Here is a 54531-nt window from a genome sequence, read left to right as displayed (position 1 = left end):
CATCACGGCGGCCGCGAATGCCCGCGGGGCTTCCTGCGGCGGGTTGTGGCCGACGCCACCGCGGAAGACCAAGTGTGCGTACTTGCCCGAGAACCGGTCGCGATAGCTTGCGGCATCGGCGTGCGGGGCGCCATTCGCGTCACCCTCGATCGTAATTGTCGGCGCCGAGATCACGGGACGCTCGGCGAGCCGCTGCTCGAGTTCGTCGTACCGCGCCTCGCCGTCCGCGAGGCCGAGCCGCCAGCGATAATTGTGGATGACGATCGCGACGTGATCGGGATTGTCGAAGGCCGCCGCGCTACGGTCGAATGCCGCGTCGCCGAAGTCCCACCTCGGCGACGCGAGCTGCCAGATCAGCTTCGAGAAATCGCGACGATACTTGTCATAGCCCAGCGCGCCCCGCTCCGTGGCGAAGTAGTACTGATACCACCACTGGTATTCGGCACTGGGCGGCAGTGGCATCCGGTTGATCTCGCGGCTGCCAATCAGATAGCCGCTAACCGACACCAGGGCGTTGCAGCGTTCCGGCCAGAGTGCAGCGACGATGTTGGCGGTGCGTGCTCCCCAATCGTAGCCGACGAGGACAGCGGACCGGACCCCGAGCGCGTCCATTAGCGCAACGATGTCGAGCGCGAGGACGGATTGCTGGCCGTTGCGGAGCGTCTCGCGTGAGAGAAATCGGGTCGAGCCGTAGCCGCGGAGATAGGGCACGATCACCCGGTACCCAGCCGCCGCGAGTGACGGCGTGACTTCGGCGAAGCTGTGGATGTCGTAAGGCCAGCCGTGTAGGAGAAGCACGACACGGCCATCGGCCGGGCCGGAATCGACGTATCCGGTGTCCAGAACACCGGCGTTGATCTGCTTCACCGGCCCAAACGGGAGAACTGGTCTCTCCGAGCTGCCCTGAGCGCTCTGCGGCGTAGTGGACTGAGCATGCGCCATTGAGCTGCCGGCCAGGCGGGCGGCAGCAATCGCGCCAGCCGCTTTGCCGAATAGGCGGCGACGCTCATTGATGACATCGAAAATGCGGGCGGCTCGCATCGTGGATCTCCGCTCCTTACGGTTCGCCGACGTAGCTGAGGCGAGGGGCGCGCAGGCAGGCACGCCGGCCCTACCCGTTATCCCGCTGGTTTGTGCAGTAGCCGCCGGCATCAAGGGCGAATGGCGGCGGGCAATAATTCGTGCCTGTCGGCAGTTGGCCGGCGCAGGCTGCGAGGGCCGCGAGGATCAGCATCGGGACGAGAAGGCGCATGGCAAGCTCTCCGGCAAGGGCGGCAGCGCGCCAATTCTGTTTCACAGCGATCGCCGGAGCGGACGGAAGGCAGCCCGGAGCTCGGCGCTGAGCAGTGCCGGCTCTTCCCATGCCGCGAAGTGCCCGCCCTTATCGACCTCGTTCCAGTAGATCAGGTTCCGGAAGCACTGGTCGGCCCAGCTCCTCGGGGCGCGGTAGATCTCGCCTGGGAATACCGTGACCGCGACCGGGACGGTCGAGATCTCCACAGCGTTGAACGGCCCTCCGCCGCCCTGCGCGGCGTCCCAATACGACCTCGAGGAAGACGTGCCGGTGTTCGTCACCCAGTACAGAGTGATGTCGTCGAGCATCTCGTCGCGCCTCAGCGACCGCTCGGGCTCTCGGCCGCTGTGGGTCCATTCGGTGAACTTGTCATAGAAGAAGGCGGCCATGCCGACCGGTGAATCGGAAAGGCTGTAGCCCAGCGTCTGCGGCCGTGTGTTCATCATTTCGGCGTAGCCGAAGCCCTTGTGGTAGAAGTAGTCGAGCGAGGCGACGGCTTCCTTCTCGACCCGCGAAAAGCTTGCGGGCACGGGATCGCCGTTGCGGACCAGCCGCAGCACGCTTTGTGGTACGGTGCCGGGCATGTTGACGTGAATTCCAAGCAGGCCAGGCGGCGCCTGGACGGCCATGACCTCCGAGACGATGGCGCCCCAGTCGCCGCCCTGCGACACGTATTGCCTGTACCCGAGGCGCAGCATCAGCGTGTGCCATGCACGAGCCACCTGAGGAGGAGCCCAGCTGGTATTGCGCGGCTTGCCTGAGTAGCCGTAGCCCGGATAGTTCGGCAGGACGAGGTGGAAAGCGTCCTCCGGACGGCCGCCATGCGCGGTGGGATCGGTGAGCGGCCCGATCACTTTCAGCAGCTCGAGGACTGAGCCCGGCCAGCCATGGGTCATGATCATTGGCATGGCGTTGGAATGTTGCGACTGAATGTGCAGGAACTGGATGTCGAGACCATCGATTTCGGTAACGAACTGCGGCAGCGCATTCAAGGCCGCCTCCGCTTTCCGCCAGTCGTACTCCGTTCCCCAATACCTCATCAGCGGCTGGAATTTTGCGAGCTGTACGCCTTGGGAGAAATCGTCGACGGTTTCGCGGTCCGGCCAGCGTGTCGCGGCGATGCGCCGCCTCAGGTCGAGGATGGTCTCTTCCGGCACGCTGATGCTGAACGGACGGATCGTGTCCTCGCCCTCGGCCGAGGCACGCTGCGTCGAGGCAAGGATCGTCGCGCCCCCGGCAGCAGTCGCGGCAAGAAAGTCACGGCGTGCTGGAGACGGGGGATCGGTCATGCTGGCTCTCCCGATTGCGCGCCGGTCGTGGCGGCAAGTTCGCTGCCTTGCGTATAGGGCGGGGGCCAGATCGCCCGCTTTTCCCGGATTGCGGGAGCTTGGCTGCGTTCACCACGATCGGATGAAGGCGCGTCTGTGGAAGGTCATCACGAGCACGTGGGCCACCGACTCGCTGCCGGGCGCCTCAGCTAGAAATTCGCTCGTTGGCGCGGCCGGAAATCGGGGACATGGCAGGGGCCACAGTGGCACAGCCCGACGGCGTGCTTTCCTTCGGGCCTTTCACCCTGGCCATGCGGGAACGCCTGCTCTTGCGCGCGGGGGTGCCGGTTGCGCTCGGTGCCCGCGCCCTCGACATGCTGATCGCGCTGGCATCTCATCCAGGCGTAGCGATGGGCAAGCGGGAACTGACCTCACTGGTTTGGCCCGACGTCACCGTGGACGAGGGAAGCCTGCGATTCCACATCGCCATTCTCCGCAAGGCCCTCGGTGACGGCGTCGGTGGTGCGCGATACATCGAAACACTGGCCGGCCGGGGCTACTGCTTCGTTGCGCCGATTACCCGGTCCGTCGCCGCGCACCGCAAGCGCGAGCGGGCTCCGGACAGCTTTCCCGGTGCAAACCTTCTTCCACCGCGCCTGGAGCGCATGGTCGGACGTGAGGACGAGATCCGTCTGGTCGGAAGCGAACTGGCTGGCACGCGCTTTGTGACCGTCACTGGACCCGGCGGGGTGGGCAAGACCACGGTCGCCATCGCAGTCGCGCACTCCCTGTCGGAAAAATTTGCGCGGTCGATCCTGTTTCTTGACCTAGGCGCGCTGACCGATGCCGACATGGTGGCCACAACCCTTCTGGCGCTGCTCGGCATCTCGGGGCGGACCGAGGACTCGCTTCAGAGCCTCGGCATGTATCTGCGCGACAAGCGTCTTCTCCTGGTGCTCGACAATTGCGAGCACGTCGTCGACACCGTCGCGCGCCTGACAGCGCACATATTCGCGATGGCGCCCCAGGTCTACATCCTTGCAACTAGCCGCGAGGCGCTCAGGGTCGAGGGCGAGCATGTCCACGCACTGCCGCCTCTGGCTCTGCCAAAGGACGATCGTAGCCTGGCCCTGGCGGCGGCCCAGGGCTTTCCGGCCATCGAGCTGTTCCTCGACCGCGCTGCTGCGAGCGGTGCCCGCCTCGACCTGGGCGACCGGGATGCGGCCACCCTGGCCCGCATCTGCCGGAGACTGGATGGCCTGCCCCTCGCGATCGAACTGGCCGCTGGCCGGGTGCAAGCCCATGGCCTGGAGCAGACGCTCGCCATCCTCGACCAACGCCTGACCATGCTTTGGCTCGGGCAGCGCAACGCGCCGCCACGACAGCGGACACTGCAGGCCACGCTTGACTGGAGTTTCAGCCTGCTTTCCGAGCCCGAACGCCTGGTCCTGTGCCGCCTCGCGGCGTTCGCCGGCAGCTTCTCGCTTGATGCGGCGCTCGACGTTGCCGCGAGCCCGCCCCTAAGCAGGGCCGAAGCCATTGTCGGAATCGAAAGCCTGGTCGCCAAATCGATGGTTACCGCCAATCCGATAGGGGCGGCGATGCGGTACAGGCTGCTCGACACGACGCGCGCCTACATCCGCGAAACGCGGGTACAGGACGCCGAGAGGCGAAAGCTCGCTGCACGACATGCCGAGTATTATCGCCGCTGGCTGGAGGAGACTGGCGCTCGCTGGCCGACCTTCCCAACCGCTGCCGACCGCGCCCCGCATGTCGCGGACCTCGCCAACGTGCTCGCGGCCCTTGAATGGTGCTTCGGCCCCGATGGGAGGGCCGATATCGGCATCGAGCTCGTCACAGCAGTCGTGCCGGCCCTGCTGGCCTTGTCGCTGCTCACGGAGTGCCGACGGTGGTCAAAGCGGGCTATTAGCGCCCTGGACGACAATGCCCGCGGGAGCGTTGCCGAGATGAAGCTGACGGCCGCGCTGGGCCTAGCCGTGATGTTCACCCAAGGGAACACCGAGACAGCCTGTGCGGCCCTCAACCGAAGCCTGTCAATCGCGGAAAAGCGTGCTGACCTGCTTCAGCAGGTACAGACGCTCGCCCTGTTGCACACCTTCCACCATCGCATCGGAGAGTTCCGGCGCGCCATGGATTACGCGCGTCGCGCCGTCGTCGTCGCCGACTCGGCCGGTATTCCAGCCGCCGTCGCGGCGGCTCATGCGCCATTAGGCAGTTCGCTTCACCACACCGGCGACCTGGCACGCGCGCGAGCGGAGTTGGAGGCGGTGCTGCGCCAGGCGCCTGGACCGCAGCGGACACCCGCGATCTATCTTGGATTCGATCACAGCATCTACGCCGGCATCGCGCTCGCCCGGACGCTCTGGCTGCAGGGCTACCCGGCCCGGGCGCTGCATCTCGCCCACCAGACGGTCCAGGACGCCGAGCGCATGGATCACCCTGTGACGCTGTCAATCGCGCTTTCCTGGGCTGTCACGGTGTTCCTTTGGGCGGGCGATCTTCGTGCGGCGGAAGAGCACACCAACTGGTTCGTGTCGCATGCGGAATCGCATTCTCTTACGCCCTACCTTTCGGTCGGCCGAGGTTTCACTGGCGCCCTGGCCCTGCTGCGTGGCGATGCCGCGACCGGCGTTGATTGCCTACAAAGCTGTCAGAGGGAAACGGCGGCGTCCCGCTACGGCCAGCTCACGACATCCTTCAACGGGGCGCTCGTGCAGGGCCTCGCCGCTCTCGGTCGCTCCGACGAGGCAATTTCGCTGATCGACGCGACGATCCACCTCGCCAGTTCGGACGGGCCGCTTTCGCTCATACCGGAACTTCTGCGCATCAAGGGCCAGGTCCTCCTCTCTCTGCCCGAGCCCAGGCCCGGAGGGGCCGAGAAGCAGTTCATCAAGTCTATTGAGTGGAGCCGTCGGCAAGGCGCGCACGCGTGGGAGCTTCGGACGGCGATCGACCTCGCGGCACTCTGGGCCGCCCGCGGCAGTGCCAAGGAGGCGAAGACACTCCTGCACCCCGTCTTCGCCTTGTTCACGGAGGGACTCGATACCGCGGACCCGAGAGCCGCGGCGGAACTGCTCGACAGGCTCGGCTAACACTGGCCGGTCGGCAGCACGCATGTCACTGGGCTGCGCCGAGCCCTCCGCAAACGAAGCCTTCAGCGCACGAGTGACCGGTCGATGATATGGATGACGCCGTTGGAGCATGGAATATTGGCGCGAACGACCCGCACGGGATCGCTGTTCGGCACCATGATGGTGATGACGCCGTTCGTGTTGGTGAATTGGATCGGCGTGCCGGCAAGTGTTCGCGCCGTGACGGTCATGCCTGGTTCGACCGCCGCAGAGGTGTAGCGCCCTTGCAAGATATGCGCGTTGAGGGCAGCACGCACCAGGGCTACGTCGGCGTTGCTATTGTCGTTGACGGGAAAGAGCACCGGGCGCAGATAGGGCGCCACGGCGGCAATGGCCTCATTCGTCGGTACGAAGACCGTGAAGGGGCCAACGTCACGCAGCTGGCTCTCGACATGCCCGCGGGTAGCGACATCAACGAAGCGGAAAGCTTCCTGCATCCCGGCCAGCGTGTCGAGGCAATCCCTGTTCTGAGCCTTGACGCCGGTGCTGGCCAGACTCCCTCCGACGACGACGGAGGCGATCAGAGCGCAATAGCGAATCCTGGTCCGTGTACGCATGGGAACGCCCTCCGATTTGCTGGCCCAGCCTCTTGCCGGCCCATATCGATGTCGCCACGGCCCGCTGACTTCGTCATCGAGGGCGCATCGCGGTCTGAAGTGTAGGCCGTCGCGCCACAGCGTTCTTGCACCGACGCGGCACGGATTGGCCAAACTTCGCATCGATTCCGGCATGCCGCCGGTCCGAATCAGCCTAGGCGAACAGCTTGGCCGCAACCTGAGCGATCCTGCGACCTTGGTGGCGCGCGCCGGCGAGTTCGTTCTCGGTCGGTCGTCCCCCATTGCTCGCCTGCGCGATCGTTGTCGCGCCATACGGAGATCCACCGCTGATTTCGTCCAATGTCATCTGGCCGGTGTAGCCATAATCCAGGCCGACGATCACCATCCCGAAGTGCAGCAGGTTTACGATAATCGACAGCAGCGTCGTCTCCTGCCCTCCATGCTGGGTGGCAGTTGACGTGAAGGCGCCGCCGACCTTGCCCTGCAGGGCCCCGCCGGCCCAGGTTCCGCCTGCCTGGTCGAGGAAGTTGGTCATCTGAGACGCCATTCGCCCGAACCTTGTGCCGACACCGACGACAAGCGCGTCGTAGCGCTCCAGGTCGGCGATCGTGGCGACGGGCGCCTGCTGGTCGATCTTGAAGCCGGCGCCGAGTGCGACGGCTTGTGGCGCGGCCTCGGGAACGCGCATGACAGCGACTTCCGCGCCCGCCTCGACCGCACCCGCAGCCACGGCGTGCGCCATGGCTTCGATACCGCCATAGCTGGAGTAGTAGAGGACGAGGACCTTCACCATGAGCGCCTCGAACCCGGGCGCCGCGTTATCCTCCGGGCTCGCATCCAAGACTTGTCCGTAGAATGCGTCGTTGGAACAGGTAGAGCCAATTCGCCTCTCCTGGATTGGCGGCCTGCCGGAGAGAATCCACCAGAAGTGAGGGTGACGATGGGAAGTCGGCGCTCCGCAGCGGAAGCGCTGGACAGCGGCAGCGTGGAAGGCGCTCAGTGCCCGCGCCGGAAAGGATCGCACGCCGACCGCTCAGGGACTGGGGACCATGATCCGTCCGATCGCCCGAAGGCTCATCGTAAGCGGCCTCCTCGCGGCGCCACTGGGCGCTCGCCGCGTGGCGGCGGAGGCAACGTCAGCATCGGTTTGGTCGCCCACGCATGCCGTGCGAGTCGTCATCGCATACCCGCCGGCGGGAGCCTCGGACATTGCGGGGCGCTGGCTCGCGCGCAAGCTCGCGCCAAGGCTCGGCCAGCCAGTGGTCGTCGAGAACCGCCCAGGCGCGAATGGCATCATAGGCACGCAGCACGTGGCTGCCTCGGCGCCCGATGGGCATACCCTGATGGTCACGACGGCCGACACGCATGCAGTCAATCCGGCGGTCTATCGGCGCCTACCATACAATGCGCAGGACTTCGTTCCGGTCGCTCCCTTCGCGCGGCTCGTCTTCGCGCTGGTCGCTCGGCGCGGCCTCGGCATACGCGACGTAGGGGGCTTCATCGACGTGGCGCGCCGCTCGGTCTTGCCCCTGACCTATTCCTCCTGGGGCATCGCCAGCACGTCGCAGATCATGATGGAAACATTCGGAGCCGGGCATGACCTCAGGCTACAGCATGTGCCATTCCAGGGCTCCGCTTCAGCTCTGGCGGCGGTGGCAGCGGGCCAAGTGGATTGCATGATGGCGCCTGTTGGCTTGGCGATCGCGCAGGATGCGCGACTCACCCCTCTCGGCGTCGTAGCGGGAGCACGCTTTCCCGCCGCGCCCGAGTGCCCCACACTCAACGAGCAGGGATTCCCGCTGACGGGCGACCTTTGGGTCGCGCTGCTTGCACCACCGGGCACGCCAATCGGGGTCGCAGAGCGCGTGGCGGCCGAGGTGCACGCCATCGTGGCGACGCAGGAGGCGACGGCTTTCCTGATCGCGACCGGCCTGGTGCCGGACGTCCAGGACCGCCCGAGCTTCCTCGTCTACCTGCGGGAGGATGCCGCCGTCTGGCAGGCCCGCGTCGAACGTCTCGGCATCAGGATCGACGCCTAGAAGACGGACCGGAATATTGTTGGGTCATAGCTAAGCCGCCGACGTGCTCACAAGTGCTAACAGCGCTCACAAGCAATAGCGGCCGCCTGGCGCATGGATCTGCTTCAATGCTTCGTACGTAGCTGGACGCGGGCCCGTCTGGCCTCGTCGTTCGAAGAGGCATGCGCGCATGGGATCGGATCTACAGCTCGCCCGGTTACCGTGCCCCCCGAAGATCCTGCGCAGCGCCATCTGCGCCTCGGACGTCGCGCGCCCTTCCCAGCGACGCGCCGGCGCGGCCGAGCGACCGACCAGCTTGGCAGACGTGGCTCGTACACTTGATGAGATCCGCGACACCTTGGAGTGCGATCCGCAAGCCGCGAGGGCAGCTGCGCTGCGGCTGGCGAAGCTGCTTTCATCTGCGGCGGCGAGTGAGCAAGTCTATGCCCGCGGTGGTCTCTCGCCATGGCAGGAGCGTGCGGTGCTCAGGTACATGCGAGAGCGTCTGGCTAGGCGCGTGCGGGTGAAAGAACTGGCCGAACAGGCCGAGCTCAGCGTGAGTCACTTCTGCAGGGCCTTCCGCGAAAGCTTCGGAACCACCCCCCACCTGCATCTCACGCGCCTGCGTGTGCAGCGCGCGAAAAGCCTGATGCTGACATCGAGAGACCCGCTTAGCCAGATTGCGCTGGCCTGCGGCATGGCGGACCAGGCTCATCTTTCGAAACTCTTCCGACGTGCAGTCGGGGACACCCCGAGCTCGTGGCGACGCAGGAACATGCCGTGCGGAGGCTCCTGAGTGTCCTGCACATCGGCGAAAAGATGCGGCCAGAGGCCGCCAGTCGCACGAGGAGCGTGCCATGCCTGACGACGCCACGCTGGATGCCGCCAGCAGCGGTGGCAGGTCTCGCCCGGTGTGGGATCCGCTACTAACGAAAACGCATCGAAGCCGGCCGCGGCCGCCGTTCGAATGCATTGCGCTTGTGCTGCAAGGCGGTGGCGCACTTGGCGCCTATCAGGCTGGCGTTTACCAAGCGCTAGTCGAGGCAGAGTTGCAACCCGATTGGGTCGCAGGCATCTCGATCGGCGCGATCAATGCGGCCATCATCGCCGGCAATCCACCCGAAAAGGGTGTCGAGATGCTGCGCAGCTTCTGGCAGAGCATCACGGCGGCGCCACCGGCGCTGTGGTGGAGCGCATGGATCTCCGACCTGGCCCGCGGCGACCAGGGCCGCACCTTCATCAAGCGGCTGAACGCCACCGCGGCGCTCGTCTGGGGCGCTCCTGGCTTCTTCGAGCTCCGCCTGCCGCCGCCCTGGCTGCATCCGGCCGGCATCCTGGATGCCACAAGCTTCTACGTGACCAACCTGCTGCGGGCGACGCTGGAGCGCTTCATCGACTTCGACCGCATTAATTCGAGTGCCACCCGGCTCAGCCTCGGTGCGGTCAACGTGCGCAGTGGCAACCTCGTCTACTTCGACAGTACGACGCACACCATCGGGCCGGAGCATGTGATGGCGAGCGGCGCACTGCCGCCGGGCTTTCCCGCCATCGAGATCGAGGGCGAGCACTACTGGGATGGCGGCCTGGTGTCGAACACGCCGCTCGGCTGGGTCGTGAAGGACGACCCGCGCCGGGACACGCTCGCATTCCAGGTAGACCTATGGAGCGCCCGCGGCGAATTTCCGCGCGATCTCGAAGAGGTCGCGATGCGTCAGAAGGAGATTCAGTATTCCAGCCGGACGCGCGCCAGGACGGACGAGTTCAAGAGCGTGCAGCGCCTACGCGCCGCGCTGGCCGACCTGCTCCAGATGCTTCCCCCCGACTTGCGCTCGAGACCGGAAGCGCAACAGCTCGCACGCGTTGCCGACCACAAGGCCTTTTCCCTGGTGCACCTGATCTACCGCTCCAAGCATTACGAGCGCCACAGCAAGGACTACGAGTTCTCCCGCCTTGCCATGCAGGAGCACTGGCAGGCCGGCTACATCGACGCGGTCCGCACCCTGCGACACCCGGAAGTGCTGGAGAGACCACGTGCGGGCGACGTCTCTACATTCGACCTCGCCTACGACGGGCGCGAATGACGGCGAGTGACAGAAGAGAACAGGAGCTTGCCATGACCGAGGATGAGGTTCGCGCCAACGCCTTTGCCATGCCGCTGCTGAGCCCCGCCTTCCCACCGGGCCCCTACCGCTTCGTCGACCGCGAATTTCTGACCGTTACCTACCGCACTGATCCGGCGCGGCTGCGTGCCGTCGTGCCGGCGCCGCTCGACGTCGATGAGCCGCTGGTGAAATATGAGTTCATCCGCATGCCGGATTCCACGGGATTCGGTGACTACACCGAAACCGGACAGGTGATTCCGGTCAGCTTCCGAGGCAGCAAGGGCACCTATACCCACTGCATGTTCCTCAATGACCATCCGCCGATCGCCGGCGGCAGGGAGCTCTGGGGCTTTCCGAAGAAGCTCGCCAACCCGAGTCTTCGGAAGGAAATAGACACGCTCGTTGGAACGCTGGATTACGGGCCGGTGCGGGTGGCCACGGCCACCATGGGCTACAAGCACCGCGAGGCTGACGGTAGCGCCGTGCTTGCTTCGCTCGTCGCGCCCAATTTCCTTCTGAAGATCATCCCCCATGTGGATGGCAGCGCGCGGATCTGCGAGCTGGTCGAGTACCACCTTGAGGACGTCCACCTAAAGGGTGCCTGGACAGGCCCCGCCGCGCTCGCGTTGCAGCCGCATGCGCTCGCGCCGGTGGCGGAGTTGCCGGTGCTCAAGGTGGTCTCGGCCGTGCACCTGGTGGCGGACCTGACGCTTGGCCTGGGCCGAGTCGTACATGATTACCTCGGCAGCGAGGCAGCTCCGCCGCGTCGGCAGAAGCAAGCTGCTGTCTGAAGGAGATAAGCCATGCGTATCGATGGTCAGGTCGCGATCGTGACCGGCGCGGCCAGCGGCATCGGCAAGGAGATCGCGCGCAAGTTTGCGGCGAATGGCGCGAAGGTGGTGATTGCCGATCTCAACGGCAGCGCCGCCGAGGCGGCGGCTGCAGAACTGGACCATGCCGGCGGCGCACTCGGCATCGGCATGGATGTCGCCAATGAGGCGCAGGTGGAAGCCGGTATCGCGAAGGCCGCCGAAGCGTTCGGCCGTATCGACATCCTGGTCAGCAACGCGGGCATTCAGATCGTCGCTCCCGTGCACGAGTTCGATTTCGCCAAGTGGAAGCAGCTGCTCGCAGTGCACCTCGACGGTGCCTTCCTGACCACGCGCGCTGTGCTGCGGCACATGTATCGGCGAGGCACCGGCAGCATCGTCTATATCGGTTCGGTGCATTCGAAGGAGGCGTCGGTGCTCAAGGCGCCGTATGTCACCGCGAAGCATGGGCTCATTGGCCTCGCAAAAGTCGTGGCGAAGGAGGGCGCGGCGCATGGGGTGCGTGCCAACGTCGTCTGCCCCGGCTTTGTGCGGACGCCGCTAGTTGAAAAGCAGATTCCGGAGCAGGCGCGCGAACTCGGCATCTCGGAGGCCGAGGTTGTCCGGAATGTCATGCTAAAGGAAACCGTGGATGGCGAATTCACCACGGTGGAGGACGTGGCCGAGGCCGTCCTGTTCTTCGCTTCCTTCGGCTCCAAGGCGCTGACCGGCCAGACCCTTGTAGTCAGTCACGGCTGGTTCATGCAGTGACACTTTGGACCGACTGCTACGAGGCGACGTCTGCACAGGTGATTTGCCCCATGAGATGCGGCCCGCCGACATCGTAGGTGCGGGGAACGACCGGCTTGGGTCTGGGCTGTTTGAAAATCGTCCTCGACGGTAGTCGGCGGCGCGCCTGAGCGGGGTGGATCTGGATGAAGCGCTTCGTCGGGGGTGCGGACCGCCAACAGACGACGCTGCTCCCCGACTGCGTTGACGGCGATGTCGCCGCGGACAATTCGGTGCGCGCGGTCGACGCCCTCTTCGGCTGCGCCGGCGCCGCGTCGGGCACCACCAGCCGCACCGGCAGAAGCTGCGGCCTCGCCGTCCGCCGGCTCGGCACCTCGGCCCGCGCAGCACGCCGCCACCGGTGCAGCAGGCTCGTGCAGATGCCATGCCGCCGCGACACCGTCCTCACCGTCTTACCCGGCCTCAGCTTCTCCGCCACCAGTCGGACCTTCTCCTCCGCGCTGTAGCTCCGTCGCCGCTCGACACGGGTGACGATCTCAACCCGCTCCGACGCCACAGTGCCAGCACCGGTGCTGGCACCCGTGCCAGCCACTCCTCTCGCCATCGCTCCACCTCTGCGATGGCCTTCCTCTCAACCCTCTGCGCGCCGCCGCAAGAAGGGTCTCTAGGTAACGCTTACACAACCGCGGCAGGGACTTCATGCCCTACAAGCTGGGCAAGCGGATCGGGCAGATCGAGGCGAGTATCGCGCGCTATCTGGCTGCGACGGAAGCGGCCGACCGGCACGATGGCGACGGGGTTCCGCAGGCGAAGTCGGCGCGCTTGAAGAACACGGGAAGCCCAGACGCGATGAGGGCACCCCGCCATCGCTGGCGGGGGGCCCTCTTCCAAGTGTTGGTCCGGACCTAAGGAGCTCAGATCGGCTCCACGCGGTGCTGCGGCATCGCAAGTTTCCTCCTACCCATCCCTGGCGCGCTCTCAGCACGCCCATCTAGTGCATGGTTCCGTCAATGCTTTTTCGGCGCATGCCGCGCTGAGGCTGTAGAAGGAGATGAAGTTGTTGATTTACACGCCGGCATAGGCCGGGGCCGACCAGGCAGCCTTATCGCCGCCCAGGCAATGACAGCAACGGGACACGTTAGTGAGCAAGCCGATTTAGGCGGATGCTCACCCCAGGTCCTGTGCTGCGCCTCAGACGTGATCACCGGCAAGGCGGTCGTCGAAGCGATTTAATCATGATGCCGACATTGGGCTGGGCTGAGGCCCGCCTGAGGCGTGACCACTGGCAAGGCGCCGGTCGGAGCAGGTTCTTTATCGCGCCGAGATAGGCCAAATGCTCACCGCTTCCGCCGACGCCGGTTTCGCGCGCGTCACCTCGGCCCGTGAACATCATGTAGCCGCTGGTCTGGTGCCCGACATCAGGCCTCGGTCGAGCTAGTAGGCGTTAGCCACCGTCTCACCCGTGAGCACCAGGGCCGTGTCCCGCACCGAGCGACGCCGCCAGTTCGGCCAGAGCCGTGAGCTGCTCGGAAGTCGACACGCTCACGTCCGGCGCCGTCGTGGGTGTCCGGGATTGGACAGGCGTGCCATTGCCACCAAGCCGGCCAACGTCCTCTGCGCCGAGCGCCTTCCGCTCGATCGTCTGGATGGCGAGCCCCAGCTTCGCCACCGCCAGGACGGCGCCCGCGACGCTGCCGCTGCGGCCGAGCACTTTGGCTTCGCGTCTTCGTCACCGTCTTCCAAAGCGCCATGCAGGAGCACGCAAATGGTCTCGAACATCTCGTGCAGCATGTCCGACACGGCGAGATGGCTCAGGTTGGCGGCGGCGATCATCTCGGCCGCTTCGTCCTCCAGTGCAGCACGCCGTGTCGCGACGGATGCTGGGTCGGTGCGGACCTTGGCCGCGGACCGGGCGCGTGCGAGCACCAGGAGGGTGGCCTCGCGACCACGTTCACGTGCACGGTCTGCTGCAGCGCGGTAACGATGCCAAGGGTCGCGCGTGTCGGCCGCACGCTTGCGGATCGCCTTTTCCGAGACGCCGTACTTGGCCGCAAGCGCGCGGGTCGAACTGGCGCCGAGCTCCCACTCGGCACGCAGCGCCGTCCATTTAAGCCCGCTCAATGCCGCCATGGCGCGTGCTGCTCTGCACTGTGCTCGGTGCAAGGAGCAAATCGCAGATCTCCAGCAGATCTCCATGGGTTGGACTGTATCAGATTAGCGCCTGTTAGCGCCTGAACGCTGGTCGATTGCTGGCGTTGAGCCGTCTCTCTGGGGGGCTTTGGGGCTGACGGACGACGAGTGGGCGGTGCTGGAGCCGCTGGTGGAGGCGTGCCGTCCACATGCGAAGGTGCCACCGAGCAATCTGCGCCGGACTATCCCGGCCATCTTCTGGCGGAATCCTGAACCCGTGCAAGAGGCGCTTATGACGATGCCCTCCTGTTGCGGCTCCAGATTGGGCCATACCAGCTCTTCTACATCCTCGATCCGTGCACGTCGGCAGAACGCGAAGCGCGCGTTTGAGAGGGCGACAGCCGCTCGATCAGCCGGCTCTGTGCCATTGCCGATAGCGTCAGTAGCGCCAATAGTCATCGGTGGGGAGCTATCGGCACTATCGGCACTAGTGGCAGCCGCGGCGAAAACGTAGGAGTAACGGGCCGTTCGCAACATCGGCTCACCGCACGCGTCGCTGCAGCGCCGGGGTCACTGTCCGGCTGCACTGGCGGCCGACGGTTCCCCCTTTGCCGTCGTGCACGTTGCGCACCACCCCAAGCGCGACCAACTCTCGAAAGGCTCCCTCAAGCCGCTCGATCACCCTCCGTGATCTTGTTTGGCGGCGGCAAGCCCTCCCCCTCGGCGGCCCGCGTAAGGCGCGCGAGGGTAGTCGCATGCTGCGCGCAGAGTTCACGCGGACTTGCCCCGAGAACCGGGGAAGTCGATGGGCCGCCTCCACTCAGCAGAAGCGGCCTCCGGCAAACTCGTCGCAATGACGAGTGAGTACCGCTTCATCGCCTCTCGCACTCTGGCATAATGCGATTGAACCACATCGCGAGATAGAATCTGTTCAGCCCCGCGGCGCGCAGCATGGCGCTCGTCGCGATGACGACATTCGTCGCGGTGGCTTCGGGCGGCAGGGCCGGCGGCACCGGACTGCCCCGGAGCACCGCCGCGGCATAGGCGCGCGCCCCCAGGCCGAGCGCCGCCACGGCGAGGTCCGGGCGCAGCGCGTCGCCGGCCTCGAGCCTGGCGGCCAGGCACGCGCAGGCTCGGATGAAGGCGGCGTCCTCCGCCTCGTCAGACATGCAGGATCACTATGCCGTAGCGCACATCGGCGCGGACGCGGCGAAGGCGCAGATGCGGCGCGCTGTGATGCTCGCCGGTGGCCAGCACGAATTCTTGCCGTGCCAAGGGCAGACGAGGTGCACGACGGCGTCCGAGAAGCGCATCGCCAGTTCGGGCGCGGTCCGCACCCTCGACGAAGCGCTTCATCCCGATCCACCCCGATCAGCAGTTCTTCACGTTACCATCCACCGCGTTCTCTCACAGCCTCGGTCGAATGCCGTCATCGACTGGTAGCCTATCCGCATCGTCGCCTCTCGTTCCCTGATGGTGCCCGAAGGTCGATCCGGGGCGCGCGGGAAGGCAGCGGAGTGGCCGGTACCGGGCTTCGCGCGTCGCCGGGTCGGTCGAAGCGGTGGACGTCACGCTCACCGTCGATCACCATAGCGTGCCGGCTTTCGGAGGAGGCTTATCCGTGACCCGTCGTGACGTGCTTCTCGCCTCGGCGCTGGCCGGCCTCGCGAGGCCGCTTGCCGCGCAAGGCCAGTCCGAGGCCTTTGCGTCGCGTCCGATCCGCCTGGTAGTGCCCTTCCCGGCCGGCGGCATCAGCGACGTCCTCGCCCGCGCCATGGCGGACGCGCTGACGCCTCGCCTCGGGCAGCCCGTCGTCATAGACAACCGGCCCGGCGCCGGCGGCAACATCGGCGCGGAATTCGTCGCGCGCGCCACGCCCGATGGCTACACGCTGCTCGCCGCCGGGCCCGCCGTGATGGGAGTCGCCAAGGCGCTGTACCAGCGGCTGAACTACGATCCGGACGCGGATTTCTTGCCGATCGGCATGCTTGGAGCCGTGCCGAACGTGCTGGTGATCAACGCGCGCTCGCTGCCGGACCCGTCGCTGGCAGGCCTGATCGCCGCGGCAAAGGCGCGGCCCGGTGCGCTGACCTATGCCTCGAGCGGGAGCGGTTCGCTCACCCATCTCCTCGGGGAACTTTTCTCCGCTGAAGCCGGTATCCAGCTGTTGCACGTGCCGTATCGCGGCAACGCGCAGGCCATGTCCGACCTCGTCGGCGGGCAGGTGAACATTCTGTTCGATGCCGTCGCGACGTCCCTGCCGCTGATCCAGGCCGGCAGCGTCCGCGCGCTCGGCGTCACCTCGCGCGAGCGGGCACCGGAGCTGCCGGATGTACCGAGCCTGGTGGAACTCGGCATGCCCGACATGCATGCGCCGAGCTGGACCGCCGTCTACGCCCCTGCGGCGACGCCGCGGCCGGTGGTGGAGCGTCTGCGGCGCGAGATGGCGGCCGTCGGGGACAGCGCATCGTATCGCGAGATCCTGCGCAACCGCGGCACGCAGTCAATGCCGATGTCGGAAGCGGAGATGGAAACCTACCTGGCTGCCGAGCGCCGGCGCTGGGCCGAGGCGGTCCGGCGCAGCGGCGCCCGCGCGGACTGACCGGACACGCCGCGTCGCCGCGTCACGCCACGGCCGATCGCAGCCATTCCGCCCAGGCTAGCGCCTGACGGTCAGCGCCCGGCGCGCCGATGACCTGCAGGCCGAGCGGCAAGCCGTGCGGCCCGCTTCCAGTGGGAATCGCGACGCAGGGCAGGTGCAGCGATGTCCAGAGCTGGTTGAATATGGGCTCGCCGGTCCAATCGCGCGTCGCAGGCGCCTCTGCCGGCGCGGCCGGCGTGACGATCGCATCGTGATCCGCGAACAGATCGACCAGCGCCGCCCGCGCCGTGGCGAGCGCTTTGCGCGCTGCCGCGATGGCCTCGCCGTCACGCGACCGCCCCTGCAGCATCCGGCTGCGCAGGCCTTCGGTCAGCGCGTCGGAAAACGACGCGAGTTCCCAGGCCAGCGCCTGCGCGCTTTCGAACGGCCCCACCATGCGGTGCGCCGGCTCCGCGGCCGCGATCACAGGCGGCAGGTCGTTGCCTACGACGATCGCGCCGCGCCGTCGCGCTGCTGTCGCGACCTGATCCAGCAGCGCCAGCATGCAGGCGTCGATGCGGCCGGCGTCGGGGCCGGGCGTGACCAGCAGCCGCGGCGGCCGGCCGGGATGCCGGTCGGGATCGCCGAGATCCGTCGCCGCCATCGCGCCGACCAGCAGGGCGCAATCCGCTACGCCGCGCGCCATCACGCCGACGGTGTCGAAGCTGTCGCTCATCACCTTGATGCCGCCGCGATGGATCAAGCCGAAGCTTGGCTTGTACCCGACCACGCCGCAATACGAAGCGGGCCGCGTGATGCTGCCGCCGGTCTGCGTCCCGAGCGCGAAGGGGAAGAAGCCGGCCGCGACCCCGGCAGCGGAACCGGAGGAGGACCCGCCCGGGGTGTGCGCGACGTCGTGCGGATTGGCGGTCGGGCCGGGATGGCGCGTGGCGAATTCGGTGGTCACCGTCTTGCCGATCACCAGCGCGCCGGCGGCGCGCGCCGCGGCGACGCAGGCCGCGTCGGCGCGCGGCATCCATCCCCGCCAGATCGGCGAGTTCATCTGCGTCGGCATGCCCGCGACGTCGATGATGTCCTTCACGCCGAGCGGCAGCCCGCCGAGCGGCCCCGGCGCAGGCCGCATCGCGCGCACCGCATCGGGATCGAGATGCGCGAAGACCTGCAGCGACACCTCACGCGCCGCGATGCGGGCGAGGCAGCTTTCCCGCACATCCTCCGCCGTCGCCGCGCCGGCGGCGATGCGCGCCAACAGCGCGACCGCGGTGAGGTCGCAGAGTTCGGTCATCAGCCCAGCGCCTCGGCCTCGATCGCGGTGTCCGTGCATTCCAAGAAACTCGGCCGGCGCGCGATGGCCCCGCACCCGTGGATGGATTCCGCCAGCGTCTCGAAGGCCCCGGCCGGGAAATGCGGCGTGCGGCTCCAGATGCCGAGGCCGCGATACCGCGCGATCGCGGTCTCCAGCACGGCGCGATCGAGGTCCGGGAAGCAGGGCGCGACGGTCGCCGCGATCTCGGCCGCCGTCGCGGCGTGCAGCCAGGCCTGCATGGCGGCGATGCCGCGCAGCATGCCGCGCATCGCGTCCCGCTTCGCCGCCAGCGTTGTCCGCGTGGTGAAGAAGGTGGTGTAGCTCGTCGCGCCGCGCGCGGCCTGGGCGTGCCAGATGCTCGCACCTTGCGCCTCGGCCAGGGTGACGAAGGGCTCGAACAGTTGCACCGCGTCGATCTCGCCGGCGAGCATCGCCCGCATGTTCTCCGCCATGCCGCACCCGGTCACCGCCTTCACCCCGGCGGGATCGATACCGGCGCAGCGGAGGTCCTGCTGTAGGCACCACCAGGGTGTGGGGACCTCGCTCACCACGCCGAGCGTCATCCCCGCGAGATCGGCGATCCGAAAGCCCGGGCACGGCGCGCGGCCGAGGATCAGGAAGGGGTCGCCCATCACCACCGCGCCGAAGCTGACCAGCGGGCTTTCGGCGTCGGCACCATGGTCGCGGATGACGCGCATCGGGCCGCTCCAGGCCAGGTCCGCCGCGCCGGAGAGGAGGTTCGCCGCGGCTTCGTCCGGCCCGACGATGCGCGTCCCGACCGCCAGCCCCTGCGCGGCGAAGTCGCCACGCGCGAGCGCCGCGTAGAAGGGCGTGTAGAAGATCGCGCGGAAGGGTTCCTGCAGGACGATGCGCGTCATCCGGTTCTTGCTCCTGACGGTGCTCAGCGCCGATCGGCCGGGCGCGCCTTCATCCAGTCGAGATAGGCTACGAGGCCGGTCTTCAGGTCGAAGCGCGGCCGCCAGCCCAGGTCGCGTGCCGCCGCCGTTATGTCGAGCGTGTCGCGATGGTAGTTTAGCGGATTGGGCCCGGGCCCGAGCGCGATGTCGGCCTGCGGCAACAGCGCCCGGACGTCCGCCGCGATGGCGTCCATGGTGCGGGCCTCCGTGCTGGCGAGGTTGTAGAAGGGCTGCGCCGACGCCGGCGCATCCAGCGCGGCGATCACGCCGCCGACCGCATCGTCGCGGAAGAGATAGGCGCGTTCGTGCCCGCAGCCCCAATCCAGGCGCGTCGGCCGTCCCGCCAGCGCATCGGCGAGCATCGTGCGCACCGCGCAGGCGGTCCTGCGCCCCGGCCCATAGGCGTAGGAGATCCGCAGCGCCAGCGCGGACAGCCCGTGCTGCACGCGATACGCCCGCATCACGAGGTCGCAGGCCGCCTTGCTGGCGCCGTACATGTCGGTCGCGTTGAAGGGCGAGTCTTCTCCGACCGGCGCAGGTCCCGTGTCGCCATAGGCCTGCGCGGAGGAGCAGAAGACGAAGCGCGCCATGCCACGCCGCCGCGCCTGTTCCAGCAGGGCGGTGGTGCCGCCGATGTTGACCGCGACCACCAGATCCGGCCGGTCGCGCGCCAGCATCGGCCCAGAGATCGCGCCGCAATGGACGATGGCGTCCACGTCATGCGCCGCCACGATCGCAGCCAGCCCGGCGGCATCAGCCAGGTCAGCCTGGACGAAGGCGAAAGCCGGATCCTCGGGCAGCACCGCATCGGTGCCAACGACCCGGCTGCCGCGGGCGTGCAGCGCCTCGGCGACCGCGTGGCCGATGAAGCCTGCTGCGCCGGTGACGAGGATCGCCATCAATCCGGCCGGATGTTGGCGGCGCGGATCATCGGCGCCCAGCTGTCCACCTGGTCCTGCAGCATCGCGGTGAAGCCGGCCGAGGTCAGGGGCTGGCGCATGAAGCCCAGCTGATCCATCCGCGCGACGATTTCCGCGCTCTGTAGGGCGGTGTCGATCGCGGCGAAGACGCGCTCCGCCGCCTCGTCCGGCAGCGACGCGGGCGCGGAGACGCCGAGCCAGTTGTCCACCGCCATCTCCGGCGCGCCGGCCTCGGCGGCGGTCGGCACCTCGGGCAGGCGCGGCGAGCGCGTCGCGGTCGTCACGGCGAGCGGCCTCAGCGTGCCGTTTCGGATGTAGTTCAGCATTTGCGGCAGGCCGTCGAAGGTCATGGGGATGTTGCCGGCCGCCAAGTCGCTCTGCAGCATCGAGGCGTTGCGGTAGGGCACGTGCTCGAGCTGGACGCCGAAGCTCTTCATAAAGGCCAGGCCCACGATATGGCCCAGCGCGCCGTTGCCGGCGGAGGCGAAGGGGATCGGCGTCGGGCTGCGCCGCGCGGCCTCCGCCAGGCCGCGCAGGTCCGTCACGGGCAGCTTGTCCGGTCGCACCAGCGCGACGAAGGGGATCACGCCGACCAGCGCGATATGCCGGAAGGACCGCATGGGATCGTAGGGCACGTTGTACATCGCGGGGCCGATAACGATCGGCGAGTGCGCGCTGATCACCAGCGTGTGCCCGTCCGTCGCTGCCGCCGCGGCCGCCGCGGCCGCCGCGCCCAGCGTGCCGCCGGCGCCGGGCCGGTTGTCGATCACAAAGGGCTGGCCGAACTGCGTTTGCAGCGGCGCAGCGATGAGCCGCGCGACGATGTCGGAGGCACCACCCGCCCCGAACGGCACGATGATCCGCACCGGCCGCTCCGGCCATGTGACGGCGCGGGCATTTTGCACGCGCCCCAGTAGCGGCAAGGCGAGGGCGGATGTGAGCAGGCGACGTCTCAGCATACGACGATCCTCGAGCCGGTTTGATGCGAGCGTAGAGACCTCGCCTGGGAAGTGGAACAGGCTCTGCTATGGACGACGCGGCGCCAAACGGGATGCTCGCTGGCGATCTGCGCGTCTATTCCAGCAATGCGGTCGCGCCCCAGGGCGCCAGTCTCGATCGCTTCCAGGCAGAGATGGCGGGGAAAACGTCGCCAGCTTCTCCGCCGGGCGCAGCTGGCTAGGCTCCATCTCAGCCCGACAATTCGAGCCGATGAAGGCGTCGGGGCTTTTCGGCAGCGGGTCGCGATCGCAGTCGCAATTCGGGCGCGGTTCGAGCATCGCCGGTCCAACCTACTTTCGCGGGGGCGAGCAGGCTGGCCGCTCCGCGGCGGCATCGTCTGCAATCCCTCCGGCGGTGTGTATCCCGCACCCGATGAAGCGGATCTTCGATTCTGGTTGACAGATTTGTAAGTTGGGCGGCAGTTTTCCTCCAGTTCTGTCAGGCTCACGAGGCCGTAGGGAGGTCGTCCATGTCGCTCACGCGCAGCCGTGTGACCGTCGTGCCAACCGGCGCGGCCCTTGGTGCCGATATCGAGGGCTTCGACCCCGCCGACTTCGCGGACGAGGAGTTCACGACCGTACGTGGCGCGCTGCTCGACCACCTCGTCATCCGCATTCGCGGCACCGACATCGATGACGTCGCCTTCGAGCGCTTCGGCGCGCGCTTCGGAACGCTGAAGCCCTCGCCGGACTTCACGCGGTCCCGCCCGGTCTATCTGCGCGATGCGCCGGCGGTGACGATCATCTCCAACGTGACGGAGGACGGGAAGCCGATCGGCGAGCACGGCGACGGCGAGCTGAACTGGCACACCGACCTTGCCTTCACCGACGAGCCCTCGGCGCTGACCATGCTGCTCGCGCGCGAGGTGCCGCCTACGGGGGGCAATACGTCCTTCGCGAACATGTACGCCGCCGTGGACGCGCTTCGGCCCGAAACGCGCGAGATCCTGACACATCCCGGCGGCCGCAAGGCCGGGCTGACCTGCAAGCACCAGGCGAGCCACAACGCGCAGGGCGGCGCGCGGCCGGGTTACCGCGACATCGACACCGACGACGTGCGGGAGATGCCCGGGCCGATCCACCCGCTGCTGCGCACCCATCCGGAGACCGGGCGCAAAGCGTTGTTCCTCGGCCGCCGCTTCGGCGGCTACATCCCGGGCCTCAGGCTCGAGAGGAGCGAGGCGCTGCTCGACGAGCTCTGGTCCGTCGCCGCGCTGCCGGAGAACTGCTGGACGCAGGAATGGCGTGTCGGCGACCTCATCATCTGGGACAACCGCTGCACCATGCACCGGCGCGACGCCTTCACGGGGCTCGGGCGGCGGCGGATGCATCGGCTGACCACGCTCGGCGAGCGGCCGATCTGAGGCGATGGTGCGCAGCGCCGCCGCGCCGGCCGCAAGGCCGGCGAGCCTCGCCGACCGCGTCGAGGAGCAGATCCGCCGCTTGATCGACCGCGGCGAGTTCCCGCGGGACGCGCGGCTGCCGAGCGAGTTCGAGCTTTGCCGGCGCTTCTCCGTCTCGCGGCCCGTCTTGCGCGCGGCGCTCGCGACGCTAAAGCAGGCGGGCTATGTCAGCTCGCTCAAGGGCTCGGGCACGGTCGTGCTGCGCGGCCCCGATCCCGGCGGGCTGCGCTTCCCGCTGGTGCAGACCATCGCCGACGCCGAGCAGCTCTACGAGTTCCGCGCGACGCTGGAAGGCGAGATCGCGCGGCTCGCCGCGCAGCGCCGCACGCCCGAGGCGCTAGCCGAGATCGAGGCGACGCTCGCCGAGCCCGGCGAGGTGCTGGCGATGGGGGCGCCGGAGCTCGCGCGCGACGCCAATTTCCGCTTCCACCGCGCTGTCGCGCGCGCCGCCGGCAACGCCTTCTACGTCGCCACCATCGAGCAGCTGCCAAACCTGATCGGCATGGGTCCGGTGGAGGTCCGCAACTTCGGGGAGCTCGACCCCGCCGCCCGCATCGCGCGGCTGAACGCCGAGCATGCCTCGATCCTGGAGGCAATCCGCGCGCGCGACGCGACGCGCGCCCAGGCCGAGATGGTGGCGCACATCACCGCCGCACGGCAGCATTTCTACCAGCGCCATCCCGCGCGGATCGTGATTGACGGGGAGGAAGCATGAGGATCACCCGACGCGCCGCGATCGCGGCGCTAGCCGCCGCGCCGCTCGCCCGCCCCGTGCTGGCGCAGCCCCGCAAGTTCGTCGTCATCAGCCACGCGGTGCACCGCAACGTGCTGACCCAGGGGCCGGCCGGCGACGCCACCGCCGAATGGCGCCGCCAGGCGGGCGTCGAGATCGAGTGGCTGACCTTCGGCATCGAGGCCGTGCATGAGCGGCTCTACCGCGAGGCGCAGCTGTCGCAGGGCGGGGTGGATGCAGGCTTCCTGCTGGAACGCTATGGCGGCCCGCACATCGCACCGCTCTTCGAGGACCTCGCCCCCTACCAGCAGGCCGCGCCGGTCGAGCGGATCGAGGAGATCTCGCCTTCCATGATCGCCGCGCACACCTATCGTGGGCGGCAGATCGGCGTGCCCTTCCGCCACGCGACACACGGCTTCTTCACGAACCGCGCGCTGATGAAGGAACGCGGCCAGGAGGGGCAGCCCGAGAGCTTCGAGGAGATCATCGCACTTGCCGAGCGCATGACCTTCGCCCGCGGCGACGGCACGCGAGTCGCAGGCTATGCGCTATCGATGGACGATCCCGCGGCGCTGATGGACATCATCCGCGCCCATGGCGGCGACTTCATCACGCGGGACTACCGCTTCGTCGCCGACCAGCCGCAGTCCGTCGCCGCGATCGCCCTGGTGCGCGACTGGTACCGGCGCGGCGTGCTGCCGCGCAACGTCATGACCTTCAAGACGGAGGAGGTGATCACCGCGATGCAGCAGGGCCGCGCGGCGCTGACCAACCAGCCTTTCGGCCGCATCGTGAACTACAACGACCCCCGCGCCAGCCGCTTCCCCGGCGAGGTGACGGTGGCGAACATCCCGATGATGGCCTCCGTCGCCGGCCGCAAGGGCGCGCTCGTGCCGGCCAAGACCTCGGTCTGGGCGATCGGCATCCCGCGCAACGCGCGCGACAAGCAGCTGGCCTGGTCCTTCATCCGGCAGATGTCCTCGGTCGAGAACACGATTAAGGCGGCGGTGAACGGCAACGGTCCCGTGCGCATGTCGGCCTATGACGACCCCCGCGTGCGGGAACTCGCGCCCTATGCCGACCTTGAGCGGCGCGTGCTGCCGACGGCGATGCTGACCCTGCCGGGCTTCGAGAATGCCGGCCGCGCGATGGACCTCTTCATGGAGGAGGTGCAGCGCGCGATGCTCGGCCAGGCGGAGCCGCTGGCGGCCATGCGCAGCGCGAAGCAGCGCATCGAGCCCCTGCTGCCGAGCTGACGTGCCGCAGGACGCCGCCACGCTGCCGGCCGCGGCCGTTCCCGCGCCCGCGCGCCCGCGGCGCCTCCGCGCGCCCGGCAGCACGCGGCCGGCGCCGGTGCATTACGGACTGCTCGCGCCGGCGCAGATCATGCTGGTCGGGCTGATCCTGCTGCCGGCGGTCTATGTCGGGTGGATGAGCCTGCACAAGGCGAGCTTCGCGGGCGATCCGGCCTTCGTGGGGCTCGACAACTACGCGGCGCTGCTGGCCGACCGCGTCTTCTGGCGCGCGGCTTGGAACACCTTCCTCGTGGTCAACGCGGTGGTCTATGGCGAACTGCTGCTCGGCCTCGGCCTGGCGCTGCTGGTCTCAGGCTGGATGCCGTACCGCCGCGTGGTGATCGCGCTGCTGATCGCGCCCTACGCCATCAACGAGGTCTCGGCGGTCGCGATGTGGCGCTTCGTGCTGGAGCCCGACATCGGCATGGTGAGCTGGGCGCTGGTGCAGACGGGCATCGGGCAGCTAGACTGGTCTGCCGACCCGAACGACGCGCTGGTGCTGGCCGCCTTGCTGAGCATCTGGATCCACACGCCCTTCACCTTCCTCATCCTCTATGCCGCGCTCGCCGCAGTGCCGCAGGACGTCAAGGAGGCCGCGACGGTGGACGGCGCCAACGCCTGGCAGGCCTTCCGGCACGTCACGCTGCCCTTCATCCTGCCTGCGCTGCTGGTCGCGCTAGTCTTCCGCTACATCACGGCGATGCGGATCTTCGCCGAGATCTGGCTGGTGACCGAAGGCGGGCCGGCGCGCATGACGGAGGTGCTGGCCGTCTATCTCTACCGCGCGGCCTTCCGGTACCACGAATTCGGCCTGGCCTCCGCGACCGCCTTCGCGATGGTGCTGCTGTCCCTGGCCGTGGCGGCGCCATACCTGTATGCCGCCTGGCTGAAGATGTTCCACCATGCGTAGCCCGCGCGCGGCGGGCAAGGCGTGGCGGCTCTCGGCCGCGGCGCTCGCGATCGCCTGGTCGGTCTTCCCGATCGCGATGGTGGTGCTGTCGTCCTTCAAGTCGCAGCGCGACATCTTCGCGATACCGCCGCAGCTGGTCTTCGAGCCGAGCCTGGAGAACTACCGCCGCCTGCTGAAGGAATGGCCGGCCTTCCTGCCGGACATGGCGAACAGCCTGGTGGTGACCATCGGCGCGACGCTGCTGACCGTCGTGGCCTCCACCCTGGCGGGATACGTCTACGCGCGTTTCCGCGGGCGCGCGCTGGCGCTCTCGGCGTTCTTCATGGTGCTGGTGCGGATGCTGCCGCCGATCGTGGTGACGCTGCCGCTGTTTCCGCTGTTCTCCTGGCTGCACCTGACGGACACGCACCTGGTCCTGGTGCTGATGTATGCGGCCTTCTTCGTCAGCCTCTCGACCTGGATCATGCGCGCCTTCATCGACCAGGTCCCGCGGGAGCTGGAGGAAGCGGCGGTGGTGGACGGGGCGGGACTTCTGCAGGTGCTGCGGATGGTTGTGCTGCCGCTGGTGGTGAACGGGGTGATCGCGGCCTCACTCTTCGTGATCGTCTATGCCTGGAACGAGTTCATCTTTGCGCTGATCTTCACCACGCGCATCGCGCGCACCGCGCCGCTGGTGATGAGCGAGATGCTGAGCACGACGGACGGGGTGGACTGGGGCGTCCTGTTCGCTGCGGCGACGGTCCAGCTAGCGCCGATCCTGGCCTTCATTCTCGCGGCGCAGCGGTATGTCATTGCAGGGCTGACGGCGGGCGCCGTCAAGGGATAGCGCCGTGCGGCCAGCGGCGAAGGTTCGTCACGGACTCTGTCGGTCTAGTCGGATCGGCGGAAGGGTGGCAGCCTTCGCGCAAACTGAATTGTCGCACTGTCGGCTCTGCTGCCTCTAGCGCCCGATGGGTCACGCCGCGTCCCAGCGGCGTCGGGCATTGAAGGTCGCTTCCCGGCGACAGCCTCAGGTCGAACCGATAAACGCTTTATCTACGGACTTCGCTGCACTTTGGCGTGCGTCAGCCGCGATAGGCGGCTGCGTCAACAGCCCTCAACGCGGCTAGATTCGCCTCGCCCATCGGGATCTCCTGCCGTTCCAGCGCGTGGATGATGTCCGTCAGCTTCGCCACCAGCGGCGTTGGGATGGCGTGTTTCGCGCCCAGCCTGACCACGATGCCAAGCTGCGCATCCACCTCCGTGCTGCGCTTGCGCACTGCCAGGTCGCGCCAAATGCCGCTGCGCGGCTTCTGCGACCGCCGGTTCAGTGCCGCCATGTCGGACAGGCAGCGACGCAGCGCCGAGTCCTCGCGCGGGACGCCAAAGCGCACCGCGGCCGGGACGAACTGGTCCACCGCTTCTACCCGCACGCCCTCGGCCTCGGCGACCGCGATCACCTCTGCAGCCAGGTTGGCGAGCATGCTGGCGTTCTCCGGCGCGTCGAGCACCTCCGCTACCGGCGCGCCGGACACCGCCTGGGCGAACAGCCACGCGCCATAGGCCTCCTTGCCCCAGAGGTGGCCCCAGACATTGTCGGTGACGGCGGTGTTAGCGACGTAGTGCCTGCGCAGCAGGTCAGCCAGTTCCTGCACGCGCGGCGTCACGGACCCGTCGAGTTCGCCGATGCGCATCGTGCCCGGCCCGCCGAACAGGATCAGGCCCGGCGCCTGCCAGTCCGCCGCCATGGAATTGATGCAGGCGGCAATGGTGCGCCGCGGGCCGGCGAGCGCCGCCACCTCATGCGGGTTGAGGCCGTTCTGCAGCGATAGCACGACGCTGTGCTCGCCCAGCAGCGGCACCACCGGGCTCAGCGCGGCCTCGGTGTGCTGCGACTTGGTCGCGAGCACGACCGTCTTCGGCACGGCGCCGCCCAGCGCCGCCTCCAGTGCCTCCGGCAGCACCGCGCGCGCGGCGACGCCGAAGGTCTCGCGGCCCTCAAGGCGCAGGCCCTCCGCGTTCATCGTCGCGACATGCACGGCATCGCGGTCCACCAGCAGCACATGCTCGCCCGCGCGGATCAGGCAGGCGCCGAGGCTGCCGCCGATCGCGCCAGCCCCGATGATGACGATGCCCATCTCCGGTTCCTTCCTTGCCGCTATTCGATCTTGGCGCGTGCCAGCGCCAGCCATAAGCTTCGGGGCAAACACGGGGAAGGTCGAGCCAGAATGGCGATGCAGCGCCGCGTTCTTCTCGCCACCGCCGCAACCGCGGCCATCACGCCGGCGCGCGCGCAGCCGGCCTGGCCGACGCGGCCGATCCGCGTGGTCATCCCTTTCGGCCCTGGCGGCGGCACCGACAACCTGATCCGCATACTGGAGCCCTTCATCTCCCGCAGCCTAGGCCAGCAGCTGGTGATCGAGAACCGCGCCGGTGCCGGCGGCATCGTCGGCACGGAAGTCGTGGCGCGGTCGGAGCCAGACGGCTACACGCTGCTCGCCGTCGACTCGACCTTCACGATCAATCCCGGCCTCTTCGCCACCATCCCCTACGATTCCGCGCGCGATTTCACGCCGGTCGTGCTGCTGGCCCAGGCGCCGGTCGTGCTGCTCGCGCATCCCTCGGTCCCGGCGCGCACGCTGCCGGAGCTGATCGCGCTGGCGAAGGCGCAGCCCGGGGCGCTGGCCTATGGCTCCGGCGGCAACGGCGCGCCGACGCATCTGGTGGGCGAGATGCTGAAGTTCGAGGCCGGGGTGCAGATCACGCACCTGCCGTATCGCGGCACCGGTCCCGCGATGAACGACCTGCTCGCCGGCCACGTCCCTCTCGGCGTCAATGGGCTCAGCGCCTCCGCGCCCTATATCCAGGACGGCAAGCTGCGCGCCCTGGCGGTCACCGGCGACGCGCGTGCTACCGCCTTCCCCGACGTGCCGACCTTCGCGGAGCTCGGCCTTCCCGGCGTCGACCTCTACACGCATTGGGGCGTGCTGGTGCGCGCGGGCACGCCGCAGGCCATCGTGGAGCGGCTCTACCGCGCCTTCTCCGAAGCGGTGCTGCGCCCCGACCTGCGGGACCGGCTTGCGGGGCTGGGCTTCGTGCCGGCTGGCTTCGACGGCGCACGCTATGCCGCCACGATCGCCGCGGACACCGCGCGCTTCACCGCCGTGATCCGCCGCGCGAACATCCGGCCGGACTGAGCCGCCATCCGCGACGACAGGAAAGGGTATTGCGCCGATGCTCGCGCCGAATATGGCCTTCTTCACCACGGGCGACGGCGTCAGGCTCGCCTATCGCGTGGACGACTTCACGGATCCCTGGACGAGGCACGACGTGCCGGTGCTGCTGCTGCATGCCGCGATGGGACGGTATCGCCGCTGGTACGGCTGGATCCCCCGCGTGGCGCGGCACTACCCCGTGATCAGCTGGGACATGCGCGGCCATGGCGAATCGCAGATCCCGCCCGCCGACCTGCCGTTCAGCCTGGAGAGGCTGGCGCAGGATGCGCGTGACCTGCTGGACCACCTCGGCGTGGCGCGCGCGCATGTCGTCGGCCTCTCCGCCGGCGGCTATGTCGGACAGCGCCTCGCGATCGAATCGCCGGAACGCGTCGCCTCGCTCTGCCTCTTCGCTTCCACGCCGGGGCTGAAGGGCACGCAGGCCGCGACCTGGCCGGCGCGCATCGGCGAGGTCGGGATCGAGGCTTTCGTGCGCGCGACGGCCGGCGACCGCTTCGGCCCGGACGTGGACCCCGCGCTGGTGGACTGGTTCTGCCGCCAGGTCGGCACCAACGATCCCGCCTGGGTCGGCCGCTTCGTCACCCACATGTCGAGCCGCGACTGGAGCGAGGACCTGCCCCACATCGCCTGCCCGACGCTGATCGTGGCGCCGGGGCACGAGCCCATCGGCGAGAACTCCATCTACGAGAGGATGGCGCATGCCATCCCGAAGGCGCGGCTCGTCAGCTTCGAGGGCATGCCGCACAACATCGGGGACGCCGCGCCTGAACGCTGCGCCGCGGAAGTGCTCGCGTTCCTCGGGGAACAGGGCGCGTGAGCGAGGTGCGGCGATCCGCCATCGTCACCGGCGCCGCGCGCGGAATCGGCCGCGCCTGCGCACTAGCGCTCGCGCGGCAGGGCTTTGCCGTCGCGCTCATTGACCTCCGCGAGGAGGAGCTCGCCGCCACCGTGGCGGAGGTCGCGGGACTCGGGGTGCCTGCCCTGCCCATCGTCGCCGACACCGCCGACCACGACGGCGCGAAGCGGCACGTCGCGGAGATCGCGCAGCGCTTCGGGCGCCTGGACGTGCTGGTGAACAACGCCGCTGTGCCGCAGCCCCGCCGCATCCTCGAGATCACCGAGGCCGAATGGGACGCCGGCATGGCGGTGAACCTCAAGGGCTACTTCAACTGGAGCCAGGCGGTCGCGCCGCTGATGCTGCAGGGCGGTGGCGGGCGGATCGTCAACATCTCCTCCGTCTCCGCCCATACCGGGCCGCGGATCTTCTCCGTCAGCCGCTTCGCCTATTCCACGGCCAAGGCCGGCATCCTCGGCATGACGCGCGCGCTGGCGCGCGAGCTCGCGCCGACCATCACGGTGAACGCCGTCTGCCCCGGCGCGATCGAGACGGAGCGCACGCGCGCCAGCCTCGGCGCGCACTACGACCACGTGATCCGCGAGACGCCGCTGGGGCGGCTCGGCACGCCCGACGACATCGCCGTCGTCGTCGCCTTCCTCGCCACCGCGACTCCGATGTACATGACGGGCGAGGTGATCGACGTGGATGGCGGCGCCAACATCAACTGAGGAGGCAGGCATGCGCGCACACCCGGTCCGCCGCCGCGCGGCGCTCGCCGCCGCGGCGGCCCTGCTGGCGAGGCCCGCCCGCGCACAGGCCTTCCCGGACCGGCCCGTGCGCATCGTCGTGCCCTTCACGCCCGGCGGCGGGACCGACATCGCGGCGCGCGAGATCGGCCGGCGTATGGCGGAGACGCTCGGCCAGCCCGTGGTGATCGAGAACCGGCCCGGCGCCAACACCGCGATCGGCGCGGAGTATGTCGCGCGGTCGCGGCCGGACGGGCACACGCTGCTGCTGACCAGCGGCTCCACCATGCTCGTCGCGCCGCTGGTCACGCGCAGCCTGCCCTATGCGATGGCGGACTTCATCCCGGTCGGGCTGGTCCTGGACCAGTATTTCGGCCTCGGCGCGCCACCGCGCGTGGCCGGCAACGTCGCGGACCTCGTCGCCAAGGCGCGCGTGCGGCCGGATGCGCTAAGCTTCGGCCATACCGGCACGGGCGGCGTCGGCCATCTGCTCGGCGAGAAGCTGATGGCGGCGACCGGCACGCGCATGGTCTCGGTGCCCTATCGCGGCTTCCAGCAGACGGTGACGGACATGCTGGGCGGCACCCTCGACATGACCTTCGAGGGCATCCACAACATCGTGCCCTATCATCGCGACGGCACGGTGAAGCTGCTGGCGCTTGCCAGCCCCGGCCGCGCCCCGCCCCTGCCGGAGGTCCGGACCTTCGCCGAGGAAGGCTATCCCGATCTCTCCGTCGAGGCTTGGCTCGCGCTCTTCGCCCCTGCCGCCACGCCGGCGCCGGTCATGGCGATCCTGAACCGATCGCTGCGCGCGGCCGTGGACAGCCCATCCTTCAAGGACCATGCGGCGAGCCAGGTGCAGAACGCCCGGAGCACGTCGGTCCAGGAGATGCAGGAATCGCTCGCCCGCCAGGTCGAGGTCTGGCGCGCCATCGTCGCGCCGCTGAACCTGCAGATCGACTAGCCGGCATGCCGGGCGTGCTGGTGGTCGGGGCGGGGGCGGTCGGCGGCTACGTCGCCGCGCATCTCGCCCGTGCTGGCGAGACCGTCGCCGTGCTGGAGGACTGGGCGCCGAACCGCGACGCGATCCGTGCGCAGGGAATGGCGGTGGAGGAGCCCGACGGCGACTTCGTCGTGCCGATGCGCGTGGTGGCGCGCGCGGCCGAGGCGGCGCCGGACCTCGTCATACTCTGCACCAAGCTTGCCGATGCGGGTCAGGCCGTCGCCGCAACGGAGCGCGACCATCGTGGCCCCTATCTCGTCACCCTGAACGCGCTGGCCGATCTGGACATTGCGCAGCAATTGGGCGCCGGGCGCGTGATGGGCTGCATCGCGACGGGCCTCTTCGCGCATCTCGTCGCGCCGGGCCGCGTGCGGCGCCACCGCCGCCGCCACGACGGCGGGGCCGCGACCTTCCGCATCGGCGAGACAGCCGGCCCCGCGACGCCGCGCGTCCACGACATGGTGCGCCTGCTCGGCCAGGTCGACCGCGCCGAGGCGGTGGACGACCTGCCGGGCGCGCGCTGGACCAAGCTCGTCTTCAACTGCATGACCTCGCCGCTCTGCGCGCTGCACCGGACGACGCTTCGCAGCCTGTTCGAGGAAGCGAGGCTGCGCGCCGAAATGACCACCGTGGCATTGGAGGTGGTCTCGGTCGCAGCCGCCGCCGGCATTGCACTGGACCCGGTCTGCGACATTGCCGGCGAAACCTGGACCGCGGCCGCGCGCGGCGTGGGCGCGGCACGTGCGACACTGGACGCCGGCCTGCGGCGCTATGGCGCGAAGGTGGACGCGGGCGCGACCAGCGGCATGGCGCAGGACCTCGCGCGCGGCCGCCGGACCGAGGTCGCTTTCGTCAACGGCGCCGTGGTTGCGGAGGCCCGGCGCCTGTCGCTGGCCGCGCCGGGCAATGCCGCGCTGGTCGACGCGCTGGAGGCGATCAGTCCTTCGGTTGCTGGTGGAAGCTGACGCCGGCGTCGCGCACCGCTGCCGCTTCCGGCTGCACCTCCATCGCGATGATCGATGACGCAATGCAGAGATAGTAGCCTGCGATGATGTTGACGTCGGTGACCTGCCGCGGCGTGAAGCAGGCCAGCAGCCGCGCGAAGACAGGCTGCGGCACCCCCTTCAGCGCGGCATAGGCCAGCACGTAGTCGCAAAGCGCGGCTTCGGCCTCGGCCAGGCCGTCCGGCACGCGGCCTTCCCGCAGCGCCTCCAGCTGCGCCGGCGTCAGCCCCGCCGCGAGGCCGAGCGGCGCGTGGTGGTGCCAGGCATAGGCGACGCCGCGGCCGGTGATCAGGATCACCAGCTCCCGCTGCAGCTCCGACAGCTGCGTGCCGTAGCGGCAATAGGTGCCGAGATCGACGATCACCGAGAGCCCCGCCGGCGCATGGCCGAAGGACTTGATGACGTTGGACACGATGCCCCGCGTGCCGCGGAACTTTGCGTAGACCGCGTCCAGTTCCGGGGACTGCGCGGCATCGGCATCCGGCAGGCGCATCGTCAGACTCCCTGGTTCGGCGCGGCGGTAACCTGGCCCGTCGCGTCGCGCGGAATGGCCTGCCAGGCCAGTTCCTTCGCCAGCACCTCCGGCGGCTCGACCTCGAGCTGCATGGCGAGGATCAGCGAGCCTGCCGCGGTGAAATAGGCCGCGAGCAGCGCGGCATCGGTGCATTGCCGCGGCGCGAAATGCCGCTTCAGCGCCGCCCAGGTCGCGTCCGGCACGCCCTGGAAACCGCCCTGCGCGAAGGCGAAGTCGCAGAGCGCGCGTTCGGCCTCCGGCAGCTCGGCGGGCGTGCGGCCAGCCTTGATCTCGGCCATCTGCGCCTCGCTCAGCCCGGCCTGGATCGCCATCGGCGCGTGATGCGCCCACGCGTAGTCGATGTTACGCCCGATGATGCAGACCACGAGCTCGCGCTGGATCTCGGTCAGCTCCGTGCCGTAGCGCGCGTAATGGCCGAGCGACATGAAGCGGTTCAGCGCCTCCGGCGCATGGCCGAGCGAGCGCAGCAAGTTGGAGACAAAGCCGCGGCTGGCGGCGACCTTCTCGAACACGGCGCGCGTCTCGGGCGGCCCGTGCTCCAGCGCGTCGGGAAGTTGCGGCATGGCGATCAACCCCTGGGATGGCCGAACTTGTCTCGGTGGAACTGCAGGATGTCGGCGACGCAGCGGTCCGGCATCATGTCGGCGATGTTGTGGGGCATGTGGGGATATTCGATCATCCGCACATCCGGGATGCGGTCGCGCATGGAATCGTAGCTATGCGCGCTGCCGACGGTCTCCCCGCCGGGATAGATTACCAGGGTGGGGCAGCGGATGCGATGCAGTTCGCCGCTCCATTCCTGTGTGGCAGTGTAGCCGATGAAGCGGATGACGAAGCCCGGGTCGTTCTCCGCGGTCTGCTTCAGGAACCACTCCACCATGGCGGGATCGGTGCTGGCGAGGTCGAAGCGATCCGAGATGGTGTCGCGAAGGAAGGTCGTCAGGCCTTCGCTCTCGATGCGCGGCAGCCAGCCATAGACGGTGTTGCTGAGGCCCGGCGTGGATCCCACCACGGCGAGGCTGTCGAACCTCTCCGGCGAGCGCAGCGCCAGGTTCTGCGCGACATAGCCGCCGGCGGAGTTCGCGGTGAGATGGGCGCGCGCGATACCGAGCCGCCCCATCAGTTCCTCCACGTCGTCCATCAGGCGCGCCATGGTCAGCGGCTTTTCAGGCGGCGGGACGGAGGATGCGCCATGCCCACGCAGGTCCATCCGGATCAGCCGGAAGTGCCGCGCCAGGCCCGGCACCCAGGAATAGAAGCGCTGCGAGTTCCCCATCGCGGAGTGGAACAGCAGCATCACCGGCGGCGTGGTCCAGGGATCTGTGAAGTCGTCGATGTAGAAGGCGATGCGTTCGCCGTCGCTGGCGGTGAAGAACTGCGTCTCGGTCATCGTGTCAGTCCTGCGGCTGGATGCCGGCGTCGCGCACGATCTGGCGGAAGCGGTCGCTGTCGCTGCGGATTAGCTGCGCGAAGGCCTCGGTGCCCAGCTTGCCCGGCACGATGCCGAGCGCCGCGTTGCGTTCGGCGAAGGCCGGCGAATCCAGGATGGGGCGCATCGCGCCGGCGATGCGATCGACGATCGCCGCCGGCATCCCCGCGGGCCCCGCAATGCCCCACCACGCGTCCATGGAGTAGCCGGGATAGCCGGACTCCGCGATGGTCGGCAGGTCGGGCAGGATCGACAGGCGCTCGGTGCCGGTCACCGCCAGTGCGCGGAGCGCACCGGATTGCAGGTGTGGCAGCGCCGGCGCGACGGACAGGATCGCGGTCGGCACGCGCCCAGTGGTCAGGTCGATCAGCGCGTCGGCGTCACCGCGATACGGCACGTGGTCAAGCGTGATCCCGGCCATGTACATGAACAGCGATGTCGCGAGATGCGGGCCCGCGCCCACGCCCGAGGATGCATAGGCGATCGAACCGGGCGGCCGCGACTTCACATAGGCCACGAATTCCGTGACCGAATGCGCGGGGAAATCCTTGTGCACCATCAGGAAGTAAGGCGAGCGCGCGCCCAGCGCCACCGGCTGGAAGTCTCGCACCGGCTCCCAGCTCAGCGGCGTCTTCCGCACGAAGGGCGCCAGCACATGCGCGGAGGAGATCGAGAACAGCGTGTAGCCGTCGGGTGCCGCGCGCGCCGCCGCTTCCGCTGCGATGCCGCCGGCCGCGCCCGCGCGGTTCTCCACCGTCACGGGCTGGCCCAGCGCCTCGCCGAGCGGCGCGGCGATGCCGCGCATGACGATGTCGTTCGCGCCGCCGGCGGGGTAGCCGACCAGCAGCCGGATCGGGCGCGTTGGCCAGGCCTGTGCGAAGGCCGGCAGGGCGAGCGCCGAACCCAGCCCGGCCAGGACGGCCCGTCGTGTCGCAGCCATCCTTCTCTCCTGTTCAGTAGGCCGAGCGGCCGCCATCGGCGGCAATGGTGGCGCCGGTGATCATGCGCGCCGCGTCGGACGCCAGGAAGACGGCCGTCGCCGCGATATGCTCGGGGTCGCCGACCCAGAACGGGTATACGCGCATCCGCCCGATCGGGTCCTGGGGATCGCGGCCGGAGGTCTTCGCGTCCTCGAGGCTGCCGAAGGTGCGGATGACGCGCTCCGTCATCACGCGGCCCGACGCGATGCAGTTCACCCGCACGCCCTGCTTCGCGTAGTGGCCGGCCAGCGCGCGCGTCAGCGACAGGATCGCGCCCTTGGCCGCGCTGTAGCAATGCGCGGGATTGGCGCCGCGCAGCGCCGCGCCCGAGGACATGTTGATCACGGCGCCACCCCCCGCCCTGACGATCTCCGGGATGGCATGGCGGCAGCACAGGAAGGTGCCGCGCAGATCCAGCGCGATGGTGCGGTCGAAGGCATCCAGCGGCACCTCCGTCACCGGCCCATCCGCGGGATCCGTACCGCCCGCGCAGTTGTACAGCACGTCGAGCCGGCCGAAGCGCGCCACCACCTGCGCCACCGCAGACGCCACGCTGGCATCGTCCGTCACGTCGAAGCCCAGGCCCACCGCGTGCCCGCCCGCCGCGCGCACCGACTCCGCCGCGGCCTCCGCACGGTCGGGGTTCAGATCCGCGGCGACCACCGCGGCGCCCGCGGCGGCGAAGGCGCGCATGGCGGCACTGCCGATCCCGCCGCCGCCGCCCGCGACGAAGGCGACCTTGCCGCTCAGCCGGCTGCCGTTCTCCATGGTCGTTACGCCCCGCCGGCCATTCGAGGACGCCCATGAATCGCGCTCCTGCGGAAGCTCTCGCGAGTCCCGCGGCGGCTCGGACAAGACAAGAAGCGGCCGAGGGTCGATCCTTCGCGCGAGACCGGGACGGAAATGGTCACCCCGCGCGCGGCAACGCACGAACAGGCGCCCAGGTCGAAGGAGAGGCAGGCAATGCAGCGATGCACGGTCGTTCCTCTTGCCGTGCAGCATGGGCAGGGTTTCGGCGCTCCTGCAAGATGGTGGGACGGGAGGGCGGACAATCCCACTGCAGACAGCGTGGATCGGCGCAGGATGCTCGCTGAGATGCAGACGACGACCATGGCCGTCCGCGCAAACTCCAGGAGACGGTCCCACGACAGAATGATCGAACGGCCGATGCGAAGGTCCGCTACGGACTTTTGCTATAGCGGCCGGGCGGAATCTGCGACCGCGGATTTGGGCGGAACTCGGGCGTTGGGCCGAAGCCACGGGAGGCCCAGACGCGATGAGGGCCCCCCGCCGTCGCTGGCGGAGGGCCCTCTTCCAAGTGTTGGTCCGGACCTAAGGAGCTCAGATCGGCTCCATGCGATGGTCCGGCATCGCAGACTTCCTCCTACCCATCCCTGGCGCGGTCTCAGCACTCCCATCTTAGGCAGCAAACGATTGGTCGCCAGATCACCCCGGCTCCTACGCTCCGACATGCGGCAGCGAGAGGGCCGGCGTTATGATTCCGTCGTCATCACCGCACCCACGGCTGATGAACTGTGTGTGTGCACCTGAAGAGACCTTGGCAGTGCAGGCCGCCAACAATGCGATGCCGCACCGCCGTGGTCGGCTCGTCCGGCCCTAGTCGACCGACTTGGCATGACAGAGCGGCGGGATGCCCCCGGGGGTCCGCGTCGTTCAGCGTAGAATCTAGGTTTGCACCGGGAGAACGTGGCGGCGTGCCTGGCAGCTGGGCCAGCTGTCGCTCCAAGTGTTGGCACCGCGACGCCGTCCAGGGTGCCAGCATGGCCCGCCTTGGCCGGAATGCGGCGCGTGACGTGGATTGGCGCGCGCGCCATGCCGGCGCATGATCGGCGACGCCGCCGGGTAGGGAGCGACGTAATGAGCGAGGTCAGGAACGGCAACCTCGGGCCATATGCCTTGGCCGGCAAGGTCGCAGCGATCACAGGGGGCAGCAGCGGTATCGGGGCGGCCTCAGCGCGGCGCCTCGCCGAGCAGGGCGCGACGATTGCCATCGGGTACAACGCCGGCCGTGATCGCGCGCAGAAACTCGCCGCCGAGTTGCCTGGCAGTGCCCACCTGCCGATCCACATGCCGGTGACCGACAGCGCCAGGATCCGCGCCGCGGTCGCCGAAGTCGAGGCGAAGCTCGGGCGATGCGACGTACTGGTGAACTCCGCCGGGACGACACGGGCCGTGCCGCATGCCGACCTGGACGCGATGGACGACGAGACCTTTGACCGCATCCTGGTCACCAACGTCCGTGGGCCTTTCTCCACCATCCGCGCCTTCGCTCCGCTGCTGCGCAAGTCGGGCGATGGGGTGATCGTCAACATCTCCTCGCTCACCGCGCTGAACGGCCTGGGCAGCAGCATCGCCTATTGTGCATCCAAGGCCGCGCTCGACACCATGGCGATGTCGCTCGCCCGCGTGCTGGGACCGGAGATCCGCGTCATCGGCGTTTCGCCAGCGGGCGTGGACACGGATTTCGTTCCGGGCCGGAGCCGCGACGCGGTGCTGCGCCAGGCGTCGAGCGCACCACTCAGGACGGTGACGCAGCCCGATGACGTGGCGCTGGCGGTGGTCGCGGCGGTGACGCATCTCCGCCTGACCACCGGCAGCATCCTGCTGGTGGACGGCGGCAAGCGCCTAACCTGACGTCGGCTTGCTGCCCTTGAACAGCGGCTTCGTCGTCCGCGCGGCATAGCGCCACGTGCCGTCGGCACCGCGCACGCACTGGTCGGTGACGGAGCCGATCAGGATCGGGGGCTCCGACATCAGCAGTGCCTCGCCGTCATCGGCATGGAGGCACATGGTCCATTCACAGGCCGCATGATCGGCGTCGTGCACCGTGACGCGAAAGTTGTGGATGAGGTGTCGGGCCACGCGCGGCCCGCGGGATTCGCGCTCGGTGTAAAAGGCACGGATTGGCTGGTGGTGTAGACCCGGTCCTCGGTGAAGAACGCATGCGCGTTGCGGCCCCAGTTGGAGTCCACTTCGCGCCAGAAGGCGACGTTCAGCACCACCTCCAGCTCCTGCCGGATTCGCAGCTCGTCGAACGCCAACTCGCCTCCCTAGAGGTAGTCCGCGAAGTCGGCGGGATCCACCAGCCTGCCTTCGCGTAAGCCCCGCAGCGCCGTCTGGACCATCGCGATCCGCGGTCCGGTGAACGCAAGCGAGCGTAGCAGGGTGGCTAGGGTCCCGAAGACTACACGCGTGTCGCGGTTGCGCGGCCCTCGGCGGTTTCTATGGCACGAGCTGGTTTTTGATGAACTCGCCATCCTTGATGATGGCGGCCATCTTCGCCCCTTCGTTCTGCAGGACGCCGAGATCCTCCAGCGGGTTTCCGTCCACTACGAGCAGGTCGGCGAAGGCGCCGGGCGCGACGACGCCGAGTTTGCCGACCATGCCGATGACCTCGGCGCCAACCAGCGTCGCGCTGCGCAAGATGTCAGCGGGCTTCTGCACCTCGGCCCGCACGAGGAACTCCTCGGGCTGGTGCACCTTCGACGAATAGGCGAGGTCGGTGCCGTAGGCGATGTTCACCCCGTTCCGCGCCGCGATATCGAGCGACCGCGTGCCGGCTTCCAGCACCTGGTTGTTCTTCTCGATCACCTCCGGGGTAAAGCCGATCTTCTCCCCGTTCGCGCCATCGACGCGATAGGTGACGAGCGTCGGAACGAGGAAGGCGTTGCGCTCCGCCATGACTTTCGCTGTCTCGTCGTCGAGGAAGTTGCCGTGCTCGATGGTCCGAATGCCGAGCTCGACGGCGCGCCGGATGCCGCGCGCTGTGTAGACGTGCGCCATGCAGTAGGTGTTCTGCCGCGCGGCCTCGTCCACAATGGCGAGCAGCTCCTCGTCGGAATACTGCAGGTGCGAAAGCGAGTCGGACGGCGAGCTGACGCCGCCGCCGGCCATCACCTTAATGTGGTTGGCGCCCATCCGCAGTTCGTCGCGCACGGCACGGCGGCATTCCGGCACGCCGTCGGCGATGCGCGCCAGGGACGACATGGACTCGCCGCAGGAACAGGCGGGCTCGCTCGGCCAGCGCTTGTCGCCATGCCCGCCGGTCTGGCTTATCGCGCGCCCCGCGACGAAGAGCCGCGGACCGACGCTGATCCGTGCCTCGACCGCCTTACGGTAGCCGGCATCGGCGCCGCCGGCGTCGCGCGCGGTGGTGAAGCCGCGATGGACCATCTGGCGCATCCACATCACGCCGCGCGCCGCAGTGAAGGACAGCGAGAGCTTAGGCTGGTTGAGCACGGCGCCAGGGGCGATGTGGACATGGCAGTCGATCAGCCCCGGCATCAGCGTGCGGCCGCCGAAGTTGATCACCTCCACTCCCGCCGCGTCGATCCCTTTCTCCACCGCGGCGATCGTATTGCCGCGGATCAGCACCTGGTAGCCGCTCCGGAGTTCTCCGGCGGCGACGTCCAGCAGCGCGAAGTTGGTCAGCAGCATGTCGGTCATGGCCACCCGTCCTCAGCTTGCCCGGCGCCGCCGGGCGGGAATGTCAGAGCCGCGCCCCCGATGCGGGGTCGAAGAGATGGATGCGGTCGGCCTTCAGCGCGAACGGCACGACCTCGCCTGGCCGCAGCGCGGATTCCGCCGGCGCGCGCACCGTGAACTCCTGGTCCCCGACCGACAGCAGGACGAGCGTCTCGTGGCCGAGGGCCTCGACGACGGCGACCTCGGCTGTGGCTGGCCCCTCGCCCAGCAGGATATGCTCGGGCCGGATGCCCGCGGCGACCGGTCCCGAGGCCGCCACACCGGCGAGCGGAAGGTCCGTCAGCGCCGCGCTGCGCAGCAGGCCCTCCGTCAGCGTGGCATCCCAAAAATTCATCGCCGGCGTGCCGACGAAGCCCGCGACGAAGCGGTTGGCCGGGCGCCCGTAGATCTCGGCGGGCGTGCCTACCTGCTGCAGCAAGCCGCGATACATCACGGCGATGCGGGTCGACATGGTCATCGCCTCGAGCTGATCGTGGGTGACGAAGACCATGGTGTTGCCGAGCCGCGCGTGGAGCCGGATCAGCTCGGTCCGCATAGTGGATCGCAGCTGCGCATCGAGGTTCGAGAGCGGCTCGTCGAACAGGAAGACCGCGGGGTCACGGATCATCGCCCTGCCCAGTGCCACGCGCTGCTGCTGCCCTCCGGAGAGCTGGCGAGGGCGGCGGTCCAGCAACTCGTCGATGTGGAGCAGCTTCGCCGTGCGGTCGATCATTGCCGGCCGCTCCCCCGCCGGCACGCCGCGCCGCTTCAGCGGGTATTCCAAGTTCCCTCGGACCGTAAGGTGCGGATAGAGCGCGTAGTTCTGGAAAACCATCGCGATGTTGCGCTTCGACGGCGGCAGTCGGTCCACGCGCTCGCTATCGAAGTGGATTTCGCCGGCCGACAGCATCTCGAGGCCGGCGATCATGCGAAGTGTCGTGGTCTTGCCGCAGCCGGAAGGGCCCAGCAGCGTCAGGAACTCGCCATCGGCGATGGTGAGGTCGAGGTCCTGCACCGCGACGGCGCCGCCGGGGAACTCCTTCCGCACGCCCCGGAGCCGGATTTCGGTCACGCCGTTAGCCCTTCACAGCGCCGGCGCCGAAGCCCTGCACGACGTAGCGCTGCAGGAACAGGAACATCAGCAGGAGCGGCACGCTCATCATGGTCGCCGCGGCCATCACCATCCCCCATTCGATCGCATACCCCGTGACAAGTGTGCCCATGATCCCCGTGGGCAGTGTGCGCCGTGCGTCGTCGTTGATCATCACCAGCGCATAGAGATACTCGTTCCAGCACAGCAGGAAGGTGAAGACGCCAGTGGTGATGATGCCGGGTAGCGCCTGCGGCAGCACCACGTCGGCGAAGGCCCGCAGGCGCGACGCGCCGTCGATCGTCGCGGCGGCCTCCAGTTCCGGCGGGATATCGGCGAAGAAGGCGCGCATCATCCACAGGCCGAACGGCAGCGCCAGGCTGGTATAGGCGACGATCAGCCCCGGCAGCGTGTTGGCGAGGCCGACGCCCGCGATCATCAGGTAGATCGGAATGAGCACCGCGGTGCTCGGCATCATGTAGGCCAGCAGCAGGCCGCGCGCGATGAGCCTGTCGCCGCGCAGGCGGAAGGCCGTCATGGCATAGGCGCCGAGGGTCGCGATCGCCAGCACGATCGCGGTGGTGCAGACCGCGACGATCAGACTGTTGCCGGCATAGGTCAGGAACTTCGTCTGCGTCAGCACGTCGGCAAAGTTCTTCAGCGTCGGCGTGGCGGGGATGAAGGTCGGCGGCCTGGCGAAGATCTCCGTCGAGGGCTTCAGTGCCGTCCCGATCATCCACACGAGCGGAAAGGTCGTCGCGATTACCACGACCCAGGTCAGGCCGGTCCAGAACAGCCGCTCGATGCGGATCACCGCTCGGGCTCCGCGCCGGGGCTGTGGCGCAGCGCCCGAAGATAAAGCGCGATCAGCACCAGCATGCAGAGCAGCATGATCACTGCGATCGCCAGCGCGCGACCCATCGCGAATAGCTCGAAACCTTCCTTGTAGACCAGCAGGGGCAGCGTGGTGGTGCCCATCACGGGACCGCCGCCGGTCATCAGGAAGATTAGGTCGAACTCGCGGAAGTCCCACACCGCACGCAGCAGCGTCACGACCGACAGCACCCCGGCCAACTGCGTCAGGGTGATGTCGCGGAACCGCGCGAAGCGGGAGGCGCCGTCAATCTCCGCGGCCTCGTAGAGCTGCGCCGGGATCGACTGCAGCCGCGCCAGCACCGCGATCACCACGAAGGGGAAGGTCCGCCAGGACCCCACGACGATGACGGTGAGCATGGCATTGGGCATGGCGCCGAACCAATCCACGCGCGGCAACCCGGCGGCCTGCCAAAGGTAGGTCACGATGCCGTTGCTGTCGTGCAGCATCCACTGCCAGACCAGCGCGGCCACCAGCACCGGCATGAGGTAGGGGAACAGGATCAGCGCCCGCGCCAGCTTCCGCCCGACGAAGCTGCGGTTCAGAAGCAACGCTACCGCCACACCGCCACCGATCTGCAGGATCAGCGACCCGGCCAGCCAGATGAAGTTGTTGCCCAGCGCCGTCCAGAACACCTCGTCGCCTAAGATGTCCTGGTAGTTCTCCCAGCCCACGAAGACCATGCGGCGGGTCAGCGGGTGCATCTCGTAGAAGCTCAGCATGACCGCCTGAACCAGCGGCCAGCCCAGCAGTAGTGCCAGCAGAAGGACCGTCGGCGTGAGGAGGAGGTAGCCGAGGCCTTTGTCGCGATCCAGCACGGCGCGTCAGCGCATCAGCCGCGCGATCCTGTCCTGCCCCATGGCGGCGGCGCGGCGTGGTGGCATGCCCTCGATGACCACGCGCTGGATGGTATCGGCGAAGACGCCGCTCCCCTGGATCTCGCCGGCCTTGGTGATCAGGGGATAGTCGTCGGTCGGCTTGCACGTCGCGTGCGCTCTGGACAGCGTGTCGATGCTGATGTCGAGCTCCTTGCGGTACCTCACCAGCAGCGGATGCCCCAGGTACTCCGGGCTGCTGCTGATCGACCGTAGCATGGGAATCTGATGTCCCGGCGTCGCATTGATGAAATCGATGTAGGTGTCCTTCTTGAAGTTCCAGGCCGCGAACTTCCGCGCGGCCTCTACATTCCGCGCGGCCTTCGGGATCACAATGCATTCGAAGGCACCGGACCACCACGGGCGGTCGGCCGACTGCAGCGGGAAGGGCACGACCGAGATCTTGTCGGCAAGGGCCGGATTCTCCGCGTTCACGTTGCCGATCGCCCGCCCGGTGTACATGCAGGTCGCGGACTGGCCGGTTACATAGGCGTTGAGCACATCGAAGAAGTCGTAGCGGTTCGCGCCCGGTGGGCAGAACTGGTGCATCTCCTTCACGAACTCGAGCATCGCGACGGTCGCGTCGGAGTTGAACACCACCGAGCCGTCTGGCGCGATCACGCGACCGCCCGCCTGGTAGATCAATGTCCACGTGATGCTGTTGGTCATCGCGGTCTTGCCGTAGGGCAACGAGGCGCCGTAGACGCCGCCCCGAGTAAGCCGCCGCGCGACGTTGATCATTTCAGCCCAGGTGCGGGGCGGCGTCAGCCCTGCTTCCTGCAGCAGGTCGGTCCGGTACCAGAGCAGCGAGACGCAGTTGTTGGACGCCGGCGCCGCGAAGTAGCTGCCGCGGTCCTTGAACAGGTTGCGCGCCGCGGGCTCGAAATCCTCCTCGCCGATGTCCCGGATCACGTCGTCCATCGGCAGCACCAGGCCCTGACCGTAGAGGGAGACCGCATTCTCCGACGTGATCTGCAGCACCAGGTCTGGCACGTCGCCGCCCGCATAGGCCGCGGCAAGCTTGGGCCAAAGGTCGGTCTGCGAGACCGGGAGGATGGAGACGCGGATGCCGGGATTGGCGGCCTCGAAGCTCCGTACCATCGCCTCGTAGGCCTGCAGCTGCCCCGGCGCGCGCTGAAGTGTCATGACGCGCAACGTGACCGGCGCTTGCGCTCGAGCGGTTCCGGCAAGACCGGCAGCTCCGACCGTCTGGAGCAGGGTCCGGCGCATCACTGCGCGACGCCACCCGAATTGCATCGACACTCTCCTGGCGATCAATGCGTGGCAGCTTAGCTGCAAGCTGCCGGCCCGCAGCAAGAAAAAGCGCACATTCCGCTCGCAATGGACAACTCGGCTACCCTCAGGGCCTCCGGATTACTGCCGCACTGCTCGGCAGCGCCCGTTACGCTGCCGAGCTCGATGACGGCGAGGAAGATCCTCAGCGTGACCCCGTCGGGCGGTGTCGCCGTCAGCCGGACATGCGGAACGTTTCCGTTGGGCGGGATGAAGCGCGCATTCGCCGCAGGGAAGCCGGCAGGCGATACCGGGCGGCACGGTCGCAGTGGTTCGTACCGAGCCCTCTGCCGGCGGTCGATCTGCACAGCTTCGCAAGAAGCCAGAGAAACACAGATTTCTAGGCGGATCACTCGGCCTGGGAGATCCCCGCCGGACTGACCATAGAGGCGGTCACCGGGACCGGGTGAACGCGGCGAAGCACGATTGGCCGCGGCACCGCCCGTCGGCCAGTGCGAATGTCTCCTTCGGGGGGAGAGCAGAAGGGCGGGGCCATCGACACAATGAGGGCGCCCCGCCATCGCTGGCGGAGCGCCCTCTTTCACGTTGCCCGTCTCCCGATCGGCCTGAATCGGCCCTGCCCGGCGGTGCCGGCTCGCATATGCCGTCCGTCCCAACCCTGGCGCGCTCGGCGCACCACGCGGGATCCACGACACAGCACACCACAATGCCTCGGCAGGTCACGGCCAGCGATGGCTGCCCCGACATGCGGCGGCGCCACGTCCCGTCTCGTAACCGCCAGGCCGCCCCTGCATCTGCAGCGGGCGTGCGGCGTGAGGCTCTTCGGCGGACCCCGGCGATGCCGGCCGCCAACTCATGCGATGCCGCACCGGCTTGTGGTGGGCCCGTCCGGTCCTGATCGGGAGACCAGGCGGCACAGTTCGCGCGGGCGCGTTCGTCGGCGATCCGCGTGCTGTTCAGGAAGATCTGGTGGGAACGCATGCGGCATGCCGAGCGGCGCCGCCGCGACTGTCACGCCGATATAGATTGGTGCGAGAGGCCAACATTCAAGCCGGGGCTGGCGATGCCGATGTTATAGATGCCGATGTTGTAGTATTCGTCGAAGGCGACAACGCCCCCATCCAGCCAAGGGACGCGGCGAACTCGCTGAGGGCGGCGCGGTGGTCTGGGCTGAGCGTCGTGATGTCAGGGGCTGTCGCTCGGCTGGCCTCCCGATGCCGGTCCGCGTCATTGGCACAAGCGGGCCGGACCTCGTCCATACCGAGGGCCTTTCGCTCGATCGTCTGGATGGCCTGCCCGAGCTTCGCCGCCGCCAGGATGGCGCTTGCGAGGCTGCCGCCGCGGCCGAGCAGCGTATCCTTCGCATCATCATCGTGGTCGAGCACACCATGCAGGAGCACGCAGATCGTCTCGAACATGTCGTGCAGCATGGCCGCCATGCCGAGATGGCGAAGGTTGGCAGCCGCGATCGCCTTGGCCGCCTCATGTTCGAGTTCAGCGCGCCGTGTCGCAACAGCTGCGGGGTCGGTGCGGACCTCTGCCGCAGACCGCGCACGTGCAAGTGCCAGGAGGGTGGCCTCCCGACCACGTGCACGGGCACGCTCGATCGCGGCACCGTCACGCTGCCAGGCATCGCGCCGGCTAGCAGCACGCTTGCGGATCGCCTTTTCCGAAACGCCGTGCTTTGCCGCGAGCGCGCGCGTGGATGTGCTCCCATACTCGTACTCGGCGCGCAAAGCCTCCCAGCGCTGCGCCGTCAGCGCCGGCATGACCAGCTGCTCCAGCACTGCCGTGGCTGCCTGCGCCCAACGGGATACGACCAAAGCACCATGCGCGGATTATACCACGCTCATCGTGATTTCGGTGGAGCTGATGATCTTGCTGGTGTCGATGGCGTCTGTCGGCACTATCCCGAGTGCACATGCGAATCGAGAGGGCAGCGCATCGGCCGTCGACCCGCTTCGTGCTAAATCGGTCGATTGACGGCGATGCCGGGTGACCCTGCCTCGATACAGCGCGTTCGAGACCTCGGTGGCAGGTGCGCTCCGCGCGCTCGGCCACAACGTAGCACTTCAGGTCGGCGTGGCGGGTTATCGCATCGATCTTGCAGTGCGGCATCCCGAAGAGACCGAGCGCTTTGTCCTCGGGATCGAGTGCGACGGAGCAACCTACCACCGCGCGTCGGCTGGAAGTTGGCTCGGGTGTGGTCGACGGACTGGTTCCGCGATCCAGTAGGCCAGACCGAGCGGCTGTCGCGCGAGATTGGCCTAGTTTTGGGGCAAACGCCCATCGGAATCCAGCCTCGGCGCCGCCTTGTTGAAGACGCGGACGCACCTGCGCCGCACTCGGTCGGGCGGCCGGAAGCCCATCGCGCCCCCGCGCAGCCGGCGGAGGGAGCGCCGACCGCGTCCGCGAGTGCCTTGCAAGCCGAGCCGCTTGAAGGAGACGCAGCGCCGGGTGCGGCTGGAAAGGGCGGCACGCTGAGGGAGGCCCTTGCCGCTTTCCGCGACGGAGTCATTCTACGCGACTTTCCTGGAAGCGAGCCCGGGCGATGTATCCTGAGGGACGCGATGATCGAGTTGATCATCAAGACGGGTCTCGACGACCCGAAGGACTTCCACACAAAGATCCCCGAGTTTCATCGGACGCGCACTGACGGCCGCCAGGTGGCATTTCTGCCTCAGATCTGCGAACTCGTAGAGGAGTACGGCGTCGAGGTTTAGGCGTTATCAGTCACGCGTGTTCAGCCGGCGGCGCTCGTCCCAAACTACCGGAAACGGCCTAAGCACCGCCGGCAGCGTCAAATCCTCCGGCTGCCGCCCGTCCAGGATGGCCTCCACGACGTCCGGCGCGAGCAGCGTTAGCCGAAGCACGCGCGACACGTAGGAAGGGTTGATTTTCTCGGCCGCGGCCAGCTCGTTAATCGTAGCGAATTGGCCGGACTCCAGCATCCGCCGCCACCGGAAGGCCCGCGCCACCGCCTTGATGAGGGTGATGTCCTGCCGGCGCTCCAGCGCCAGCACGCCGGGCGTGACCATCGCCTTCCGCCCGCCGCGTGGCTTTACCGCGAGCGGGAAGACCACGGTCAGGGTCTGCGCCGCCTCGCTCACGCCGCAGCCCTCCCGGCCTCAGGCGCCTCGGCGGCCAAGTCCCGCACCAGACTGCCGAGCCCGTCGAGCCGCAGCCGCACCGCGGCGCCCTCGGACCGGATGTCGACCCGATCCACCAGCAGCCGGACGATGCGCGCTCTCTCGGCCGGGAAGAGCTCGTCCCACAGCGGCTCGATTCGCTCCACTGCCAGCAGCACTTCCTGCTCGGTCACGTCCGGCGCCGTCGTGCGCGCCGCCCGCCAGGTGCCGACCACCATCTCGGGCTGCCGCAGTAGCGCGCGGACTTGCGCGACCACCGCCGCCTCGATGTCGCCGGCCGGGAGGCGTGCGATCGCCGGCCGCTGCGTCGCGCCGCCCTTCAGCACGGCCTGGCTGACATAGTAGCGGTACATCTGCCCGCCCCGCCCGCGGCTGTGGCTGGGCGACATGGCGCGGCCGTCGCTGTCAAAGATCAGCCCGCGTAGCAGGAGCGCGGTGGTGTTTCGCGTCCGGTTGACCCGCACCCGCGGGCTGACCTGCAAGACGGCGTGCACCGCGTCCCACTGCGCCTGGGTGACGATGGCGCGGTGCTCTCCGGGATAGGCCGTGCCCTTGTGCACGGCGTCGCCGAGGTACACGCGGTTGCTCAGGATCCGGTAGACGTCGCTCTTCGTCAGCGGCCGGTCCCGCTTCGTCGTGGCGCCCTCGGCGCGCAGAACCTGCACCAGCTTGGTGCAGGACTCCGTCGCGACGAAGCCCTGGAAGATCCGTCGCACCAGCCCGGCCTCGGCGTCGTTGACGACCAGCTTTCGCTCGCGCACGTCATAGCCGAGCGGCACGTAGCCGCCCATCCACATGCCCCGCTTGCGGGACGCCGCCACTTTGTCGCGGATGCGCTCGCCAATGACCTCGCGCTCGAACTGCGCGAAGCTCAATAGGATGTTCAGCGTCAGCCGCCCCATGCTGGTCGTGGTGTTGAAGGACTGAGTCACAGAAACAAAGGTGACGCTGTTCGCGTCGAACACCTCGACCAGCTTGGTGAAGTCGACGAGCGAGCGGCTCAGACGATCGATCTTGTAGACCACCACCACGTCGACCAGCCCGTCCTGGATGTCGGCGACCAGCCGCTTCAGGGCGGGGCGCTCCAAGGTGCCGCCGGAGATGCCGCCATCGTCGTAGCGGTCGCGCACCAGCACCCAGCCCTCGGCGCGCTGACTGGCGATGTAGGCCTCGCAGGCCTCGCGCTGCGCGTCGAGGGAGCTGAATTCCATGTCGAGGCCTTCCTCGCTCGACTTCCGCGTGTAGACAGCGCAGCGCAGCTTCCGCACGGTCGCTGGCATCGCGCCGGCCGGCTTCGCATCGCGCTTCATGCGGCGCTCCGGCTCGGGCGGAGCCCGAAGAACACCCGCCCGTTCCACCGCGTGCCCGTGATGGCGCGGGCGATGGCGGAGAGCGACTGGTAGGGGCGGCCCCCGTACTCGTACCCATCGCGCGTGACGGTCACGACGTGCTCGACGCCCTGGTACTCGCGGATCAGCTGCGTGCCGGCGATCGGCTTGTCGTCGCCGCGCATGCGGCGGACCGTGACCTTGCCGCCGTCGAGCTGCTCGCCTAGGGCCTCGAGGCGGGCCAGCGTCTCCGGCTTCAGCCCGCCGTAGGCGAGCTCCTGGATCCGGTAGGCGAGCCGGCTCTCCAGGAACCGTCGATTGTACGGCGGTGGCTCCGTGCCGAAGAGATCTCGCCACTGCTGCTTCAGCGCCGGCGTGGCGGCAGTCTTCAGGGCGGCGAGCCGGCCGAGCACATCGGCGGGCGGGATGGCCGGGGCGGTGAACGCCGGCGGGGTCGTGTGCCTGGGCTTCGTGGTGCGCGTCATGCGTCTCTCCGAATCGTCGGGTTCGCATGACCGCGCTGCGGCGCGGTGAAGTGTAGCAACCGCTCTCCGCGGTCCGCGGCGTCGCGCTCGGTAGCCTCGGCAGCGCGGCTGCGCAGCCGCAGGATTGGACCCCGAGGCGGAGATCGGCGTTCCAGAAGCCGCGGGCGGATGCGCAGCGCCCGGCCAGTAAGCACTGATGCAGGGAGGACCAGCATGCTCAAGGGCGGATGCTTGTGCGGCCACGTTCGGTACGAGGCGGGCGGCACGCCGTTCCACCCCACGGTCTGCCACTGTTCGATGTGCCGACGTGCGGCAGGCGCTCCGATGGTGGCGTGGTTCACGGTGCGGCGCGCGCAGTTCCGCTTTGTGGGCAGCGCGGCGACACGCTTTGCCTCCAGCGCCGGGGTAACGCGCACCTTCTGCCCGCGCTGCGGCACGTCGCTGACATTCGAGACTGAGGAGTTCCCGGACGAGATCGATGTCACGACAGTAAGCCTCGACGACCCCGATGCCGTGCCGCCGGCCGACCACACACGGACGGCAACGCAATTGCGCTGGGTGCGGCTGGCGGACGGCCTCCCCGTCTATCTAGACCGACGACCCGATAAGTAGTTTCGGCGATGCCTTCCGGCGAAGTGCTCTGCCCGGCGGCGGCGTCGCGCTCGCGGCTCCTCAGCCGCAGCAGGCCGCGGGCGAGCAGGTCGCAGATCTCGCGGAGATGGAGGGGGAGGTGGGAATTGAAGGACGGATGCAGCGGGCTCACACTTTGAACTACCCGCTACGGCGGCAATCCGTCCCGCTCAGACCGCGTTTGCGACAGGGTCATGTAGGTGGATCGGCGGGCTGACCTTAGAGCCCTGTGTGGACGGCCCCTTTGACGCAAGTACGATTTGACGATCGGCGCCGCGGTCGGGTGCGGTCATGTGTCCGGCCTGTTCGCGCGGCCTATGGCCGCTGGCCCTGATGCAATCCGCGACCTGGCTCCCAATCAGTTTCGCGCGCTCGATGACGCGAGACTCTAAACGGGTTCTGCCGGGCCCCGGGTTCGACCGGTACGCCATCACGCCACCATCGCCCTCACGCACCCGCCGGTCGCGGCGACCTCCGGCGGGGAACCGTCAATGCCTATGCGCCCACGGGCTGCGGCGCTCCGCGCGGCGGGCGATAGCTGTCGCCGCGCGCCAGCAGCGCCCAGACGATCCGTGCCGTCTTGTTTGCCTGCGCGACCGCCGCGACCATCGTCGGGCGGCGCTCGATGAGCTCGGCGAGCCAGCCCTCCCGTGCCTTGATGCGGGTATGCCGGATCACCGCGGTCGCCCCGAGCACCAGGAGGCGCCTCAGGTAGCGGTCGCCGGCCTTGGAGATGCCGCCCTGCCGCGGCTTTCCGCCAGTGCTGTTCCGCTTCGGCACGAGGCCAATCCAAGCCGCGAAATGCCGCGCCGAGGCGAAGTTCGACACGTCGCCGACGGTGGCGACGATCGCCGACGCAGTGATCGGGCCGATGCCGGGCACTGCCGCGAGACGCCGGCTGGCATCGCTCTCCTTGTGCCAGACAAGGATCGCCGCCTCGATCTCCTCCACCCGCTTCCCGAGCGCCTCCAGCTCCGCCGCCAATCCTCGCAGCGCCTGACGGGCCAGGGGCGGCAAGGTGGTCTCATCCTCGCCGAGCAGCACCGCCAGCAGGTCTGCGACGCGGCTCATCCCTTGTGGCGCCACGAAGCCGAACTCGGCCAAGTGCCCGCGGAGCGCGTTCACCACCGCAGTGCGCTGCCGAACCAGCAGATCCCGGGTCCGGTGCAGCACCAGCACCGCCTGCTGCTCTGACGTCTTCACCGGCACGAAGCGCATCGTCGGCCGGGCCACCGCTTCGCAGATCGCCTCGGCATCGGCCGCGTCGGTCTTGCCGCGCTTCACATAGGGCTTCACGTACGCCGCCGGGATCAGCCGCGCCTCGTGGCCAAGCGCCCGGATCTCGCGCGCCCAGTGATGCGCCGTGCCGCAGGCCTCGATGCCCACGAGGCACGGCGGCAGTGCGCGGACGAAGTCGAGCACCTCGGCCCGCCCAAGCTTGCGCCGCAGCACCGCGCGACCGACGGCGTCAACTCCGTGCGCCTGGAACACCCGCTTGGCGATGTCCAGGCCGATCGTGGTAATCTCCATGGCGGACGGCTCCTTTGCTCGCTGCCCTCGACAGCCGCGAGCCTGGCACATCGATGCCGCTCAGGGGCCGTCCACCGCATCAGATTCAGAATGGCGACGGAACAGCCGTTGGCGTTTCGAGCGCTGCTGCCGTCGGCCTCTCCGCGTGGTCGCATCTAAAGGGTTAGCGACGTAGACAAGCGAATGAAGGCATCGTCGGCGGCTGTAGCATGGCGCCGCCGACGATGCCTCCATTTGCTCGCCCTAACCTCACTGCTTGATGAGGAAATCGTCTTTCGACTTTCCTTCAGCCTGCGCGGTCTGAAGCCATCTCGGCATGCGGCCGCGACCGCTCCACAGTTCCCCATCTGGCCCCTTGTATTTCGGCGCCAGCCCCTGCCCCTCGGCCTTCTTTGAGGCCTTTGCGCGACCACGCTTGGCCAGCTGAGTGAGCTCGCCGAAGAGTTCGCGGATGGAGATGCCTAGCTCAGCCGCCCGGCGTTCCATCTCCTCCTTAAGGGATCTTCTCTCGCCCTCAGCCTTGTCGCGGATCTTGGCCTCGGCTGCACTCGCGATCTGCCGGAGGTTTCCGACACTCATCCTGTCTAGAGCTTGGAGGATCTGGCGCAGCGAGACAGCGTCATCCGCTTCAGCCTCAGGCTGCCGCGACCGGGGCTTCGATATAGCTTTCCTGGCTGCCATCGAACTTCTCTCCTCTATACCCGACACTCCCTATATTCCGCCGCCCCAACCAAATTGAACATCGTTCCGCACTCACGACGACGTAAAGCCGGTGTACTGAACGCATTGTGGCTTGGGCGGAAACATCGCTGCGCAGCTGAGTAACTCAAGGGGGCCGAGATGAGGCGACGCTCATCTTCCCCTACTCGGCATCATCTCCTCGTCGCTCCACCCGGAGCTTCCATTCGGGTACGCCTTGTTCTTCAAACTCAGTGGGAGCGGACCATGCTGGCGCCCTGGCCGCGGCAGACGGGCACTCAGGCTGGCAGGCGAGCCACCGCCTCCTGGTAGCGGCGCCAGAGCATCGCGATCTTCTTCTTCACTGTGCTGCGGTCCGGGTGCTGGTCACGCGCGGCGAACCACTCCTCCATGCGACGCACCATAGCTGCCTGGCTCTCGGGCATGCCGTCGATCTGCAGGCGGACGGCTGCTTCGCACCAGAACTCGTCCCAGTCGTACTTCGGCAAAGCGCCGCGCGCGACGGCACGAACAGGCGCGGCCGGTGCCGCGGCAGCGGATGCCTGCGCCGCTTCAAATCGCTCGAGCTCAGCATGCCGGACGACCAACCGCTCGCGCAGAACATGGAGCGCCTGATCGTCATCCGCGCGCCATCCCACTGACCGGTAGCGCTCCGGGTCCGCCCGAAAGGACCTGACCTCGCAGCTCCCCGTGGTCATGACCTCCCAGGCGTCGTGCGCGCCCAGGTCGAGCGGGCCCGTAAAGAAGTGCTGCCGATCCGGGACGTTGGCCCAGTCGCCGTCCCCCATGTCCTCGATCGAGCCTTCCTCGAGCGGGAGCCGGACAACGACGATTGACAGCGTCAGCTCGCCAGCGATGGCGAAGTTCGCGATGTCGAGCTCGCTGACGCCCCACCTCTGGCGCACCTCTGCCAGGCCATAGCAGGGCTTCCTCACGATAACCACTGATGTCACCCGCGGTTGATGGCACGCATACGCCTATAGGCAAGCACCACCTTGGCCATGTCCTTGCGCATGTCAGGCGGAAGCCGCTGCGCCTCGACGAACAGGTCATCCATGCGTACGCCCAGGATCGCCGCTGCGCGCTCAATGAGCTCGTCGCGGGGCGGCTTCTCCATCTCGCGCTCGATGCGCGACCAGTAGGCGGGTGACACATCGAGGCGCTCGGCGAAGTCGTTCAGCCCGATCCCGAGCGCAGTGCGCCGCGCGCGCACACATGCTCCGAAGCTCACGGCACCCAGCCTCCCTTGATCAGCCGGTAGCGCGCGACCCGCACCGCCACGAAGCGTTCCGACACACCGAAGTCGGCGGCTGCGGCAGCGAGCACGCCCTCGATCGCCTCGCGGGAGTTGTCCGCGGCGAGAATGCGGCTTCCCGCCCTGCCGTGATGCACGCCGTAGACCATCCGCAGCCGCTCGGCGCGGGCGTGCACGACAAGCCGCAGGTGCAGCGCGATCGGCGGAGCGAGCAGCGCCCCCATGAACTCGTTTGCGCGCCACTCCGCGCGGATCATCGTCGGATCGAATAGTGCGCTGGCGCTGCTGAGTGCGCTTCTATAGCGCCGCGCGGGTGCTGCGTCGGCCAGGACTGGTGGCACGTCGAACAGCACATGTGCCAACTCATGTGCGGCCGTGCTGGAGGCTAGGTCCGGGCGGCCCGCCAGCAGACTTCCATTGATTGACACAACCGCGGTCTCAGGCAGGTCGGGGTCGGTCTCGCAGACGCCCAGCACTGGGCGACCGTCAGCATCATGCACGGGACCCGCGAGATCCCAGGCCACGCGAATGGTCCGCCCATTGACGCACACCTCCCTGGCAGCCTGAGCAAGCCGCTCGGCCGGCAGCGCCAACCCTTCGCCCGACCCCAGCACCTGTCGGCGCACCAGTGCTGCAATTCGCCACACCGCGGCGGTGGGGAGCCGCGCCGGCGTGGTCGGCCATGGCTGCGAATAGGCGATTTCGATCGGCATAGGATCAACCTGCCGATCCGGACCCACAGCCCAGCGGAGCAGCGCACTCCGGGGGGATACATTCCTGCCCTGCTGGGCCGCTGCAAAGTTTCAGACCAACTAAGCGCTTGATCCGGTTTTGGGGATTTGGTCGCGCACGGCTTCTATTCCCCATTCCGCCCCTTTCCGCCTCCACCCCCCGACGCGTCCCGTGATTCCTTCTCTCGGTCACAAGCACCGAGGGATCTCGAATGACCACCGTTGCCCTGTCCCTGGCCGATCTCCGGCGCCTGCACGCCGTTGCACAGCGCGAGGCGCGGCGCGTCCGCCGGATCGCTCGGCTGCCGTCCCACCAAGTGGAGGACATCCGGCAGGAGATGCTGCTGGACTTCCTGGCGCGGCTGCCTGCTTTCGATGCCGAGCGCGGCAGCCTTGAGGCCTTCGCCACCGTCTGCTTCCGGCACCGCGGCATCCGCATCGCGGAGCGTGAGCGCCGCGAGCGGGCGCGCCGTCATGAGGCACGGCTCGACCAGCCCGTCTGCGACTTCGGTCAGGGAAATATGGAGCACCTCACGCTGGAGGAGGTGATCCCGGAGTCCGAGGGATATGCCGCCTGGTGCGGCCAGCAGACCGACGCGGTGGCGGCGGCCGAACGTCGACTCAATCTGAACCGCGCGAGTGCCGCGCTCGATGGGCGCGACTACCCGATCTGCGTCGCGCTGGCCGACTGCACGCCGCACGATCTCGCCCAGCGCGGGCCTCTGACTCGCTCCGTCCTTTATCGGCGCCTGCAGGAGATGCGGCTGCGCCTGCTCGCCGCCGGGCTCTTCGCGTGAGTGGGACGGATCAGCGGGTCGGTGAGTAGGTCTAAGTATGAAGCACAGCATCACTCCACCCGACCCGCAGATCCCGCTTACCGAAGCGGCGCTGTGGATCAGCATGGAACAAGGGCTCTGACTCACTTTCCGTGCAGGTGATCGGACGATGGCGTTGGTGGCGCGTAGGAGGTGCACTCAACTCAAAGGCTCCGCCATGTTCGGCCCCGATTTCCACGCGGTCATCCCGGTCGGATTGGTGCTCGATGAGGTCGAGATCGGCAGCACGCGCATCGCCATGACCGTGCGAAGCGCCATGCTGGAGGGCTTCTGTCCCGACTGCGGGGTCCGGTCGGCGCGCCTCCACAGCAGCTACACGCGGCGCCTGCTGGACCTTCCCTCGCACGGCCGCATGGTTGAACTGCGCCTCGCGGTCCGCCGCTTCCGTTGTCCCGA

At 68.3% G+C, this 54531-nt stretch carries 57 protein-coding genes and 1 pseudogene (1 of these 58 only partly in view); 25 read left to right on the top strand and 33 right to left on the bottom strand.

Annotation, left to right across the window (positions count from 1 at the left end; translation table 11 throughout):
• Positions 1–1041, bottom strand: the 5' portion of a protein-coding gene (locus ACLF3M_RS30100; RefSeq protein WP_430660708.1) for an alpha/beta fold hydrolase. 18 nt of this gene lie to the left of the window's left edge; the window shows 1041 of its 1059 coding nt (coding positions 1–1041); the start codon lies at positions 1039–1041; its stop codon lies off the left edge, out of view.
• 252 nt (positions 1042–1293) lie between these two features.
• Positions 1294–2583 (bottom strand): epoxide hydrolase family protein, encoded by a 1290-nt coding sequence (locus ACLF3M_RS30095; protein WP_430660707.1) that lies wholly within the window; start codon positions 2581–2583, stop codon positions 1294–1296.
• Between the two features lie 242 nt (positions 2584–2825).
• Here ACLF3M_RS30095 and ACLF3M_RS30090 point away from each other — a divergent pair, with 242 nt between their 5' ends.
• A complete protein-coding gene (locus tag ACLF3M_RS30090) occupies positions 2826–5675 on the top strand; it encodes an ATP-binding protein (RefSeq protein ID WP_430660706.1) in 2850 nt (949 codons plus the stop codon).
• A gap of 62 nt (positions 5676–5737) precedes the next feature.
• On the opposite strand, the gene ACLF3M_RS30085 is transcribed toward ACLF3M_RS30090, so the two are convergent.
• Positions 5738–6271 carry a fasciclin domain-containing protein gene (locus ACLF3M_RS30085; RefSeq protein WP_430660705.1) on the bottom strand — a complete coding sequence of 178 codons (534 nt, stop codon included), beginning with the start codon at positions 6269–6271 and terminating at the stop codon, positions 5738–5740.
• 193 nt (positions 6272–6464) lie between these two features.
• Positions 6465–7064, bottom strand: a complete 600-nt coding sequence (gene wrbA / locus ACLF3M_RS30080) for an NAD(P)H:quinone oxidoreductase (RefSeq protein ID WP_430660723.1) — start codon at positions 7062–7064, stop codon at positions 6465–6467.
• Between the two features lie 256 nt (positions 7065–7320).
• Here wrbA and ACLF3M_RS30075 point away from each other — a divergent pair, with 256 nt between their 5' ends.
• The 5 genes from ACLF3M_RS30075 (at position 7321) to ACLF3M_RS30055 (ending at position 11971) form a co-directional block, all read left to right on the top strand.
• Positions 7321–8310: a Bug family tripartite tricarboxylate transporter substrate binding protein gene (locus ACLF3M_RS30075; RefSeq protein ID WP_430660704.1), complete on the top strand. Its 990-nt coding sequence runs from the start codon at positions 7321–7323 to the stop codon at positions 8308–8310.
• Positions 8311–8614: 304 nt separating this feature from the next.
• Positions 8615–9085, top strand: a complete 471-nt coding sequence (locus tag ACLF3M_RS30070; protein ID WP_430660703.1) for a helix-turn-helix domain-containing protein — start codon at positions 8615–8617, stop codon at positions 9083–9085.
• Positions 9086–9146: 61 nt separating this feature from the next.
• On the top strand, positions 9147–10370 hold the full coding sequence (locus ACLF3M_RS30065) for a patatin-like phospholipase family protein (RefSeq protein ID WP_430660702.1): 1224 nt from the start codon (positions 9147–9149) through the stop codon (positions 10368–10370).
• A 32-nt stretch (positions 10371–10402) separates the two neighbouring features.
• Positions 10403–11182, top strand: coding sequence for an acetoacetate decarboxylase (locus ACLF3M_RS30060; RefSeq protein WP_430660701.1), 780 nt, complete (start codon positions 10403–10405; stop codon positions 11180–11182).
• 12 nt (positions 11183–11194) lie between these two features.
• Positions 11195–11971 carry a 3-hydroxybutyrate dehydrogenase gene (locus ACLF3M_RS30055; RefSeq protein WP_430660700.1) on the top strand — a complete coding sequence of 259 codons (777 nt, stop codon included), beginning with the start codon at positions 11195–11197 and terminating at the stop codon, positions 11969–11971.
• A gap of 16 nt (positions 11972–11987) precedes the next feature.
• Here the strand turns inward: ACLF3M_RS30055 and ACLF3M_RS30050 are convergent, their stop codons facing one another.
• Positions 11988–12554: a transposase gene (locus ACLF3M_RS30050; RefSeq protein WP_430660699.1), complete on the bottom strand. Its 567-nt coding sequence runs from the start codon at positions 12552–12554 to the stop codon at positions 11988–11990.
• A 95-nt stretch (positions 12555–12649) separates the two neighbouring features.
• Here ACLF3M_RS30050 and ACLF3M_RS30045 point away from each other — a divergent pair, with 95 nt between their 5' ends.
• Positions 12650–12859, top strand: coding sequence for a hypothetical protein (locus tag ACLF3M_RS30045; protein WP_430660698.1), 210 nt, complete (start codon positions 12650–12652; stop codon positions 12857–12859).
• A gap of 633 nt (positions 12860–13492) precedes the next feature.
• Here the strand turns inward: ACLF3M_RS30045 and ACLF3M_RS30040 are convergent.
• Positions 13493–14080 carry a hypothetical protein gene (locus tag ACLF3M_RS30040; RefSeq protein WP_430660697.1) on the bottom strand — a complete coding sequence of 196 codons (588 nt, stop codon included), beginning with the start codon at positions 14078–14080 and terminating at the stop codon, positions 13493–13495.
• A 154-nt stretch (positions 14081–14234) separates the two neighbouring features.
• On the opposite strand from ACLF3M_RS30040, the pseudogene ACLF3M_RS30035 reads away from it, so the two are divergent.
• Positions 14235–14348, top strand: a pseudogene (locus ACLF3M_RS30035) (IS5-like element ISMex42 family transposase); the annotation flags it as partial.
• A gap of 604 nt (positions 14349–14952) precedes the next feature.
• Here ACLF3M_RS30035 and ACLF3M_RS30030 read toward each other — a convergent pair.
• Both ACLF3M_RS30030 and ACLF3M_RS30025 read right to left on the bottom strand, forming a co-directional pair.
• Positions 14953–15249: a hypothetical protein gene (locus ACLF3M_RS30030; RefSeq protein ID WP_430660696.1), complete on the bottom strand. Its 297-nt coding sequence runs from the start codon at positions 15247–15249 to the stop codon at positions 14953–14955.
• The gene (locus ACLF3M_RS30025; protein WP_430660695.1) at positions 15242–15436 is read right to left on the bottom strand and encodes a hypothetical protein; all 195 of its coding nucleotides are present in this window, start codon (positions 15434–15436) and stop codon (positions 15242–15244) included. The genes ACLF3M_RS30030 and ACLF3M_RS30025 overlap by 8 nt, the downstream gene beginning before the upstream one ends.
• 265 nt (positions 15437–15701) lie before the next feature.
• Between ACLF3M_RS30025 and ACLF3M_RS30020 the strand changes: the two genes are divergently transcribed.
• Positions 15702–16682 carry a Bug family tripartite tricarboxylate transporter substrate binding protein gene (locus ACLF3M_RS30020; protein WP_430660694.1) on the top strand — a complete coding sequence of 327 codons (981 nt, stop codon included), beginning with the start codon at positions 15702–15704 and terminating at the stop codon, positions 16680–16682.
• Between the two features lie 22 nt (positions 16683–16704).
• Here ACLF3M_RS30020 and ACLF3M_RS30015 read toward each other — a convergent pair whose 3' ends face one another.
• The 4 genes from ACLF3M_RS30015 to ACLF3M_RS30000 are packed head-to-tail and all read right to left on the bottom strand — an operon-like array spanning position 16705 to position 20784.
• A complete protein-coding gene (locus ACLF3M_RS30015) occupies positions 16705–17967 on the bottom strand; it encodes an amidase family protein (protein WP_430660693.1) in 1263 nt (420 codons plus the stop codon).
• Entirely contained in the window at positions 17967–18866 is a 900-nt protein-coding gene (locus ACLF3M_RS30010; protein ID WP_430660692.1) for an ABC transporter substrate-binding protein, read from the bottom strand. The genes ACLF3M_RS30015 and ACLF3M_RS30010 overlap by 1 nt, the downstream gene beginning before the upstream one ends.
• Before the next feature lie 23 nt (positions 18867–18889).
• Positions 18890–19804 (bottom strand): NAD-dependent epimerase/dehydratase family protein, encoded by a 915-nt coding sequence (locus ACLF3M_RS30005; RefSeq protein WP_430660691.1) that lies wholly within the window; start codon positions 19802–19804, stop codon positions 18890–18892.
• Positions 19804–20784 carry a Bug family tripartite tricarboxylate transporter substrate binding protein gene (locus tag ACLF3M_RS30000; RefSeq protein ID WP_430660690.1) on the bottom strand — a complete coding sequence of 327 codons (981 nt, stop codon included), beginning with the start codon at positions 20782–20784 and terminating at the stop codon, positions 19804–19806. Before ACLF3M_RS30000 ends, ACLF3M_RS30005 begins: the two co-directional genes overlap by 1 nt.
• A 509-nt stretch (positions 20785–21293) precedes the next feature.
• On the opposite strand from ACLF3M_RS30000, the gene ACLF3M_RS29995 reads away from it, so the two are divergent.
• From ACLF3M_RS29995 to ACLF3M_RS29975, 5 genes are read left to right on the top strand one after another with little or no spacing between them, the layout of a single operon-like run.
• On the top strand, positions 21294–22187 hold the full coding sequence (locus ACLF3M_RS29995; protein WP_430660689.1) for a TauD/TfdA dioxygenase family protein: 894 nt from the start codon (positions 21294–21296) through the stop codon (positions 22185–22187).
• Between the two features lie 4 nt (positions 22188–22191).
• Positions 22192–22941 (top strand): FadR/GntR family transcriptional regulator, encoded by a 750-nt coding sequence (locus tag ACLF3M_RS29990; RefSeq protein ID WP_430660688.1) that lies wholly within the window; start codon positions 22192–22194, stop codon positions 22939–22941.
• The gene (locus ACLF3M_RS29985) at positions 22938–24215 is read left to right on the top strand and encodes an ABC transporter substrate-binding protein (RefSeq protein WP_430660687.1); all 1278 of its coding nucleotides are present in this window, start codon (positions 22938–22940) and stop codon (positions 24213–24215) included. The genes ACLF3M_RS29990 and ACLF3M_RS29985 overlap by 4 nt, the downstream gene beginning before the upstream one ends.
• A gap of 1 nt (position 24216) precedes the next feature.
• The gene (locus tag ACLF3M_RS29980; RefSeq protein WP_430660686.1) at positions 24217–25164 is read left to right on the top strand and encodes a carbohydrate ABC transporter permease; all 948 of its coding nucleotides are present in this window, start codon (positions 24217–24219) and stop codon (positions 25162–25164) included.
• A complete protein-coding gene (locus ACLF3M_RS29975) occupies positions 25157–25990 on the top strand; it encodes a carbohydrate ABC transporter permease (RefSeq protein ID WP_430660685.1) in 834 nt (277 codons plus the stop codon). Before ACLF3M_RS29980 ends, ACLF3M_RS29975 begins: the two co-directional genes overlap by 8 nt.
• 238 nt (positions 25991–26228) lie before the next feature.
• Here the strand turns inward: ACLF3M_RS29975 and ACLF3M_RS29970 are convergent, their stop codons facing one another.
• The gene (locus tag ACLF3M_RS29970) at positions 26229–27281 is read right to left on the bottom strand and encodes a ketopantoate reductase family protein (protein WP_430660684.1); all 1053 of its coding nucleotides are present in this window, start codon (positions 27279–27281) and stop codon (positions 26229–26231) included.
• Between the two features lie 90 nt (positions 27282–27371).
• Here ACLF3M_RS29970 and ACLF3M_RS29965 point away from each other — a divergent pair, with 90 nt between their 5' ends.
• Genes ACLF3M_RS29965 through ACLF3M_RS29945 form a run of 5 tightly spaced genes read left to right on the top strand, consistent with a single transcriptional unit; the run spans position 27372 to position 31931 of the window.
• On the top strand, positions 27372–28340 hold the full coding sequence (locus tag ACLF3M_RS29965) for a Bug family tripartite tricarboxylate transporter substrate binding protein (RefSeq protein WP_430660683.1): 969 nt from the start codon (positions 27372–27374) through the stop codon (positions 28338–28340).
• 37 nt (positions 28341–28377) lie between these two features.
• Positions 28378–29196, top strand: coding sequence for an alpha/beta fold hydrolase (locus tag ACLF3M_RS29960; protein ID WP_430660682.1), 819 nt, complete (start codon positions 28378–28380; stop codon positions 29194–29196).
• Positions 29193–29945: an SDR family NAD(P)-dependent oxidoreductase gene (locus tag ACLF3M_RS29955; protein ID WP_430660681.1), complete on the top strand. Its 753-nt coding sequence runs from the start codon at positions 29193–29195 to the stop codon at positions 29943–29945. The genes ACLF3M_RS29960 and ACLF3M_RS29955 overlap by 4 nt, the downstream gene beginning before the upstream one ends.
• A 10-nt stretch (positions 29946–29955) precedes the next feature.
• Positions 29956–30927, top strand: a complete 972-nt coding sequence (locus ACLF3M_RS29950; protein ID WP_430660680.1) for a Bug family tripartite tricarboxylate transporter substrate binding protein — start codon at positions 29956–29958, stop codon at positions 30925–30927.
• Positions 30928–30932: 5 nt separating this feature from the next.
• Positions 30933–31931, top strand: a complete 999-nt coding sequence (locus tag ACLF3M_RS29945; RefSeq protein ID WP_430660679.1) for a ketopantoate reductase family protein — start codon at positions 30933–30935, stop codon at positions 31929–31931.
• Here ACLF3M_RS29945 and ACLF3M_RS29940 read toward each other — a convergent pair.
• Genes ACLF3M_RS29940 through ACLF3M_RS29920 form a run of 5 tightly spaced genes read right to left on the bottom strand, consistent with a single transcriptional unit; the run spans position 31903 to position 35682 of the window.
• Positions 31903–32463 carry a carboxymuconolactone decarboxylase family protein gene (locus ACLF3M_RS29940; RefSeq protein WP_430660678.1) on the bottom strand — a complete coding sequence of 187 codons (561 nt, stop codon included), beginning with the start codon at positions 32461–32463 and terminating at the stop codon, positions 31903–31905. The genes ACLF3M_RS29945 and ACLF3M_RS29940 overlap by 29 nt on opposite strands.
• Before the next feature lie 2 nt (positions 32464–32465).
• Complete coding sequence (locus ACLF3M_RS29935; protein ID WP_430660677.1) at positions 32466–33068, bottom strand: carboxymuconolactone decarboxylase family protein; 603 nt, start codon at positions 33066–33068, stop codon at positions 32466–32468.
• 5 nt (positions 33069–33073) lie between these two features.
• Positions 33074–33895, bottom strand: a complete 822-nt coding sequence (locus ACLF3M_RS29930) for an alpha/beta fold hydrolase (protein ID WP_430660676.1) — start codon at positions 33893–33895, stop codon at positions 33074–33076.
• Positions 33896–33899: 4 nt separating this feature from the next.
• A complete protein-coding gene (locus ACLF3M_RS29925; protein WP_430660675.1) occupies positions 33900–34874 on the bottom strand; it encodes a Bug family tripartite tricarboxylate transporter substrate binding protein in 975 nt (324 codons plus the stop codon).
• A gap of 13 nt (positions 34875–34887) precedes the next feature.
• Positions 34888–35682, bottom strand: coding sequence for an SDR family NAD(P)-dependent oxidoreductase (locus tag ACLF3M_RS29920; protein ID WP_430660674.1), 795 nt, complete (start codon positions 35680–35682; stop codon positions 34888–34890).
• A gap of 1110 nt (positions 35683–36792) precedes the next feature.
• Between ACLF3M_RS29920 and ACLF3M_RS29915 the strand changes: the two genes are divergently transcribed.
• Complete coding sequence (locus ACLF3M_RS29915) at positions 36793–37569, top strand: SDR family NAD(P)-dependent oxidoreductase (RefSeq protein ID WP_430660673.1); 777 nt, start codon at positions 36793–36795, stop codon at positions 37567–37569.
• On the opposite strand, the gene ACLF3M_RS29910 is transcribed toward ACLF3M_RS29915, so the two are convergent.
• From ACLF3M_RS29910 to ACLF3M_RS29880, 7 genes are all read right to left on the bottom strand, one after another.
• Positions 37561–37797, bottom strand: coding sequence for a hypothetical protein (locus tag ACLF3M_RS29910; protein ID WP_430660672.1), 237 nt, complete (start codon positions 37795–37797; stop codon positions 37561–37563). The two genes, ACLF3M_RS29915 and ACLF3M_RS29910, sit on opposite strands and share 9 nt — an antisense overlap.
• A gap of 360 nt (positions 37798–38157) precedes the next feature.
• Positions 38158–39381 carry an amidohydrolase family protein gene (locus ACLF3M_RS29905; protein ID WP_430660671.1) on the bottom strand — a complete coding sequence of 408 codons (1224 nt, stop codon included), beginning with the start codon at positions 39379–39381 and terminating at the stop codon, positions 38158–38160.
• 43 nt (positions 39382–39424) lie between these two features.
• Positions 39425–40471, bottom strand: coding sequence for an ABC transporter ATP-binding protein (locus ACLF3M_RS29900; protein WP_430660670.1), 1047 nt, complete (start codon positions 40469–40471; stop codon positions 39425–39427).
• Positions 40472–40475: 4 nt separating this feature from the next.
• Positions 40476–41303: a carbohydrate ABC transporter permease gene (locus ACLF3M_RS29895; RefSeq protein WP_430660669.1), complete on the bottom strand. Its 828-nt coding sequence runs from the start codon at positions 41301–41303 to the stop codon at positions 40476–40478.
• Positions 41300–42181, bottom strand: a complete 882-nt coding sequence (locus ACLF3M_RS29890; protein WP_430660668.1) for a carbohydrate ABC transporter permease — start codon at positions 42179–42181, stop codon at positions 41300–41302. The genes ACLF3M_RS29895 and ACLF3M_RS29890 overlap by 4 nt, the downstream gene beginning before the upstream one ends.
• 6 nt (positions 42182–42187) lie before the next feature.
• Positions 42188–43555, bottom strand: a complete 1368-nt coding sequence (locus ACLF3M_RS29885) for an ABC transporter substrate-binding protein (protein ID WP_430660667.1) — start codon at positions 43553–43555, stop codon at positions 42188–42190.
• A 983-nt stretch (positions 43556–44538) separates the two neighbouring features.
• Complete coding sequence (locus ACLF3M_RS29880) at positions 44539–45279, bottom strand: hypothetical protein (protein ID WP_430660666.1); 741 nt, start codon at positions 45277–45279, stop codon at positions 44539–44541.
• A gap of 208 nt (positions 45280–45487) precedes the next feature.
• On the opposite strand from ACLF3M_RS29880, the gene ACLF3M_RS29875 reads away from it, so the two are divergent.
• Positions 45488–45727, top strand: coding sequence for a hypothetical protein (locus ACLF3M_RS29875; RefSeq protein ID WP_430660665.1), 240 nt, complete (start codon positions 45488–45490; stop codon positions 45725–45727).
• A gap of 335 nt (positions 45728–46062) precedes the next feature.
• The gene (locus ACLF3M_RS29870; RefSeq protein WP_430660664.1) at positions 46063–46215 is read left to right on the top strand and encodes a hypothetical protein; all 153 of its coding nucleotides are present in this window, start codon (positions 46063–46065) and stop codon (positions 46213–46215) included.
• Positions 46216–46221: 6 nt separating this feature from the next.
• Here the strand turns inward: ACLF3M_RS29870 and ACLF3M_RS29865 are convergent, their stop codons facing one another.
• The 3 genes from ACLF3M_RS29865 to ACLF3M_RS29855 are packed head-to-tail and all read right to left on the bottom strand — an operon-like array spanning position 46222 to position 48454.
• Positions 46222–46602, bottom strand: coding sequence for a hypothetical protein (locus ACLF3M_RS29865; RefSeq protein ID WP_430660663.1), 381 nt, complete (start codon positions 46600–46602; stop codon positions 46222–46224).
• Positions 46599–47951, bottom strand: a complete 1353-nt coding sequence (locus tag ACLF3M_RS29860) for a recombinase family protein (RefSeq protein ID WP_430660662.1) — start codon at positions 47949–47951, stop codon at positions 46599–46601. Before ACLF3M_RS29860 ends, ACLF3M_RS29865 begins: the two co-directional genes overlap by 4 nt.
• Positions 47948–48454 (bottom strand): DUF2924 domain-containing protein, encoded by a 507-nt coding sequence (locus ACLF3M_RS29855; RefSeq protein ID WP_430660661.1) that lies wholly within the window; start codon positions 48452–48454, stop codon positions 47948–47950. The genes ACLF3M_RS29860 and ACLF3M_RS29855 overlap by 4 nt, the downstream gene beginning before the upstream one ends.
• Positions 48455–48667: 213 nt before the next feature.
• Between ACLF3M_RS29855 and ACLF3M_RS29850 the strand changes: the two genes are divergently transcribed.
• Complete coding sequence (locus tag ACLF3M_RS29850; protein ID WP_430660660.1) at positions 48668–49066, top strand: GFA family protein; 399 nt, start codon at positions 48668–48670, stop codon at positions 49064–49066.
• 513 nt (positions 49067–49579) lie between these two features.
• Here ACLF3M_RS29850 and ACLF3M_RS29845 read toward each other — a convergent pair.
• The 5 genes from ACLF3M_RS29845 to ACLF3M_RS29825 all read right to left on the bottom strand — a co-directional run bounded on the left by ACLF3M_RS29845 (position 49580) and on the right by ACLF3M_RS29825 (position 53281).
• Positions 49580–50614 (bottom strand): IS110 family transposase, encoded by a 1035-nt coding sequence (locus ACLF3M_RS29845; protein ID WP_430660659.1) that lies wholly within the window; start codon positions 50612–50614, stop codon positions 49580–49582.
• A gap of 249 nt (positions 50615–50863) precedes the next feature.
• A complete protein-coding gene (locus ACLF3M_RS29840) occupies positions 50864–51295 on the bottom strand; it encodes an H-NS family nucleoid-associated regulatory protein (protein WP_430660658.1) in 432 nt (143 codons plus the stop codon).
• Positions 51296–51591: 296 nt separating this feature from the next.
• Positions 51592–52248, bottom strand: a complete 657-nt coding sequence (locus tag ACLF3M_RS29835; RefSeq protein ID WP_430660657.1) for a hypothetical protein — start codon at positions 52246–52248, stop codon at positions 51592–51594.
• A gap of 14 nt (positions 52249–52262) precedes the next feature.
• Positions 52263–52544: a helix-turn-helix domain-containing protein gene (locus tag ACLF3M_RS29830; RefSeq protein WP_430660656.1), complete on the bottom strand. Its 282-nt coding sequence runs from the start codon at positions 52542–52544 to the stop codon at positions 52263–52265.
• A complete protein-coding gene (locus ACLF3M_RS29825; protein WP_430660655.1) occupies positions 52541–53281 on the bottom strand; it encodes an ImmA/IrrE family metallo-endopeptidase in 741 nt (246 codons plus the stop codon). The genes ACLF3M_RS29830 and ACLF3M_RS29825 overlap by 4 nt, the downstream gene beginning before the upstream one ends.
• Before the next feature lie 230 nt (positions 53282–53511).
• Here ACLF3M_RS29825 and ACLF3M_RS29820 point away from each other — a divergent pair, with 230 nt between their 5' ends.
• Together ACLF3M_RS29820 and ACLF3M_RS29815 are read left to right on the top strand one after the other, a co-directional pair.
• Positions 53512–54096, top strand: a complete 585-nt coding sequence (locus ACLF3M_RS29820) for a sigma factor (protein ID WP_430660654.1) — start codon at positions 53512–53514, stop codon at positions 54094–54096.
• A gap of 196 nt (positions 54097–54292) precedes the next feature.
• A partial coding sequence (locus ACLF3M_RS29815; protein ID WP_430660653.1) for a transposase family protein occupies positions 54293–54531 on the top strand: 239 nt, incomplete at its 3' end.

The sequence above is a fragment of the Falsiroseomonas sp. HW251 genome, assembly GCF_050563545.1.
Lineage (GTDB): Bacteria > Pseudomonadota > Alphaproteobacteria > Acetobacterales > Acetobacteraceae > Falsiroseomonas.
Note: the sequence above shows the minus strand (reverse complement) of the source record. Positions and strands in the feature narration are given on the sequence as shown.

What these genes read in the sequence shown, in the direction of transcription:
- ACLF3M_RS30095 (WP_430660707.1), bottom strand. Translation starts at nt 2,583, where the DNA reads ATGACCGATCCCCCGTCTCCAGCACGCCGTGACTTTCTTGCCGCGACT.
- ACLF3M_RS30085 (WP_430660705.1), bottom strand. Translation starts at nt 6,271, where the DNA reads ATGCGTACACGGACCAGGATTCGCTATTGCGCTCTGATCGCCTCCGTC.
- wrbA (WP_430660723.1), bottom strand. Translation starts at nt 7,064, where the DNA reads ATGGTGAAGGTCCTCGTCCTCTACTACTCCAGCTATGGCGGTATCGAA.
- ACLF3M_RS30075 (WP_430660704.1), top strand. Translation starts at nt 7,321, where the DNA reads ATGATCCGTCCGATCGCCCGAAGGCTCATCGTAAGCGGCCTCCTCGCG.
- ACLF3M_RS30065 (WP_430660702.1), top strand. Translation starts at nt 9,147, where the DNA reads ATGCCTGACGACGCCACGCTGGATGCCGCCAGCAGCGGTGGCAGGTCT.
- ACLF3M_RS30060 (WP_430660701.1), top strand. Translation starts at nt 10,403, where the DNA reads ATGACCGAGGATGAGGTTCGCGCCAACGCCTTTGCCATGCCGCTGCTG.
- ACLF3M_RS30055 (WP_430660700.1), top strand. Translation starts at nt 11,195, where the DNA reads ATGCGTATCGATGGTCAGGTCGCGATCGTGACCGGCGCGGCCAGCGGC.
- ACLF3M_RS30050 (WP_430660699.1), bottom strand. Translation starts at nt 12,554, where the DNA reads ATGGCGAGAGGAGTGGCTGGCACGGGTGCCAGCACCGGTGCTGGCACT.
- ACLF3M_RS30045 (WP_430660698.1), top strand. Translation starts at nt 12,650, where the DNA reads ATGCCCTACAAGCTGGGCAAGCGGATCGGGCAGATCGAGGCGAGTATC.
- ACLF3M_RS30040 (WP_430660697.1), bottom strand. Translation starts at nt 14,080, where the DNA reads ATGGCGGCATTGAGCGGGCTTAAATGGACGGCGCTGCGTGCCGAGTGG.
- ACLF3M_RS30030 (WP_430660696.1), bottom strand. Translation starts at nt 15,249, where the DNA reads ATGTCTGACGAGGCGGAGGACGCCGCCTTCATCCGAGCCTGCGCGTGC.
- ACLF3M_RS30025 (WP_430660695.1), bottom strand. Translation starts at nt 15,436, where the DNA reads ATGAAGCGCTTCGTCGAGGGTGCGGACCGCGCCCGAACTGGCGATGCG.
- ACLF3M_RS30015 (WP_430660693.1), bottom strand. Translation starts at nt 17,967, where the DNA reads ATGACCGAACTCTGCGACCTCACCGCGGTCGCGCTGTTGGCGCGCATC.
- ACLF3M_RS30010 (WP_430660692.1), bottom strand. Translation starts at nt 18,866, where the DNA reads ATGACGCGCATCGTCCTGCAGGAACCCTTCCGCGCGATCTTCTACACG.
- ACLF3M_RS30005 (WP_430660691.1), bottom strand. Translation starts at nt 19,804, where the DNA reads ATGGCGATCCTCGTCACCGGCGCAGCAGGCTTCATCGGCCACGCGGTC.
- ACLF3M_RS30000 (WP_430660690.1), bottom strand. Translation starts at nt 20,784, where the DNA reads ATGCTGAGACGTCGCCTGCTCACATCCGCCCTCGCCTTGCCGCTACTG.
- ACLF3M_RS29995 (WP_430660689.1), top strand. Translation starts at nt 21,294, where the DNA reads ATGTCGCTCACGCGCAGCCGTGTGACCGTCGTGCCAACCGGCGCGGCC.
- ACLF3M_RS29990 (WP_430660688.1), top strand. Translation starts at nt 22,192, where the DNA reads ATGGTGCGCAGCGCCGCCGCGCCGGCCGCAAGGCCGGCGAGCCTCGCC.
- ACLF3M_RS29985 (WP_430660687.1), top strand. Translation starts at nt 22,938, where the DNA reads ATGAGGATCACCCGACGCGCCGCGATCGCGGCGCTAGCCGCCGCGCCG.
- ACLF3M_RS29975 (WP_430660685.1), top strand. Translation starts at nt 25,157, where the DNA reads ATGCGTAGCCCGCGCGCGGCGGGCAAGGCGTGGCGGCTCTCGGCCGCG.
- ACLF3M_RS29970 (WP_430660684.1), bottom strand. Translation starts at nt 27,281, where the DNA reads ATGGGCATCGTCATCATCGGGGCTGGCGCGATCGGCGGCAGCCTCGGC.
- ACLF3M_RS29965 (WP_430660683.1), top strand. Translation starts at nt 27,372, where the DNA reads ATGGCGATGCAGCGCCGCGTTCTTCTCGCCACCGCCGCAACCGCGGCC.
- ACLF3M_RS29960 (WP_430660682.1), top strand. Translation starts at nt 28,378, where the DNA reads ATGCTCGCGCCGAATATGGCCTTCTTCACCACGGGCGACGGCGTCAGG.
- ACLF3M_RS29950 (WP_430660680.1), top strand. Translation starts at nt 29,956, where the DNA reads ATGCGCGCACACCCGGTCCGCCGCCGCGCGGCGCTCGCCGCCGCGGCG.
- ACLF3M_RS29945 (WP_430660679.1), top strand. Translation starts at nt 30,933, where the DNA reads ATGCCGGGCGTGCTGGTGGTCGGGGCGGGGGCGGTCGGCGGCTACGTC.
- ACLF3M_RS29940 (WP_430660678.1), bottom strand. Translation starts at nt 32,463, where the DNA reads ATGCGCCTGCCGGATGCCGATGCCGCGCAGTCCCCGGAACTGGACGCG.
- ACLF3M_RS29935 (WP_430660677.1), bottom strand. Translation starts at nt 33,068, where the DNA reads ATGCCGCAACTTCCCGACGCGCTGGAGCACGGGCCGCCCGAGACGCGC.
- ACLF3M_RS29930 (WP_430660676.1), bottom strand. Translation starts at nt 33,895, where the DNA reads ATGACCGAGACGCAGTTCTTCACCGCCAGCGACGGCGAACGCATCGCC.
- ACLF3M_RS29925 (WP_430660675.1), bottom strand. Translation starts at nt 34,874, where the DNA reads ATGGCTGCGACACGACGGGCCGTCCTGGCCGGGCTGGGTTCGGCGCTC.
- ACLF3M_RS29920 (WP_430660674.1), bottom strand. Translation starts at nt 35,682, where the DNA reads ATGGAGAACGGCAGCCGGCTGAGCGGCAAGGTCGCCTTCGTCGCGGGC.
- ACLF3M_RS29915 (WP_430660673.1), top strand. Translation starts at nt 36,793, where the DNA reads ATGAGCGAGGTCAGGAACGGCAACCTCGGGCCATATGCCTTGGCCGGC.
- ACLF3M_RS29905 (WP_430660671.1), bottom strand. Translation starts at nt 39,381, where the DNA reads ATGACCGACATGCTGCTGACCAACTTCGCGCTGCTGGACGTCGCCGCC.
- ACLF3M_RS29870 (WP_430660664.1), top strand. Translation starts at nt 46,063, where the DNA reads ATGATCGAGTTGATCATCAAGACGGGTCTCGACGACCCGAAGGACTTC.
- ACLF3M_RS29860 (WP_430660662.1), bottom strand. Translation starts at nt 47,951, where the DNA reads ATGAAGCGCGATGCGAAGCCGGCCGGCGCGATGCCAGCGACCGTGCGG.
- ACLF3M_RS29855 (WP_430660661.1), bottom strand. Translation starts at nt 48,454, where the DNA reads ATGACGCGCACCACGAAGCCCAGGCACACGACCCCGCCGGCGTTCACC.
- ACLF3M_RS29850 (WP_430660660.1), top strand. Translation starts at nt 48,668, where the DNA reads ATGCTCAAGGGCGGATGCTTGTGCGGCCACGTTCGGTACGAGGCGGGC.
- ACLF3M_RS29845 (WP_430660659.1), bottom strand. Translation starts at nt 50,614, where the DNA reads ATGGAGATTACCACGATCGGCCTGGACATCGCCAAGCGGGTGTTCCAG.
- ACLF3M_RS29840 (WP_430660658.1), bottom strand. Translation starts at nt 51,295, where the DNA reads ATGGCAGCCAGGAAAGCTATATCGAAGCCCCGGTCGCGGCAGCCTGAG.
- ACLF3M_RS29825 (WP_430660655.1), bottom strand. Translation starts at nt 53,281, where the DNA reads ATGCCGATCGAAATCGCCTATTCGCAGCCATGGCCGACCACGCCGGCG.
- ACLF3M_RS29820 (WP_430660654.1), top strand. Translation starts at nt 53,512, where the DNA reads ATGACCACCGTTGCCCTGTCCCTGGCCGATCTCCGGCGCCTGCACGCC.